Source organism: Enterobacter sp. 4974935, from assembly GCF_058661735.1.
Map to the genome: position 1 here is coordinate 2,731,441 of NZ_JBZWGT010000003.1, position 57,175 is coordinate 2,788,615.

At 55.1% G+C, this 57,175-nt stretch carries 51 protein-coding genes and 1 tRNA gene (2 of these 52 running past the window's edge); 26 read left to right on the forward strand and 26 right to left on the reverse strand.

The features are described from left to right. The 3 genes in view from AC4OVS_RS14465 to AC4OVS_RS14475 are tightly spaced (each overlapping or abutting the next) and all read left to right on the forward strand, a layout consistent with a single transcriptional unit that may run on beyond the window. A protein-coding gene (locus AC4OVS_RS14465; RefSeq protein ID WP_491922522.1) for an ABC transporter substrate-binding protein crosses the window boundary here: on the forward strand, nt 1-90 show its 3' portion. Its footprint begins 918 nt before the window's first position; the window shows 90 of its 1,008 coding nt (coding positions 919-1,008); the start codon falls outside the window, past its left edge; the stop codon is at nt 88-90. Continuing rightward, the gene (locus AC4OVS_RS14470) at nt 87-1,118 is read left to right on the forward strand and encodes a FecCD family ABC transporter permease (RefSeq protein ID WP_063849357.1); all 1,032 of its coding nucleotides are present in this window, start codon (nt 87-89) and stop codon (nt 1,116-1,118) included. The genes AC4OVS_RS14465 and AC4OVS_RS14470 overlap by 4 nt, the downstream gene beginning before the upstream one ends. Next, nucleotides 1,115-1,951: an ABC transporter ATP-binding protein gene (locus AC4OVS_RS14475; RefSeq protein ID WP_227022515.1), complete on the forward strand. Its 837-nt coding sequence runs from the start codon at nt 1,115-1,117 to the stop codon at nt 1,949-1,951. Before AC4OVS_RS14470 ends, AC4OVS_RS14475 begins: the two co-directional genes overlap by 4 nt. On the opposite strand, the gene AC4OVS_RS14480 is transcribed toward AC4OVS_RS14475, so the two are convergent. Both AC4OVS_RS14480 and AC4OVS_RS14485 read right to left on the reverse strand, forming a co-directional pair. Next, nucleotides 1,938-2,025, reverse strand: a tRNA-Ser gene (locus AC4OVS_RS14480). The genes AC4OVS_RS14475 and AC4OVS_RS14480 overlap by 14 nt on opposite strands. A 144-nt stretch (nt 2,026-2,169) precedes the next feature. Continuing rightward, entirely contained in the window at nt 2,170-3,798 is a 1,629-nt protein-coding gene (locus AC4OVS_RS14485) for an ABC transporter substrate-binding protein (protein ID WP_481241735.1), read from the reverse strand. A gap of 270 nt (nt 3,799-4,068) precedes the next feature. On the opposite strand from AC4OVS_RS14485, the gene yccA reads away from it, so the two are divergent. Beyond that, complete coding sequence (yccA, locus tag AC4OVS_RS14490; RefSeq protein ID WP_003858127.1) at nt 4,069-4,728, forward strand: FtsH protease modulator YccA; 660 nt, start codon at nt 4,069-4,071, stop codon at nt 4,726-4,728. An 88-nt stretch (nt 4,729-4,816) separates the two neighbouring features. Continuing rightward, the gene (tusE, locus tag AC4OVS_RS14495; protein ID WP_003858129.1) at nt 4,817-5,146 is read left to right on the forward strand and encodes a sulfurtransferase TusE; all 330 of its coding nucleotides are present in this window, start codon (nt 4,817-4,819) and stop codon (nt 5,144-5,146) included. Here tusE and yccX read toward each other — a convergent pair. Next, a complete protein-coding gene (gene yccX / locus AC4OVS_RS14500; protein ID WP_003858131.1) occupies nt 5,143-5,424 on the reverse strand; it encodes an acylphosphatase in 282 nt (93 codons plus the stop codon). The genes tusE and yccX overlap by 4 nt on opposite strands. Nucleotides 5,425-5,517: 93 nt before the next feature. Here yccX and rlmI point away from each other — a divergent pair, with 93 nt between their 5' ends. Continuing rightward, nucleotides 5,518-6,708 carry a 23S rRNA (cytosine(1962)-C(5))-methyltransferase RlmI gene (gene rlmI / locus AC4OVS_RS14505; protein WP_491922523.1) on the forward strand — a complete coding sequence of 397 codons (1,191 nt, stop codon included), beginning with the start codon at nt 5,518-5,520 and terminating at the stop codon, nt 6,706-6,708. 60 nt (nt 6,709-6,768) lie between these two features. Beyond that, nucleotides 6,769-7,086 carry a heat shock protein HspQ gene (gene hspQ / locus AC4OVS_RS14510; RefSeq protein ID WP_003858136.1) on the forward strand — a complete coding sequence of 106 codons (318 nt, stop codon included), beginning with the start codon at nt 6,769-6,771 and terminating at the stop codon, nt 7,084-7,086. 32 nt (nt 7,087-7,118) lie between these two features. Here hspQ and AC4OVS_RS14515 read toward each other — a convergent pair whose 3' ends face one another. Next, entirely contained in the window at nt 7,119-7,532 is a 414-nt protein-coding gene (locus AC4OVS_RS14515; protein ID WP_006809337.1) for a CoA-binding protein, read from the reverse strand. Between the two features lie 171 nt (nt 7,533-7,703). Between AC4OVS_RS14515 and csgI the strand changes: the two genes are divergently transcribed. After that, nucleotides 7,704-8,366 (forward strand): curli synthesis inhibitor, encoded by a 663-nt coding sequence (gene csgI / locus AC4OVS_RS14520; RefSeq protein WP_023305822.1) that lies wholly within the window; start codon nt 7,704-7,706, stop codon nt 8,364-8,366. A gap of 80 nt (nt 8,367-8,446) precedes the next feature. After that, nucleotides 8,447-8,905 carry a methylglyoxal synthase gene (gene mgsA / locus AC4OVS_RS14525; protein ID WP_003858146.1) on the forward strand — a complete coding sequence of 153 codons (459 nt, stop codon included), beginning with the start codon at nt 8,447-8,449 and terminating at the stop codon, nt 8,903-8,905. A 53-nt stretch (nt 8,906-8,958) separates the two neighbouring features. On the opposite strand, the gene helD is transcribed toward mgsA, so the two are convergent. Continuing rightward, nucleotides 8,959-11,013 (reverse strand): DNA helicase IV, encoded by a 2,055-nt coding sequence (gene helD / locus AC4OVS_RS14530; protein ID WP_491922524.1) that lies wholly within the window; start codon nt 11,011-11,013, stop codon nt 8,959-8,961. Between the two features lie 122 nt (nt 11,014-11,135). On the opposite strand from helD, the gene AC4OVS_RS14535 reads away from it, so the two are divergent. Together AC4OVS_RS14535 and yccS are read left to right on the forward strand one after the other, a co-directional pair. Then, nucleotides 11,136-11,582, forward strand: coding sequence for a YccF domain-containing protein (locus AC4OVS_RS14535; protein WP_022647660.1), 447 nt, complete (start codon nt 11,136-11,138; stop codon nt 11,580-11,582). Between the two features lie 18 nt (nt 11,583-11,600). Further along, entirely contained in the window at nt 11,601-13,763 is a 2,163-nt protein-coding gene (gene yccS / locus AC4OVS_RS14540; RefSeq protein WP_023299744.1) for a YccS family putative transporter, read from the forward strand. Here yccS and AC4OVS_RS14545 read toward each other — a convergent pair. Further along, a complete protein-coding gene (locus AC4OVS_RS14545) occupies nt 13,720-14,346 on the reverse strand; it encodes a TfoX/Sxy family DNA transformation protein (RefSeq protein ID WP_023299743.1) in 627 nt (208 codons plus the stop codon). The genes yccS and AC4OVS_RS14545 overlap by 44 nt on opposite strands. 217 nt (nt 14,347-14,563) lie before the next feature. Here AC4OVS_RS14545 and sulA point away from each other — a divergent pair, with 217 nt between their 5' ends. Together sulA and ompA are read left to right on the forward strand one after the other, a co-directional pair. Next, nucleotides 14,564-15,073: an SOS-induced cell division inhibitor SulA gene (gene sulA / locus AC4OVS_RS14550; protein WP_032610196.1), complete on the forward strand. Its 510-nt coding sequence runs from the start codon at nt 14,564-14,566 to the stop codon at nt 15,071-15,073. Between the two features lie 356 nt (nt 15,074-15,429). After that, nucleotides 15,430-16,482, forward strand: coding sequence for a porin OmpA (gene ompA, locus AC4OVS_RS14555; RefSeq protein WP_017694761.1), 1,053 nt, complete (start codon nt 15,430-15,432; stop codon nt 16,480-16,482). A 65-nt stretch (nt 16,483-16,547) separates the two neighbouring features. On the opposite strand, the gene matP is transcribed toward ompA, so the two are convergent. Then, entirely contained in the window at nt 16,548-17,000 is a 453-nt protein-coding gene (gene matP / locus AC4OVS_RS14560) for a macrodomain Ter protein MatP (protein WP_006809347.1), read from the reverse strand. Nucleotides 17,001-17,186: 186 nt separating this feature from the next. Between matP and AC4OVS_RS14565 the strand changes: the two genes are divergently transcribed. Together AC4OVS_RS14565 and fabA are read left to right on the forward strand one after the other, a co-directional pair. Then, nucleotides 17,187-18,947, forward strand: coding sequence for an AAA family ATPase (locus AC4OVS_RS14565; protein ID WP_022647656.1), 1,761 nt, complete (start codon nt 17,187-17,189; stop codon nt 18,945-18,947). Nucleotides 18,948-19,015: 68 nt separating this feature from the next. After that, nucleotides 19,016-19,534 carry a bifunctional 3-hydroxydecanoyl-ACP dehydratase/trans-2-decenoyl-ACP isomerase gene (gene fabA / locus AC4OVS_RS14570; RefSeq protein WP_000227926.1) on the forward strand — a complete coding sequence of 173 codons (519 nt, stop codon included), beginning with the start codon at nt 19,016-19,018 and terminating at the stop codon, nt 19,532-19,534. Between the two features lie 71 nt (nt 19,535-19,605). Here the strand turns inward: fabA and rmf are convergent, their stop codons facing one another. From rmf to rlmKL, 6 genes are all read right to left on the reverse strand, one after another. Then, the gene (gene rmf / locus AC4OVS_RS14575; protein WP_003858162.1) at nt 19,606-19,773 is read right to left on the reverse strand and encodes a ribosome modulation factor; all 168 of its coding nucleotides are present in this window, start codon (nt 19,771-19,773) and stop codon (nt 19,606-19,608) included. Between the two features lie 254 nt (nt 19,774-20,027). Next, a complete protein-coding gene (gene pqiC / locus AC4OVS_RS14580; protein WP_022647654.1) occupies nt 20,028-20,594 on the reverse strand; it encodes a membrane integrity-associated transporter subunit PqiC in 567 nt (188 codons plus the stop codon). Further along, nucleotides 20,591-22,231: an intermembrane transport protein PqiB gene (gene pqiB / locus AC4OVS_RS14585; RefSeq protein ID WP_022647653.1), complete on the reverse strand. Its 1,641-nt coding sequence runs from the start codon at nt 22,229-22,231 to the stop codon at nt 20,591-20,593. The genes pqiC and pqiB overlap by 4 nt, the downstream gene beginning before the upstream one ends. 4 nt (nt 22,232-22,235) lie before the next feature. Next, nucleotides 22,236-23,489 (reverse strand): membrane integrity-associated transporter subunit PqiA, encoded by a 1,254-nt coding sequence (gene pqiA, locus AC4OVS_RS14590; protein WP_022647652.1) that lies wholly within the window; start codon nt 23,487-23,489, stop codon nt 22,236-22,238. A 13-nt stretch (nt 23,490-23,502) separates the two neighbouring features. Beyond that, nucleotides 23,503-25,410: an ABC transporter ATP-binding protein gene (locus AC4OVS_RS14595; protein ID WP_063147652.1), complete on the reverse strand. Its 1,908-nt coding sequence runs from the start codon at nt 25,408-25,410 to the stop codon at nt 23,503-23,505. Between the two features lie 12 nt (nt 25,411-25,422). Beyond that, nucleotides 25,423-27,531 carry a bifunctional 23S rRNA (guanine(2069)-N(7))-methyltransferase RlmK/23S rRNA (guanine(2445)-N(2))-methyltransferase RlmL gene (gene rlmKL / locus AC4OVS_RS14600; RefSeq protein WP_161177754.1) on the reverse strand — a complete coding sequence of 703 codons (2,109 nt, stop codon included), beginning with the start codon at nt 27,529-27,531 and terminating at the stop codon, nt 25,423-25,425. Between the two features lie 98 nt (nt 27,532-27,629). On the opposite strand from rlmKL, the gene AC4OVS_RS14605 reads away from it, so the two are divergent. Beyond that, nucleotides 27,630-28,739, forward strand: a complete 1,110-nt coding sequence (locus tag AC4OVS_RS14605; protein WP_022647649.1) for a YcbX family protein — start codon at nt 27,630-27,632, stop codon at nt 28,737-28,739. On the opposite strand, the gene zapC is transcribed toward AC4OVS_RS14605, so the two are convergent. Together zapC and pyrD are read right to left on the reverse strand one after the other, a co-directional pair. Continuing rightward, nucleotides 28,736-29,278, reverse strand: a complete 543-nt coding sequence (gene zapC, locus AC4OVS_RS14610; RefSeq protein WP_023299740.1) for a cell division protein ZapC — start codon at nt 29,276-29,278, stop codon at nt 28,736-28,738. The genes AC4OVS_RS14605 and zapC overlap by 4 nt on opposite strands. 166 nt (nt 29,279-29,444) lie before the next feature. Then, nucleotides 29,445-30,455 carry a quinone-dependent dihydroorotate dehydrogenase gene (pyrD, locus tag AC4OVS_RS14615; RefSeq protein ID WP_015570907.1) on the reverse strand — a complete coding sequence of 337 codons (1,011 nt, stop codon included), beginning with the start codon at nt 30,453-30,455 and terminating at the stop codon, nt 29,445-29,447. Between the two features lie 249 nt (nt 30,456-30,704). Here pyrD and ssuE point away from each other — a divergent pair, with 249 nt between their 5' ends. Genes ssuE through ssuB form a run of 5 tightly spaced genes read left to right on the forward strand, consistent with a single transcriptional unit; the run spans nt 30,705 to nt 34,945 of the window. Next, nucleotides 30,705-31,280, forward strand: a complete 576-nt coding sequence (ssuE, locus tag AC4OVS_RS14620; RefSeq protein WP_022647647.1) for an NADPH-dependent FMN reductase — start codon at nt 30,705-30,707, stop codon at nt 31,278-31,280. Next, nucleotides 31,273-32,235 carry a sulfonate ABC transporter substrate-binding protein gene (locus tag AC4OVS_RS14625; protein WP_022647646.1) on the forward strand — a complete coding sequence of 321 codons (963 nt, stop codon included), beginning with the start codon at nt 31,273-31,275 and terminating at the stop codon, nt 32,233-32,235. Before ssuE ends, AC4OVS_RS14625 begins: the two co-directional genes overlap by 8 nt. Continuing rightward, nucleotides 32,232-33,377, forward strand: a complete 1,146-nt coding sequence (gene ssuD / locus AC4OVS_RS14630; protein ID WP_017384817.1) for an FMNH2-dependent alkanesulfonate monooxygenase — start codon at nt 32,232-32,234, stop codon at nt 33,375-33,377. Before AC4OVS_RS14625 ends, ssuD begins: the two co-directional genes overlap by 4 nt. 9 nt (nt 33,378-33,386) lie before the next feature. Next, entirely contained in the window at nt 33,387-34,178 is a 792-nt protein-coding gene (ssuC, locus tag AC4OVS_RS14635) for an aliphatic sulfonate ABC transporter permease SsuC (protein ID WP_023299738.1), read from the forward strand. Beyond that, nucleotides 34,175-34,945 (forward strand): aliphatic sulfonates ABC transporter ATP-binding protein, encoded by a 771-nt coding sequence (ssuB, locus tag AC4OVS_RS14640; protein ID WP_022647644.1) that lies wholly within the window; start codon nt 34,175-34,177, stop codon nt 34,943-34,945. The genes ssuC and ssuB overlap by 4 nt, the downstream gene beginning before the upstream one ends. A gap of 89 nt (nt 34,946-35,034) precedes the next feature. On the opposite strand, the gene pepN is transcribed toward ssuB, so the two are convergent. Next, on the reverse strand, nt 35,035-37,647 hold the full coding sequence (pepN, locus tag AC4OVS_RS14645; RefSeq protein ID WP_491922525.1) for an aminopeptidase N: 2,613 nt from the start codon (nt 37,645-37,647) through the stop codon (nt 35,035-35,037). A 253-nt stretch (nt 37,648-37,900) separates the two neighbouring features. Here pepN and pncB point away from each other — a divergent pair, with 253 nt between their 5' ends. The 4 genes from pncB (at nt 37,901) to AC4OVS_RS14665 (ending at nt 43,712) form a co-directional block, all read left to right on the forward strand. Next, complete coding sequence (pncB, locus tag AC4OVS_RS14650) at nt 37,901-39,103, forward strand: nicotinate phosphoribosyltransferase (protein ID WP_023299736.1); 1,203 nt, start codon at nt 37,901-37,903, stop codon at nt 39,101-39,103. Nucleotides 39,104-39,271: 168 nt separating this feature from the next. Then, a complete protein-coding gene (gene asnS / locus AC4OVS_RS14655) occupies nt 39,272-40,672 on the forward strand; it encodes an asparagine--tRNA ligase (protein ID WP_003858191.1) in 1,401 nt (466 codons plus the stop codon). A 606-nt stretch (nt 40,673-41,278) separates the two neighbouring features. Continuing rightward, a complete protein-coding gene (ompF, locus tag AC4OVS_RS14660) occupies nt 41,279-42,337 on the forward strand; it encodes a porin OmpF (protein WP_023299735.1) in 1,059 nt (352 codons plus the stop codon). Nucleotides 42,338-42,521: 184 nt separating this feature from the next. After that, on the forward strand, nt 42,522-43,712 hold the full coding sequence (locus AC4OVS_RS14665) for an amino acid aminotransferase (protein WP_023299734.1): 1,191 nt from the start codon (nt 42,522-42,524) through the stop codon (nt 43,710-43,712). 52 nt (nt 43,713-43,764) lie between these two features. Here the strand turns inward: AC4OVS_RS14665 and AC4OVS_RS14670 are convergent, their stop codons facing one another. The 7 genes from AC4OVS_RS14670 to cmoM form a co-directional block, all read right to left on the reverse strand. After that, nucleotides 43,765-44,412, reverse strand: a complete 648-nt coding sequence (locus tag AC4OVS_RS14670; RefSeq protein ID WP_022647638.1) for an MBL fold metallo-hydrolase — start codon at nt 44,410-44,412, stop codon at nt 43,765-43,767. 20 nt (nt 44,413-44,432) lie between these two features. Continuing rightward, nucleotides 44,433-44,984: a peptidoglycan L,D-endopeptidase MepK gene (gene mepK / locus AC4OVS_RS14675; RefSeq protein WP_003858202.1), complete on the reverse strand. Its 552-nt coding sequence runs from the start codon at nt 44,982-44,984 to the stop codon at nt 44,433-44,435. A gap of 175 nt (nt 44,985-45,159) precedes the next feature. Beyond that, entirely contained in the window at nt 45,160-46,983 is a 1,824-nt protein-coding gene (ldtD, locus tag AC4OVS_RS14680; RefSeq protein WP_063137584.1) for a L,D-transpeptidase, read from the reverse strand. Between the two features lie 179 nt (nt 46,984-47,162). Beyond that, nucleotides 47,163-51,611, reverse strand: coding sequence for a chromosome partition protein MukB (mukB, locus tag AC4OVS_RS14685; RefSeq protein ID WP_023299731.1), 4,449 nt, complete (start codon nt 51,609-51,611; stop codon nt 47,163-47,165). Then, the gene (gene mukE / locus AC4OVS_RS14690) at nt 51,611-52,315 is read right to left on the reverse strand and encodes a chromosome partition protein MukE (RefSeq protein WP_003858208.1); all 705 of its coding nucleotides are present in this window, start codon (nt 52,313-52,315) and stop codon (nt 51,611-51,613) included. Before mukE ends, mukB begins: the two co-directional genes overlap by 1 nt. Next, complete coding sequence (mukF, locus tag AC4OVS_RS14695) at nt 52,296-53,618, reverse strand: chromosome partition protein MukF (RefSeq protein ID WP_022647635.1); 1,323 nt, start codon at nt 53,616-53,618, stop codon at nt 52,296-52,298. Before mukF ends, mukE begins: the two co-directional genes overlap by 20 nt. Before the next feature lie 3 nt (nt 53,619-53,621). Beyond that, complete coding sequence (gene cmoM, locus AC4OVS_RS14700; protein WP_006809373.1) at nt 53,622-54,401, reverse strand: tRNA uridine 5-oxyacetic acid(34) methyltransferase CmoM; 780 nt, start codon at nt 54,399-54,401, stop codon at nt 53,622-53,624. Between the two features lie 120 nt (nt 54,402-54,521). On the opposite strand from cmoM, the gene elyC reads away from it, so the two are divergent. Next, nucleotides 54,522-55,301 (forward strand): envelope biogenesis factor ElyC, encoded by a 780-nt coding sequence (elyC, locus tag AC4OVS_RS14705; protein WP_165716284.1) that lies wholly within the window; start codon nt 54,522-54,524, stop codon nt 55,299-55,301. Here the strand turns inward: elyC and AC4OVS_RS14710 are convergent. The 3 genes from AC4OVS_RS14710 to ycaR all read right to left on the reverse strand — a co-directional run. Further along, nucleotides 55,278-56,171 carry a YcbJ family phosphotransferase gene (locus AC4OVS_RS14710; RefSeq protein ID WP_003858216.1) on the reverse strand — a complete coding sequence of 298 codons (894 nt, stop codon included), beginning with the start codon at nt 56,169-56,171 and terminating at the stop codon, nt 55,278-55,280. The two genes, elyC and AC4OVS_RS14710, sit on opposite strands and share 24 nt — an antisense overlap. A gap of 130 nt (nt 56,172-56,301) precedes the next feature. Then, entirely contained in the window at nt 56,302-57,048 is a 747-nt protein-coding gene (gene kdsB / locus AC4OVS_RS14715) for a 3-deoxy-manno-octulosonate cytidylyltransferase (protein ID WP_023299728.1), read from the reverse strand. Next, on the reverse strand, nt 57,045-57,175 hold the 3' portion of the coding sequence (gene ycaR / locus AC4OVS_RS14720; RefSeq protein WP_003858220.1) for a protein YcaR. It continues 52 nt past the right edge of the window; 131 of the gene's 183 nt are visible here — the last part of the coding sequence; its start codon lies off the right edge, out of view; the stop codon is at nt 57,045-57,047. The genes kdsB and ycaR overlap by 4 nt, the downstream gene beginning before the upstream one ends.

Below are 57,175 nucleotides of genomic sequence, written 5' to 3' on the forward strand. Positions count from 1 at the left end.
CCGGCGATGTCGTTAAACCCTTCATTACGTAACGTCGATGCGGTTGAGCTTATCAGCGATCGGCTGGCTTCTTTCCAGGATGAACAATGAGTCATTTCGCTTTTGACCGCCGCCAGCAAGGTTTACTGGCAGCAGGCGTCATGGCGCTGCCGCTAATGCTGGTTTTTGCCGCCAGTATCGGTGATATGCCGGTGTCGTATGCCAGTACCGGGAAAGCGATCCTCAACGGACTGGGTTTGACCTCTTATGCGTTGCCACAAACGGAGGAGGGTATCGTCTGGCAATATCGCATGAGCCGGGCAGTGATGGCCGCGTGCAGCGGCGGTGGCCTGGCGCTGTGCGGGCTGGTGTTACAGTCGATCCTGCGTAACCCTCTGGCTGAGCCTTATCTGTTGGGGATTTCCGCGGGCGCCTCGCTGGGGGCCGTCTGCGTGATGCTTCTCGGCATGGGGGGAAGCGTGATTGGCGTGAGCAGCGGTGCGTTTGTCGGCTCCTGCGCCGCCTTTGCGCTCATCATGGTGATTACAAACGGGATGAGTGAAAGCCCGTCGCGCATTTTGCTGGCCGGTATTGCGGGCACCCAGCTCTTCAACGCCATGACCGCGTACGTCGTCAGCACGTCCGCCAATGCCGAGCAGTCCCGTAGCGTCATGTTCTGGCTGATGGGGAGTCTGAGCGGCGTGCGCTGGCCTGACGCGCTGCTGGCGCTGGCCGTTACGCTTGCGGGTTTACTGGTGGTATTGCTCTTTTCCCGGGCGCTGGACACCTTCACCTTCGGGGATGAGGTCTCCACCACGCTGGGGATCCCGGTTACCGCCGTGCGTATTGTCTTATTGCTGACCTGTGCCGTTGTCACCGCCACGTTGGTGAGCACCACAGGCGCAGTGGGTTTTGTCGGGCTGGTCATTCCCCATGTGACGCGCATGCTATGCGGGCCGGGCCATCGCCGCTCGATCCCGCTGACGTTTCTCATCGGCGCCCACTTTATGATCCTTGCCGATATCGTCTCACGCACGCTGATCGTGCACCAGGTTCTGCCCATCGGGGTGGTGACTGCGCTGGTGGGCGCCCCCGTCTTTGTGGCGTTGCTTTATCAAAACCGAAAGGAGCATCCATGAATATTACAGTGGCCGGGTTAACCGTAACCCGACAGGCGCAGACGGTGCTTAAGGATATCGATCTCGACCTGCCATCCGGGCAGATTGTCGGCCTGTTAGGGCCAAACGGCTCAGGCAAGTCCACGCTGCTGCGCTGCCTCGCCGGGCTGTTTCCACGACACAGCGAACGTGTTGCGCTTAATGGCACAACGCTTGGCTTGATGCCGCTGAAAATACGGGCGCAGCACATGGCGTTTGTCCCGCAACATGCTGAGGTCGACGGGGAACTGACCGTTGAGGATATTGTCAGGCTGGGGCGTACGCCCTACCGGAAAACATTCCAGAGAACCACGCGCGACGATGAGGCTGCGGTTGAACAGGCGATTGGCCTGATGCAGTTATGCAGCTTACGCCAGCGGCGATGGCATTCTTTGTCAGGCGGAGAACGACAGCGAAGTCAGATAGCCCGCGCGCTGGCCCAGCAGCCGCAGGTGCTGTTGCTCGATGAACCGACAAACCACCTGGACATTCAGCACCAGCTGGAGCTGATGCGGCTCGTTTCACAGCTGCCGCTTACGGTGGTGGTTGCACTGCACGATCTCAATCTTGCGGCCAATTATTGCCAGCGTCTGATCCTCCTGAAGGCCGGGCAGATCGCAGCCACGGGTGCGCCCGAAGCGGTGCTGACGCCCTCGAACATCGCGGATACCTGGTGCGTAAAAGCTCAGGTCTGTAAGGCCGACGCCGGGATCACGATAAGCTATAACATGGGTAACATGGCGGAGAGCCAGAACAAAAGCAAAAACCCCTGCGATATTGCTATCGCAGGGGTTTTGAATTTGGCGGAAGCGTAGAGATTCGAACTCTAGAACCCTTTCGGGTCGCCGGTTTTCAAGACCGGTGCCTTCAACCGCTCGGCCACGCTTCCTAAGTGAGGCGAACTATAAACACCTCACCGTGCGCTGTAAAGGGTGCGCGCATTCGTTCGCTTTAAAAATAGCCAAAATGCGTTTAATCGGTTGAATAGCCAACAGATTGACCGTTTTACCAGCATAATATCCACCGCGGATCGTTAGTGCTTTTTGATGTACATATCTTTGGTGTAGTAGTAGCCAAGCTTATCCGGCGTGAAGCCCCCTACCCACGGTTTCACCAGGTGCGTGCGCACGTAGTGATAGACAGGGATCGCCGGCACATCGCGCCCCAGCAGATCTTCTGCCTGCTGGTAGAACTTACCGCGCTCCTCCGCCGTTTTCGCCTTCGCCGCATTCACCAGAGCCAGATCGTATTCCGGATTGCTGTACTGAGTGGTGTTTTGGCTGTCACCGGTACGGAAGTTATTCAGGAAGGTTGCGGCGTCATCGTAATCAGCAATCCAGGCGTAGCGCACCGCGTCAAAGTTATGGGTGTGCATGGTATCAAGCATGGTTTTCCACTCCTGGTTTTGCAGCTTCGCCTCTACGCCGAGGTTCTTCTTCCACATCGAGCTGGCGGCAATCGCAATACGCTGGTGCGATTCCGAGGTGTTATAGAGGAGATTAAAGCTGAGCGGATGGCTGTCGTTAAATCCGGCTTCGGCCAGCAGTTTTTTCGCCTCGGCAATGCGTTTATCCATCGGCCAGCTGGCGTAATCAGGGTTCTGTAACTTGACGCCGCCAATATCCGGCTGGCTGATGAGCCATGCCGGGCGTTGCCCCTGCCCTAAAACTTTCCCGGCGATAATATCTTTATCCAGCGCCAGATTCAGCGCCTTACGCACGCGGGCGTCGCTGAACGGCGGCCTGGTGGTGTTGAATTCGTAATAATAGGTGGCAAGCTGCGGCGATACATCCAGCTCGCTCCCCAGCGTTTTCTTCAGCTGAGCAAACTGGTTGATCGGCACCGTGTAGGCGATGTCGATTTCGCCCGCTTTGTAGCGGTTGACGTCAGCGGCTTCGGAGGAAATGGGCAGATAGGTCACCTTGTTGATGACGGTATGTGCGTTATCCCAGTATTTCGGGTTTCGCACCGCCACAATGCGTTCGTTCACCACCCACTGTGACAGTTTATAGGCCCCGCTGCTGACGAAGTGCTCCGGTTTGGTCCACTTATCACCGAAACGACCTACCAGGACTTTATCTATCGGCACCAGAGACGGGTGAGCCAGCATCGCCAGGAAAGCAGCATTTGGCTGGGTGAGCGTCACTTCCAGCGTGGTGTCATTGATGGCTTTCACGCCCAGCGACTCGGGTGCTTTTTTGCCTTCTGCGATATCAGTGCCGTTGACGATACGCATACTGCCGGGATAGCTGGCATACGGAGAGACGGTTTTCGGGTCGACCAGTCGCTGCCAGCTCCAGACAATATCTTCCGCGGTGATGGGGGTGCCATCGCTCCAGGTAATGCCCGGGCGCAGATGGAAAGTCCAGACGGTGTTATCTTTATTTTCCCATTTCTCCGCCAGGCGCGGCTGGATTTCACCTGCCGGAGAGACGCTGACCAGCCCGTCGAATAAATCGCTGATAATATTGAATTCGACATCGCTTTCGACTTTATGCGGGTCGAGCGAGGCGGGTTCACTGCCGTTGTTCCTGACCAGTTCCTGCTTATCTGCCAGCTGGGTTCCTGCTGGCACGTTAGCCGCCCAGGTTGCCGTGCTGGCGCACAGGATCCCTGCGGTTAACAAAGAGAGCGTAAAGTGCATGCGTGTTTGTGGTTTCATTTCCTTCGCCTTATTGTCTGTTTTTATGACGATCCGGAAATAACTCTTAGCGGCCTTAGGGAAATAACGCAATATTTTTCAGTGACCTATAAGAGGTTGATCTGAATACGCCTTGCATACCGCACTTCATTCTGAGTACAAAGGCTTTACCAGAATAAAAAACCAGCATAATCCCTAAGGGGCTGAGTAAAGATGGGTAAAACCACTTTGCGTCTGCCGCGCCGTTTCCTATTCTTTGCGCTAATTACATCTGTCATAAGAGAGTGACTCATGGATCGTATAATTACTTCTTCACGCGACCGCACATCGCTACTCAGCACCCATAAGGTGCTGCGCAATACCTATTTCATGCTCAGCCTGACGCTGGCGTTTTCGGCGATCACCGCGACGGCCAGCACCGTACTGATGCTGCCTTCTCCGGGCCTGATCCTGACGCTGGTGGGTATGTATGGTCTGATGTTCCTGACCTATAAAACCGCGGATAAACCGGTGGGTATTCTCTCCGCTTTCGCCTTCACCGGCTTCCTGGGCTACATCCTGGGGCCAATCCTGAACGCCTATCTGTCTGCCGGAATGGGCGACGTGATTGGTATGGCGCTGGGCGGTACCGCGCTGGTGTTCTTCTGCTGCTCGGCCTACGTGCTGACCACCCGTAAGGACATGTCCTTCCTCGGCGGTATGCTGATGGCGGGTATCGTGATTGTGCTGGTCGGTATGCTGGCGAACATCTTCCTGCAATTGCCTGCTCTGCATCTGGCAATCAGCGCGGTGTTTATCCTGATTTCATCCGGCGCAATCCTGTATGAAACCAGCAACATCATTCACGGCGGTGAGACGAACTATATCCGCGCCACCGTGAGCCTGTATGTGTCGCTGTACAATATTTTTGTCAGCCTGCTGAGTATCCTGGGCTTCGCCAGCCGCGATTAACTCACCGTGCTGTGAACAAAGCCCCGCTTATGCGGGGCTTTGTTTTTTTGGTAGACTGAGGCGGTTTTTGACAAACGCGTGAATGAATATGTTGAGTTTTGAAGGCAAAGAGATCGAAACCGATAACGACGGTTATCTGAAAGAGAGCAGCCAGTGGAGCGAAGCGCTGGCGGAGAAAATTGCGGAAAACGAAGGAATTACCCTCTCCCCGGAACACTGGGAAGTGGTGCGCTTTGTGCGCGAATTCTACCTCGAATTCAACACCTCTCCGGCTATCCGCATGCTGGTCAAAGCCATGGCGAATAAATTTGGCGAAGAGAAAGGCAACAGCCGTTATCTGTATCGCCTGTTTCCGAAAGGCCCGGCTAAACAGGCGACAAAAATTGCCGGCCTGCCAAAGCCGGTAAAATGCATTTAATAGCGAATACTGAAGTCAGCGTATTCCCGGCCGGGTTGATGCGGTTCCGTTAGCACCTTATCAACCCGCGCGCTGCGCGGTCCGCCCGCTTTCAGCCACGCCACCAGCTTCTCTACCCGATCCGCCTCACCGCAGGCCACAACCTCCACGCTGCCATCATCCATGTTACGCGCATACCCCGTCAGTCCGAGCTGAAGGGCTTCGCGCTGGGTGCTGTAGCGGAATCCGACGCCCTGTACAAGGCCATGGACCCAGGCAATGGTGCATACATTTGACATCATCCTTCTCCTTATCAGACTGGCGCGTTGCATTTCCTCGCTGAAGTCGGGAAAATGGCGGCCATTTCATTGGAATCGACAGAATAGCAAATTATGAGTGTACGTTTAGTGTTAGCCAAAGGGCGCGAGAAGTCATTACTGCGCCGCCATCCCTGGGTCTTTTCCGGCGCGGTTGCCCGCATGGAAGGTAAAGCCAGCCTCGGTGAAACCATCGATATTGTTGACCATCAGGGGAAATGGTTAGCACGCGGCGCATACTCGCCTGCATCTCAGATCCGCGCGCGCGTCTGGACGTTCGATAAAGAAGAAGCCATCGATATCGACTTCTTTGTCCGTCGTCTGCAACAGGCGCAGCAGTGGCGCGAGTGGCTGGCAAAGCGTGACGGGCTGGACAGCTATCGTCTGATTGCCGGTGAATCCGACGGGCTGCCGGGCGTGACCATTGACCGCTTCGGCAATTTCCTGGTGTTGCAGCTGCTGAGCGCCGGGGCGGAATACCAGCGTGCCGCGCTAATTAGCGCCCTGCAAACCCTGTTCCCGGAATGTGCCATTTACGACCGCAGCGACGTGGCGGTACGTAAAAAAGAGGGCATGGAGCTGACGCAGGGCCCGGTCACCGGCGAACTGCCGCCTGCCCTGCTGCCTATCGAGGAGCACGGCATGAAGCTGCTGGTGGATATCCATGCCGGCCATAAGACCGGTTATTACCTCGACCAGCGTGACAGCCGTCTGGCAACGCGCCAGTACGTTGCCGATAAGCGCGTGCTGAACTGCTTCTCCTATACCGGCGGCTTTGCGGTCTCTGCCCTGATGGGCGGTTGTGCCCAGGTTGTGAGCGTCGACACCTCACAGGAAGCGCTGGATGTGGCGAAACAGAACGTTGAGCTGAACAAGCTGGATCTGAGCAAAGCGGAGTTTGTGCGCGACGACGTGTTCAAACTGCTGCGTAAATACCGCGACCAGGGCGAGAAATTTGACGTTATCGTGATGGACCCGCCGAAGTTTGTAGAAAATAAAAGCCAGCTGATGGGCGCCTGCCGTGGCTATAAAGACATCAACATGCTGGCGATCCAGCTGCTGAACCCGGGCGGCGTTCTGCTGACGTTCTCCTGCTCTGGCCTGATGACGACAGATTTATTCCAAAAAATCATCGCCGATGCCGCAATAGATGCGGGTCGTGATGTACAATTTATAGAGCAGTTCCGTCAGGCCGCCGATCATCCGGTGATCGCTACCTACCCGGAAGGGCTGTATCTGAAAGGGTTTGCCTGTCGCGTCATGTAACTTGAAAAGAGAAATATTGCCCGCACATAGTGTGTATGTAATGTTTCCCGGGAGGTGACTATGATTGCCAGCAAATTCGGTATCGGCCAGCAGGTCCGCCACACCTTGCTTGGATATTTGGGTGTGGTCGTGGATATCGACCCGGAGTATTCCCTTGATGAACCGTCAGCAGACGATCTGGCCGTTGACGCAGAGCTTCGCGCCGCGCCCTGGTATCATGTGGTTATGGAGGGCGACGATGGTCAGCCTGTCCATACCTATCTTGCCGAAGCGCAGCTGAGTGGTGAACTACAGGATGAGCATCCGGAACAACCCACTATGGACGAGCTTGCTCAGACCATCCGCAAACAGTTACAGGCGCCAAGACTGCGTAACTAAAGGTGTAAAAAAGCCCGTAAAACGGGCTTTTTTTATTTTGCCAGCCCCAGACGGGGAATATCGATTGCCGGACAGCGATCCATCACCACTTTCAGCCCGGCATCGCGTGCCAGCACGGCTGCCTGCTCATTAATCACGCCCAACTGCATCCACAGCGTTTTCGCGCCAATGGCGATCGCCTCCTGCGCCACGCCCCAGGCCGCCTCTGAATTACGGAAAACGTCCACCATATCCACCTTTTCCGGCACGTCCGCGAGCGTCGCATAGCCCTGCTGACCCAGCAGCGTTTTCCCCGCCACCTTAGGCGAGACCGGGATCACGTGATATCCCTGGTCCAGAAGGTATTTCATGACCCGATAGCTTGGGCGATCCGGTTTATCGCTGGCGCCGACCAGCGCGATAGTGCGCGTGGACGTCAGAATCTCGACAATGTCGTTCTCTTTCATGCTGTTCCTCCTGGTTTTTTTCAAAGTGTACGTCAAAGCGGACATCTCAACCACGCATCCCATACAGAAGTATGAGGGCAAAACGGCAGAATATGTCTATATGTTAGTAAACGTGTTTATCGAAAAATTTTGATACATTCTTACCAGGTAGTTTGTCTACAGGAGTCTGCTATGAAAACCGGCATTGCCTGGGCTGTGGTTGCGTTAATCATGCCGGTTTGTGTTTTCGCAACCACCCTCAGACTCTCAACCGACATTGACCTGCTGGTGCTGGACGGGAAAAAAGTCTCCAGCTCCCTGCTGCGGGGCGCAGACAGCATCGAGCTGGATAATGGCCCGCATCAGGTGGTTTTTCGGGTTGAAAAGACGATTCGCCTCGCCGACAACGAACAGCAGGTGTACATTTCGCCTCCGCTGGTGGTCAGCTTTAATACCCAACGCATCAGCCAGGTCAATTTTCGTCTCCCGCACCTTGAAACAGAAAAAGAGTCACTGGCATTTGATGCCTCACCGCGCATTGAGCTGGTGGACGGGGATTCTATGCCCATCCCGGTAAAGCTGGATATCCTGGCGCTGACAAAAAGGCCAAAAGGAACAGATTACGAAGCGGACACGGAGATCTATAACAGAGCCAGCAGGCGCGCCTCCCTGCCCCAGTTCGCCACCATGATGGCGGATGACAGTACCCTGCTTTCGGGCGTATCGGAGCTGGATGTACTCCCTCCTCAGTCGCAGACTCTTACTGAGCAACGCCTCAAATTCTGGTTCCAGAATGCCGATCCGGACACGCGCGCCCGTTTTCTGCAATGGGCGAAACGACAACCTTCGTCGTAAGCCACATTTTTTCGTCCTTTCTCTTGCAGCATCAGTCAGTTCCCGTCATCGTGTAGCGAGGTAACCTCACGGATAAGATTATGGAACTGACAACACGCACACTTCCGGCGCGCAAGCACATTGCTCTGGTTGCGCACGATCACTGTAAACAAATGCTGCTTAACTGGGTTCGTCGCCATCAGCCTCTTTTACAGCATCATGCCCTTTCTGCCACGGGAACAACCGGCAACCTGATCCACCGCGAAACCGGTCTGGAAGTGAATGCCATGCTGAGCGGCCCGATGGGGGGTGACCAGCAGGTCGGCGCTCAGATTTCGGAAGGTAAAATTGACGTTCTGATATTCTTCTGGGATCCGCTGAACGCAGTTCCGCATGATCCGGACGTTAAAGCGCTGCTGCGTCTGGCGACGGTATGGAACATTCCGGTAGCCACCAATCTTTCAACGGCAGATTTCATCATTGAATCGCCGCAGTTTAACGATCCGGTGGAGATTTTGATCCCGGATTATCAGCGTTATCTTGCGGAGAGACTGAAGTAGTTTTTTGCCCGGTGGCGCTGCGCTTACCGGGCCTACAGAATTTGCCCGGCGCGTTACGGCTTTCTCGCCACCGGCACGTCAATACTTTTCAAAATATCGACAAACACCGACGGCTCCTCTTTGTTGAACAAGAGCCACACGCGATGGCGCGCGCGGGTTATCGCCACGTACAGTAAGCGCCGCTCCTCTGCATCCGGGAAATCTTCCGGAACAGGCAATAACGCCTCTTCCATCACGGATTCCCGCGCCGGTGCCGGGAAACCGTCGCTCCCCTCTTTCAGCCCCACCACAATTACGTAGTCGGCCTGCTGCCCTTTACTGGCGTGAATGGTCATAAAATCGAGCTGTAGTTTTGGCCAGCGCGTTGCCGCTTTTTCCAGCGCCGTCGGCTTGAGGTGGTGATAACGCGCCAGGACCAGAATCCGTTCATCCGGTTTCGCATAGCCGCTCAGTTTATCCAGCAGCGGTTCCAGCTGATCGTCCGCCAGCAGCGTGACGGCCTTTTTATCCCCCGACGTCAGGCTGTTAAGCGGCTTCGACAGCTGATGCGGGTTCTGCTGAATAAAACGGTTGGCAATTTCACCAATCCGCGAGTTGAAGCGGTAGGTGGTGTCCAGATCGCTGCGATCGCCTTCCCCAAAATAGTGATGGAAGGCCGTCGTGAGGGAAAGTTGCGCCCCGCTGAAGCGGTAGATAGCCTGCCAGTCATCGCCCACGGCAAACAGCGACGTATGTTTATTCTGCGCCCGCAGCGCCGAAAGCAGCGCAGCGCGCTGCGGCGAAATATCCTGAAACTCATCCACCAGAATGTGTTTCCACGGACTGACGAAGCGCCCTTTCTCCAGAATGATAATGGCCTGATGGATTAGCCCGGAAAAATCGACCGCGTTTTCGTCTTTCAGCGCGGTTTTCCACGCTTTCAGCATCGGCGCCATCAGTTTAACCCGCTTAGAAAACACGGCGCGGATCGCTTCCGGTGCGCTTTCTATCATCTCCGCCTGAGAGCCGCCGTGCATGCGCATCAGGCTTACCCACCGGTCGAGACGAGAGCCCAGCCGGCGCGCCAGCTTTTCATCCTGCCAGAAGCTGCCCTCCGGCACCTCCCAGTTGAGTTCCTCTTCAAGCCACTGACGCCAACCTTTCGCCTGCGCCTTTTTTTCACTGCACTGCTGACGCCATGCCTTGATAAACAGCGCCTGGCGAGCCTGAGCATCATTCTCCAGCTTGCTGACAACAGGGACTTTTTTGCTGCCCTGTTGAATGATGTGTAAAGCGAGGGAGTGGAACGTGCGCGCCGAGATATCCTGGGTATGCAAACGCGCCTGAATGCGCTCATCCATCTCCTGCGCCGCCTTGCGACCAAAAGCCAGCAGCAAAATCTGGTCGGCAACTGCCTCGCCCGTTGTCAGAAGCCAGCCCGCGCGCGCCACCAGCACCGACGTTTTGCCGCTCCCTGCGCCTGCCAGCACCAGTAAAGAGTGCTCGCCATTCACCACTGCGCGCGCCTGGGCAGGATTGAGAGGCGATGATTCCACCGTACTGAAGAAATCGGCATATTGCGTAAGCATCGCCTCAGTCCAGGCCTGGTTATGCGCCAGACGGCTTTTCTCGATATCGCTAAGCCAGGCCTGACACTTCCGCCACGCATCGCGACAGTTATCAAATTCCTCAAGCCGCGCCACCGGTAAAGGCAATGCCGTCAGCGCCTGGGTGATTTTTTGCTGAAGCCCGGCGGTTTGCTGGCGCGTCAGCCACTTCTGCTGCGTATTGCTTCGCGCGATATCGTCCAGCACCTGATGCAGCACCTGTGCGGCAATCACGCTCATCTCCTGGCTCCACTGGTGCCAGCGCATGTTCAGATGATGGTGGAAGCGTTGGGTTTCCGCCCACTCGGTCCCGTGGAGTCGCACCACTTTCTCTGCCGGCAGAACGAACTCCAGCTCCCCCCATACCAGCCCTCGTTTACAGTGAATGGCCAGTAGCTGATTAAACGGAATAAGGTATTCGTGGCGTTCACCGGAGACTTTCACTCCCGCATTAAGAAGCACAACCTTGTCGTAAGGGTGCTGCGCCAGGCGTTTGCCCATTGAAGTTGCTTTCAGTTCCATATCCTGCCGGATCCACGAGGTCATAATTTGTCAGACAGTTTAACTGCCAGTTTTAAGGTGCTCCAGCCCAAAAAAACGTTACAATCACCGGGCGTTAATCATATCGAAGGAAATGAGGGTTTATGCGTACCGTTCTGAATGTGTTGAATTTTGTCCTTGGCGGTTTTGCCACCACCCTTTCCTGGCTTTTTGCCACCCTGGTGAGCATCGTGCTTATCTTCACCCTTCCGCTGACGCGCTCCTGCTGGGAAATCACCAAACTGTCCCTCGTTCCTTATGGAAATGAAGCCGTGCACGTGGATGAACTGGAGCCGGAAAGAAAAAATGCTCTGATGAATACCGGCGGCACGCTGCTGAATATTTTATGGCTAATCTTCTTTGGCTGGTGGCTGTGTCTGATGCATATCTTCGCCGGTATCGCCCAGTGCATTACGATTATTGGCATTCCGGTTGGCCTCGCTAATTTCAAAATTGCCACCATCGCCCTGTGGCCGGTAGGACGCCGAGTTGTTCCGGTCGAAGTCGCGCAAGCCGCGCGTGAAGCCAATGCCCGTCGTCGTTTTCAGTAATAAGGACTGGCCGCTCTCATGCTAAGCCCCCTGCTTCGTCGCTATACATGGAACAGTAACTGGCTGTATAACGTCAGGATATTTATCGCCCTCTGCGGCACCGTCGCTCTGCCGTGGTGGCTGAATGATGTGAAGCTCACCATCCCCCTCACGCTTGGGGTGGTGGCCGGCGCGCTGGCGGATCTCGACGACCGCCTGGCCGGTCGTTTGCGTAATCTGGTCATCACGCTGGTCTGCTTCTTTATTGCTTCCGCCTCCGTTGAGCTGCTTTTCCCGTGGCCCTGGCTGTTTGCCTTAGGGCTGACGGTGTCCACCAGCGGCTTCATTTTGCTCGGCGGCCTCGGGCAACGCTACGCCACTATCGCGTTTGGCGCCCTGCTGATTGCCATTTACACCATGCTGGGCGTCTCTCTTTACGATCAGTGGTATCAGCAACCGGTCCTGCTGCTATTGGGCGCTATCTGGTATAACCTGCTGACCTTAACCGGGCATCTTATTTTTCCGGTTCGTGCCTTACAGGACAACATTGCCCGCAGTTACGAACAGCTGGCCCACTATCTGGAGCTGAAATCCCGGCTGTTTGATCCGGATATCGAAGAGGACAGCCAGGCGCCCCTGTACGATCTGGCGCTGGCAAATGGCCAACTGGTCGCCACGCTGAATCAGACCAAAGCGTCCCTGCTCACCCGTCTGCGCGGCGATCGCGGTCAGCGCGGTACCCGGCGCACCCTGCACTACTACTTTGTTGCCCAGGATATTCACGAGCGCGCCAGCTCCTCGCATGTACAGTACGCTGATCTGCGCGAGAAATTCCGCTACAGCGACGTGATGTTCCGTTTCCAGCGTCTGCTGTCGATGCAGTCTCAGGCCTGCCAGCAACTTGCGCGCTCAATACTGCTGCGCACGCCCTATCAGCACGATCCTCGCTTTGAACGCGCATTCAGCCACCTGGATGCGGCGCTCGATCGCGTTCAGGCCAGTGGAACTTCGCCGGAACAGTTCAAAGCCCTGGGATTCCTGCTCAACAACCTGAGAGCCATCGATGCTCAGCTCGCCACCATTGAGTCTGAACAGGCGATGGCGATGCCGGGCAATGACGCTGACAACCAGCTTGCCGACGACAGTCTCAACGGTTTCAGCGATATATGGCTGCGCCTGAGCCGTCATTTTACGCCGGAATCCGCCCTCTTTCGCCATGCGGTAAGGATGTCGTTGGTACTGTGCGTTGGCTACGCGTTTATCCAGATAACAGGATTGCACCACGGCTACTGGATCCTGCTGACCAGCCTGTTCGTCTGCCAGCCGAACTATAACGCTACCCGCCATCGGCTCGCGCTGCGTATTGTCGGGACGTTAGTCGGGGTCGCCATCGGGCTGCCGGTGCTCTATTTTGTGCCTTCAGTAGAAGGGCAACTGATCCTGATTGTGATTACCGGGGTACTGTTCTTCGCCTTCCGCAATGTGCAGTATGCCCACGCCACGATGTTCATCACGCTGCTGGTTCTGCTCTGCTTCAATCTGCTGGGTGAAGGCTTTGAAGTGGCCCTCCCCCGTGTGATCGACACGCTTATCGGCTGCGCCATCGCCTGGGCGGCGGTGAGCTTTATCTGGCCGGACTGGCGTTTCCGAAATTTACCGCGCGTGTCCGACAGAGCAATGAACGCCAACTGCCGCTATCTGGACGCCATACTTGAGCAATACCATCAGGGTCGCGATAACCGTCTGGCCTATCGGATTGCCCGTCGCGATGCGCATAACACTGACGCAGAGCTGGCTTCCGTTGTCTCGAATATGTCAACTGAGCCGCGCGCCACGGCAGAAATCAGGGAGACAGCCTTCCGCCTGCTGTGTCTGAACCACACGTTCACCAGCTATATCTCTACCCTTGGCGCCCACCGAGAGAAACTGACGAATCCGGGCATCCTGGCACTGCTGGACGATGCCGTTTGCTACGTTGATGATGCGCTTCATCATCAACCTGCGGATGAGCCACGGGTTCACCAGGCACTGGATGAACTGGTGCAACGTATCGCACACCTTGATCCAGGCACCGACAACAAAGCTCCGCTGGTCCTTCAGCAAATTGGCCTGCTTATCGCTTTGCTGCCGGAAATTTGTCGGCTGCGACAGCAGATCGCTACCTGGCGGAATGATGGCCCTGCGACTCAGGCAGCGCATTAAACCACTCCGTAAGCTCCCGGCGAATATCCGCCGGGAGTGCCGCTTCATGTAACCCTTCAATCGCGCCTTCAAGCGCGAACAATACCCGGATACTCAGCGCTTTATTCTTAGAGCGCATTTTCAGCCAGCTCGTCTTCGCCCCCAACTGTCGTAGCGTCTCTTCATTAGTAATGCCCGCCTCCATAAGCAGGACCTCAATCTGAAAGGTCAGGTTCGGCAGATCTTTAAGCCGGTTACGCTGATGGCGCTGGTAGCGCTCTTTCCTGGCGGCATCGAGCGCAAACGAGGAGAGCTGAAGCAGTTTTTCCCTGTTTTGCCACAGACCTTCATCCACACGGTAGTAATTAAGCAGCACAGGACGTCCTCGTTTCATCAGGGTCAGAAAAGAGGAGGCGTTTTTTACACAGTATTTTGCACTTTGCTCACAGGCGCGAAGGTAAAGCTCACCGTCAGACACCATCGCGAACACCGCTTCATCCACGGCAAGGGTATAACCGCCAAACAGGGCGCGATGATGAATTTCGCCCAGCGGAGAGAGGTATTCTTGAGATTGATAAATCCGATCATAAGATATCTTTTTCATGATAATTCCATTAAAAATCATACAGTAACCACGATATTTCTTACTAACGGATCCGTTAGCAGGAAAATAGGCAACTTATTGCCGTTGGGCAAGATGATTTTTTCAGGTTCACCAGGAATGGATGAAATTTGCGAGTCGCTTTCCGAAAATGAGGTTGATCTTTATGCATACAGGGGTTACTGTATATCCATACAGTAACTACAGGGCTGGAATGAATATGTACACTTCAGGCTATGCAAATCACTTAACACCTTCTACTTCTGCCGCAGGCAATGCTGCGCAGAATTCTATCGGGCGTGAATCGACAGGGCTTATCAGTGAAGTGGTTTACCGTGAAGACCAGCCGCTGTTGACACAACTCTTACTCCTGCCGCTTTTGCAGCAGCTCGGGCAACAGTCTCGCTGGCAGCTCTGGCTGACGCCACAGCAAAAATTAAGTCGCGAATGGGTTCAGTCGGCTGGGCTGCCGTTAGCGAAGGTGATGCAGATTAATCAACTCTCCCCTTGCGATACGGTCGAGTCGATGGTCCGGGCATTACGTACCGGGAACTATAGCGTCGTGATTGGGTGGTTGCCTGAGGATCTGTCGCAAGAGGAACATTTGCGTCTGACTGAAGCGGCTGAAGAAGGTAACGCGATGGGTTTCATCATGCGGCCAGTTCGTGGAGATTCCTATCGCAGAGGACAACATCCCGGGCTAAAAATTCACTCAAATGTGTACCATTGAGTCATTTTAAGAGTTTTCCTGGAATTTTTTTCGACCGCAGTATGCAAAAAAAGTTCAACGCGCCAAAACTGCGGCAAGGCTTGTCTGACGCGGTTCTCGTTAATTTTACTGCACAAAATTCGTTCAAAAATTGTTAAATATTAGGTATACGGAACTTTTTTTTTCATATGCCTGACGGACTTCACACTTGTAAGTTTTCAGCTACGTTGTAGACTTTACATCGCCAGGGGTGCTCGGCCTAAGCCGAAGATATCGGTAGGTTTATATTTGACCACGCCCCCCGGTGAAGGATTTAACCGTGATTCCTCCGATGGAGATATTCATGGCAAATTTTGGATGATAACGAGGCGCAAAAAATGAAAAAGACAGCTATCGCGATTGCAGTGGCACTGGCTGGCTTCGCTACCGTAGCGCAGGCCGCTCCGAAAGATAATACCTGGTATGCAGGTGGTAAACTGGGCTGGTCTCAGTTCCATGACACCGGTTGGTACAACAGCAGCCTGAACAACGATGGCCCTACTCACGAGAGCCAGCTGGGTGCAGGTGCGTTCGGTGGCTATCAGGTTAACCCGTATGTTGGCTTTGAAATGGGTTACGACTGGTTAGGTCGTATGCCTTACAAAGGCGACAACGTAAATGGCGCTTTCAAAGCTCAAGGCGTACAGCTGACCGCTAAACTGGGTTACCCAGTAACTGACGATCTGGACGTGTACACCCGTCTGGGCGGCATGGTATGGCGTGCAGACTCCAGCAACAGCATCGCTGGTGACGACCACGACACTGGTGTTTCCCCAGTATTCGCTGGTGGCGTTGAGTGGGCAATGACCCGTGACATCGCTACCCGTCTGGAATACCAGTGGGTTAACAACATCGGTGACGGTGCTACCGTTGGTGTTCGTCCAGACAACGGCATGCTGAGCGTTGGTGTTTCTTACCGTTTCGGTCAGCAGGAAGATGCGCCAGTCGTAGCTCCAGCTCCGGCTCCAGCGCCAGAAGTACAGACCAAGCACTTCACTCTGAAGTCTGACGTTCTGTTCAACTTCAACAAAGCTACCCTGAAACCAGAAGGTCAGCAGGCACTGGATCAGCTGTACACCCAGCTGAGCAACCTGGATCCTAAAGACGGTTCTGTAGTGGTTCTGGGCTTCACCGACCGTATCGGTTCTGACGCTTACAACCAGGGTCTGTCTGAGAAACGTGCTCAGTCTGTAGTTGATTACCTGGTATCTAAAGGTATCCCAGCTAACAAGATCTCCCCACGTGGTATGGGCGAATCTAACCCAGTTACCGGTTCTACCTGTGACAACGTGAAACCACGCGCTGCACTGATCGACTGCCTGGCACCAGATCGTCGCGTAGAGATCGAAGTTAAAGGTATCAAAGACGTTGTAACTCAGCCTGCGGCATAAGTTATCGTCTTATAAAAAAACCCCGCCATGCGGGGTTTTTTATTATCTGAAGAAAAGTAAAAAGCTTATTTTTTACCTAACAGTGCCTGTAGATCGTTTTTCAACGTCGACATCTGGCTGGCATACTTCTCTTTGTGCTCGGCATCTTCAATCAGCTGCACCACCGTTTCCGACAGGGTTTTCCCGCGCCGTTGCGCAAGCCCGGCCAGACGCTGCCAGACCATGAACTCCAGGTCGATGGATTTCTTACGGGTGTGCTGATGCTCGGCATTGAAATGCCGTTTACGACGAGCTCGGATAGTTTGCTTCATCCGGTTTAACAAGGCCGGATTAATGTGTTTCTCGATCCAGCCGTTGACCTGTACCGGTTCGTTTTCGAGGGTCAGCAACATATCCACAGCTTCTTGTGCCGCGCTGGCTTCGATGTAGCAGGTGATCAGCTCCCCTTCACGGTGCTTTTTGACCAGGTACTTCCATTTCCAGCCGCTTTCGAGGTTTTCCAGTTGTTGATATTTCATTGCGATCTCAGTGTTACCGTGTAACTCTGTTCAGAATATCAGTTTTTTGGCAATCTGCTGAAAAGAAATCATATCCTGTGAAACGTCGCAGGCGATCCGCATGACGAAAACCCGAATCCTGATTGGGCAGAGTGCGCCGCTTACGGTATACTCCACGGTTTTACTTCTGACTAAAAAACATCAACTTTGACCATTACGAAACTTGCATGGCGTGACCTGGTTCCGGATACCGAGAGCTATCAGGAGCTGTTTGCACAGCCAGACCTCACAAAAGAACACAAATTCATACTTAGCGAGACACAACCGCGTTTGCATTACGCGCTGGAGCAGATGTCATCCCCATGGGCTACATCTCCTTTCATGCTGCTCAAAGCCCCGGAAGAAGCCGAGTATCTGACGCTTCTCGGTGATGCCATGCGCCAGTTGCAGCCAAAAACGAATGCCGTTTTTGGTGGTCAGTATCATATTGCCGGTCGCGACGTGACATTCGAACCTGCCACGCAGGCAGATGGATTGTTCGCTGCAAAAGGCGAGGTGATCACCGCCAACTGGGTGGAAGCAGAACAGTTGTTCGGCTGCCTTCGTCAGTTCAATGGCGATGTTTCACTGCAACCCGGGCTGGTACACCGCGCGAATGGCGGCGTATTGCTCATCTCTCTTCGCACACTGCTTGCGCAGCCGCTGCTGTGGATGCGCCTGAAAACGGTGGTGACGCAGCAACGTTTTGACTGGGTAGGCTTCGACGATTCACGTCCTCTGCCTGTTTCCATTCCGTCTATGCCGCTGTCGCTGACCGTCGTGCTGACGGGTGACCGTGAATCACTGGCTGACTTCCAGGAAATGGAGCCAGAACTCGCGGAGCAGGCGGTTTACAGCGAATTTGAAGACAATATTCAGATTGCAGATGCCGATGACATGGCGCAGTGGTGTCAGTGGGTTATGGCCGTGGCGGAACGTTTCGCGCTGCCCTCACCTGCCGAGGATGCGTGGCCGGGCTTAATCCGAGAGGCCGTACGCTACACCGGCGATCAGGAAACCCTGCCGCTCTGTCCGCTCTGGATCGGCAAACAGCTGCGTGAAGTGGGCGTTATCAGCGGCAACGGTACGTTCAACGGTGAGCAACTGAGCCAGATGCTGGCCCAGCGTGAATGGCGCGAAGGCTATCTGGCTGACCGTATGCAGGATGAAATTCTGCTTGAACAGATTCTGGTGGAGACCGAAGGCGAACGTATCGGGCAAATCAATGCCTTGTCCGTCATCGAGTTCCCCGGGCACCCACGCGCCTTTGGTGAGCCTTCCCGTATCAGCTGTGTCGTACACATTGGTGACGGCGAATTTACCGATATCGAACGCAAGGCCGAACTGGGCGGAAACATTCATGCCAAAGGCATGATGATCATGCAGGCATTCCTGATGTCTGAACTTCAGCTCGAGCAGCAGATCCCCTTCTCTGCCTCGTTGACCTTTGAGCAGTCCTACAGTGAAGTCGACGGTGACAGCGCCTCAATGGCAGAGCTGTGCGCCGTGATCAGCGCGCTTGCAGACGTGCCGATTAACCAGAATATTGCGATTACCGGGTCCGTGGATCAGTTTGGCCGTGCCCAACCGGTGGGCGGACTGAATGAGAAAATCGAAGGCTTCTTCGCAATCTGCCAGCAGCGCGGTTTAAACGGCAAACAGGGCGTGATAATTCCGGCACCTAACGCTCGCCATTTGAGCCTGAGCCAGGCGATTCTGGATGCGGTAGAGCAGGAACAATTCACTGTCTGGGCCATCGAAGGGGTTGAGGATGCACTACCCTTACTGACAAACCTGGTCTGGGACGGCGAAGGCCAGACAACCCTGATGCAGACCATTCAGGAACGTATAGCTCAGGCGACACAGCAGGATGCTCGTCATCGTTATCCGTGGCCGTTACGCTGGTTAAGTTGGTTTAGTGCGAACTGATCGGACTTGTTCAGCGTACACGTGTTAGCTATCCTGCGTCCTTCACTAAAATAAGGCTTACTGAGAACATGGTAGATAAACGCGAATCCTATACTAAAGAAGACCTTCTTGCCTCTGGTCGCGGTGAACTGTTTGGCGCGAAAGGCCCGCAGTTACCAGCCCCAAATATGCTGATGATGGACCGTGTCGTGAAAATGACCGAAACCGGCGGCAACTTTGATAAGGGTTACGTAGAAGCAGAACTCGATATCAACCCGGACCTGTGGTTCTTCGGTTGCCACTTTATTGGCGATCCGGTAATGCCTGGCTGCCTGGGCCTCGATGCCATGTGGCAGCTCGTTGGCTTCTATCTGGGCTGGCTTGGCGGTGAAGGCAAAGGCCGTGCGCTGGGCGTAGGCGAAGTGAAATTCACCGGTCAGGTTCTGCCTACCGCGAAGAAAGTCACCTACCGTATCCATTTCAAACGCATCGTTAACCGCCGTCTGATTATGGGCCTGGCGGACGGTGAAGTGTTGGTTGATGGTCGTCTGATCTATACCGCGAACGACCTGAAAGTGGGTCTGTTCCAGGATACCTCCGCTTTCTGATAACAGCTTTTAGCCCCTTCCAGAAAGGCGAAACCTCCGCATTGCGGAGGTTTCTTTTTAAAGAGACGGTATCAAGCAAGTACTGCCCTGTCTCCGATGGCTTCTCGCCAGCCCCCTAGCCATTGGGACCTTTGATTCAGGGCCTGATAGGGACACATTTCTTTAGAACGTCCGGCGATGCCAGCCTGATAACCACGTTGATGAGCCCTTTCCAGGCGATCTCGTTTCTGTCTCTTCATGCCTCGTTTCCCTCATTCTTTTGTCTGGTGGAAAGAAAACAGTGGTTGCAATATGTGCAAGCACAGTTAACGAATACCCCGAATCTGCGTCAGCGTCAACGTTCAAAATTCATACGGGTGTCATATTTGTGAGCTACATGGAAGATCGTTTGTACAAAAAGTGTGATGCGGGACAAGTAACAACCTGAACGTAAAACGAAAAAAAAGCCGCAATCAGCAAGAAGCTGAGTGCGGCTTTCGTCGATGAATTTTACTTATGGCAGGCGGGAAATCTCTCTTGCTATAGTAGCCGACTCCTGTGCCCATCCCTGCGCAAGTACTTTCACCATTTCGTCATAGCCATCTTTCTGCTGCTTGAGTTCAAGATGGAAAGGACGCTTAATCAGCTGACCCTGGTGATTCAGCAGCCACTCCCCGCTGATAACAACGGCACCATCATAGCGGCCATGGAATCCCGTCACGTTAACATTCAGAGTGTCCTGATCGCTTCCCAGAGGCTGCGAGGCAACGACCCAACCGGGGAGCTGGCTGCTCAGATTCGCCACCAGCGTATTGCGTAGCTGCTGATCCAGCGGGCTGGCCCACAGGTTATTGTTGGCGATTACATACTGCACATCGCTGGTCTGGTAGACCACCCCGTTGCCCGCCAGGTAATCTGGCACGGCAACCTGCTCAACCCACAGCAGACGGCTGCCCTGCGAGGCACTGCTCTGCGCCCCCGACTGCGCGCTTAACGGCAGCTGGTAGTAGCTTTTGTTATCGCTTCCAGAGCTACAGGCCGTTAATACCAGTGCGCCTGCGATGATTAGCCATTTTTTCATTGTTTCGCCCTCTTAGGCTCAGGATCCTTTTTATCTTTCGCTTCAAACACCAGCGCGTTGCTCTTTTCATTGAGCGTTTTCAGAACGGGCTGTAGCTCGCGTAAAACCTGATCAAGACGTTGCATATCCGCCACCATCTTGTTGTAGGCCGCTGAGCCCGGCTGGAAGCCCTGCATACTGCGATTCAGTTCACGCAACGTTTTCTGCATATCCTGCGGCAGCTGCTGCATGGACTGGTTGGCCGTGATCTTGTTGATATTATCCAGGGTGGTTTGCAGACGTTGCATCGTCGCCTGGCTCTGATGCAGTGATCCCGTCGCAGCCTCAAGCATTGGATTCAGCGGCAGATTGTTGATCTTATCCAGCGTTTCCATCAGACGCTGTTGGATCTGCGCCAGGCCACTGCTGACCGTAGGAATGATTTTGTAGCCGCCAAATTCACGGACTCCCGTCATAGGTGGCGCTTTTGGATAGAAGTCCATATCGACATACAACGCCCCTGTCACCAGGTTGCCGGTTTTCAGCGAGCCACGCAGACCGCGATTCATCAGGTCGCTGATATGCTCCCCAATATCCTGATCTTCACCTATCTGGTTAATTAAACGCTCAGGCTCAATGCGTATCAGCACCGGAATACGATAATCATCATCAAGCATTTGCTTGAGTCCCGGAACAAAGTAAGGCACTTGCCCCACTGTACCCAGACGGATACCGCGGAACTCAACTGGCGCTCCTGGCTGCAAGCCGCGTACAGAGTCCTTAAAGAACATCAGATAATCGATGTGATCGGTATAGAGCGCATCCTGAATGCTTTTTTGATCGTCAAACAGTCTGAAGGCGGTTTTTTCCGCCACCGGTTGTCCCAGATCTATACCTTCCGGCACGTCAAAACTGACGCCCCCACCAAACAGCGTGGTTAGTGAACCCATCTCAACGCGCATCCCCGCAGAGGTGAGATCCACAGCGATCCCACTGTCTTTCCAGAAACGAACGTTACTGGTCACCAGTCGGTCATTAGGCGCATTGATAAATAGCTGATAGCTGATGGTCCGTTTTTGCGGATCGAAGGTGCTCGTTTCAACCGAACCGACACGATACCCACGGAACAGCACCGGATCGCCCGGCGAGAGCTGGCCCGCTTTTTTGCTGTCCAGAATGACGCGGATCCCTTTTGCATCCGGTGGCGCAAGCGGCGGTGAATCCAGCAACTGATAGTTTGCTGGCTGGGCGCCTTTATTGCCGGGCTGGAGTTCAATGTAAGCCCCTGACAATAGCGTCCCTAAGCCGCTGATCCCTTCTCTTCCGACCTGCGGTTTCACCACCCAAAAAACGGAATCTTCATGGAGCAGTTTTTCCATGCCAGCATTCAGGCGGGCCTTAATTTCAACATGGGTTAAATCATCCGTCAGGGTCGCACTTTCCACGACACCCACATCCACGCTGCGGCTCTTGATGGTGGTTTTTCCGCCCTCAATTCCCTCTGCATTGGTGGTAATTAGCGTGACTTCCGGTCCCTGATGGCTGTAATGATAAAACAGGATCCATGCACCGATCAGCGCGGTCACGATGGGGAAAATCCACACCGGCGACCAGTTTCTGACCTTCTGCACTTTAGCCTCTCCACTCTTATTTTCCATGCTCTTACTCTTCCTCATGGCTTGAATCGGGCTCACGATCCCACGATAAACGAGGGTCGAAGGTCATGGCCGCAAACATGGTCATAATGACGACCAAAGCAAACATCAGCGCTCCCATAGCGGGATAAATACTCATCAGCCCACCCATACGCACCAGCGCTGAGAGAACCGCAATCACGAACACGTCAATCATCGACCAGCGGCCAACAAATTCCACGACCTCATAAATCAGATGCATGCGCTCACTGTCACGCTTACCGTGCCCTTTTGCATCCCAGCAAAGCCAGGCAATGGCAATCATCTTTAAGGTCGGAACCATAATGCTGGCGAGAAATATGACGCCTGCAACAGGGTATGACCCTTCGCTCCACAGCAAAATCACCCCGGCAAGGATGGTCGAGGGCATTCTGTCGCCGAGCAGATCGGTGATCATGATCGGCAAAATATTGGCGGGCAGATAAAGCATGACAGAGGTCACCAGCAGCGCCATGGTCCATTGCAGGCTATTTTTGCGTCGGACGTGACCTTTTGTTTCACAGCGGGGACACACCTCGACATCCGCGGGCAGCACGGCGGTGCAGCAGGAGCAGGAGCGCAGCCCCTGACGGATACCCGGTACGCCCACCTTTACCGTCTGCGAGAGCGTCGGTGCCGGGGCAATATCGTCCCAGGTCCAGCGTCGGTCCACGCACTGGAAAGCGCGCAGTTGCAGCACGCAATACAGACACCACGGAATAAAGCTACTGCCAATCCCCACATCGCCGTAGGCCATCAGCTTCACGAAGCTGACCAGGATACCCGCCAGAAAAATTTCCGCCATCCCCCAGCTTTTCAGCTGGAACAGGATCCGCGCGAGTTTGATTTTAAGGGCGGTGGGCATCCTGACGCGATTGACCAGTAGCAGAATGACGACCAGGCAAAACGCCGGGACTATCTGCACGAACAGAAGAAAGAAGGTGCCAAGGCTGGCGTAATCTTCCGAGAACATCACGCCTGGAATTTCCAGTAACTCCACCTGGCTTACCATCCCACCCACTTTCATAGAGATGAAAGGGAAGAGATTGGAGAGCAGTAACATGAACAGGGCTGCCAGCGCGTAAGCCGTAGGACGCTGCCTTGGCGCGTCCCACTCGGTCGTCAGCGTAGCTCCGCAGCGCGGGCAGGCAGCCTTATGTCCGTGACCAAGCTCTGGCAACGCCACGAGCATATCGCATTGCGAGCATAAAATATGCCGATCGGCATGGTGCTGGTCACACATAGATTATCCCTGTTTATGCGCCGTTTTTCAGAGACTCAAGGTACTCCCAGCGCTCAAATGCCTCTTCCAGCGCCTGCTCGGCCTGGGAGAGTTCAGCCAATACTTTCTGAGTATAGTCGTGAGGCTGCGTAAAGAATGACGCATCAGCGACCTGAATTTGCAGTGCTTCCAGTGCCGCTTCCAGCTCTTCCAGACGCTGCGGCAGCCCTTCCAGCTCGCGCTGCAAGTTATAGCTCATTTTAGCAGGAGACTTTTTGACAGTTTCTGCTTTGGCAACAACAGGTTCAGCGACATTTTTGGTCTTCGCCTGTTTTTGCGCCAGCGACTGCGATTGCTGTCCACGCGCGTCATGATAGCCGCCCACATATTGACCGATACGTCCTTCGCCTTCGAAGATCCAGCACTCGGTCACGGTGTTATCGACAAATTGACGATCGTGGCTGACCAGCATCACGGTTCCCTGATAGCCATCAATCAACTCTTCCAGCAGTTCCAGCGTTTCGACATCCAGATCGTTCGTCGGTTCATCGAGAATCAGTAAGTTACTGGGTTTCAGGAACAGGCGCGCCAGTAAAAGACGGTTACGCTCACCGCCGGACAGCGCGCGCACAGGCGTCAGGGCGCGTTTTGGGTGGAACAGGAAGTCCTGAAGGTAGCCCAGCACGTGACGCGGCTTGCCGTTAACCATCACCTCCTGTTTACCCTCTGCGAGGTTGTCCATCACCGTACGGTCCGGATCCAGCTCTGCGCGATGCTGGTCAAAGTACGCTACTTCCAGCTTAGTACCACAGTGAATACGACCGCTGTCGGCCTGCAACTGGCCCAGCATCAGTTTCAACAGCGTGGTTTTGCCGCAGCCGTTTGGACCAATAAGCGCAATTTTGTCGCCGCGCTGAACCTGTGCGGAGAAATCGTTCACCAGCACTTTGCCGTCAACCGAATAACTCACGTTCTCCATTTCGAAGACAATTTTGCCCGAGCGGGACGCCTCTTCCACCTGCATTTTGGCGCTACCCAAGACTTCGCGGCGTTCGCTACGTTCGCGGCGCATCGCCTTCAGGGCGCGAACGCGGCCTTCATTACGGGTACGACGCGCCTTGATGCCCTGACGGATCCATACCTCTTCCTGCGCCAGCTTGCGGTCGAACTCGGCGTTTTGCAGCTCTTCCACGCGCAGGTTCTCTTCTTTCTCCAGCAGATAGGTATCGTAATCGCCCGGATAGGTCACCAGCTTGCCGCGGTCGAGGTCGACAATGCGCGTGGCCATGTTGCGGATGAACGAACGGTCGTGGGAGATGAAAATAATGGTGCCATTGAAAGTTTTCAGGAACCCTTCCAGCCAGTCAATCGCTTCGATATCCAGGTGGTTCGTTGGTTCGTCCAGCAGCAGTACCCTGGGCCCGCTCACCAGGGCACGGCCCAGCGCGGCTTTACGCAGCCAGCCGCCGGAGAGCGCCGACAGCTCCATATCCGCTTCCAGGCCAAGCTGAGCCAGCACTTCGTTAATGCGGTTTTCCAGCTGCCACAGGCCGTGGTGATCGAGCATCTCCTGCACTTTTGCCAGCTCGTTGAGATTTTTGTCGCTCGGGTCGGTCATGACCAGATGCGAAATCTCGTGGTAGCGCTTGAGGTATTCCGCCTGCTCTGAAATCCCTTCGGCCACAAAATCGTACACGCTGCCGGTAACGTTACGCGGCGGATCCTGTTGCAGACGAGAGACGACCAGATCCTGCTCGTAAACAATACGGCCGTCGTCCAGCCCCTGCTCACGGTTGAGGATTTTCATCAGCGTCGATTTACCTGCGCCGTTACGGCCGACCAGACAGACGCGCTCGTTATCTTCGATATGCAGCTCTGCATTATCGAGAAGCGGTGAGTCGCTGAAAGAGAGCCACGCGCCGTGCATACTAATTAAAGACATTTATTTTTCCTTTCAGACCGCGGAGATCAGCCAGCAGTTGTGGATTTGACGGTTACGGGCAAAGTCCTGAGACAGCGTTTTTTGACTGATTTCTTGTGCTTTCAGTCCCAGTTCGGCCAGGCCGTCGTGATCCATGCGGAATCCGCGCTTGTTATTCGAGAACATAATGGTGCCGCCTTTACGCAGCAGACGCTTCAGGTCGGTCATCAGGCGCAGGTGATCGCGTTGAACGTCAAAGCTATCCTCCATACGCTTGGAGTTAGAGAAGGTCGGCGGATCGATAAAGATCAGGTCAAACTGCTCGTCGGTATCGCGCAGCCAGCCCAGCACGTCGGCCTGTAACAGGCGATGCTGACGACCGGTTAAGCCGTTAAGACGCAGGTTGCGCTCTGCCCACTCCAGATAAGTACGGGACATATCGACCGTGGTGGTACTACGCGCCCCACCAAGCCCTGCATGAACGCTGGCGCTGCCGGTATAGGAGAACAGGTTCAGGAAGTCTTTGCCCTTACTCATCTGTCCCAGCATGCGGCGGGCGATGCGGTGATCGAGGAACAGACCGGTATCAAGGTAATCGGTCAGGTTAACCCACAGGCGCGCATTATATTCGCCCACTTCGATGAAGTCGCCCTTCTCGCCCATCTTCTGATACTGGTTTTTGCCTTTCTGACGCTCACGGGTTTTCAGCACCAGCTTGTTTGGCGAAATGCCGAGTATGGCGATGGTGGCCGCAATCACATCCAGCATACGCTGACGCGCTTTTTGCGCATCAATGGTTTTCGGCGGGGCGTATTCCTGAACCACCACCCAGTCTGCATAGCGGTCAACCGCCACGTTGTATTCCGGCAGGTCAGCGTCGTAAAGGCGATAACATTCGATACCTTCCTGCTTCGCCCACTTCTCAAATTTCTTCAGGTTTTTGCGCAGACGGTTGGCATAATCTTCCGCCACGCCAGACGGTTTGCTGTCCGCTGCTATCTCTGCCAGATGGTAGTTTTTCTGCACGCAGTCCAGCGGGCCGTTTTTCGCCTTGAACTGGCGATCGGCACGTAATTGCAGGCAGCTCAGCAGCTCCGGCGAGGCGCTAAACAGGGAGAGGTTCCAGCCGCCGAAATGCGCTTTCATGTTTCGGCCCAGCAGGCTATGTAGCGCAATCAGCGCTGGCTCGCTGCCAAGACGCTCACCATACGGCGGGTTGCTGATCACCGTACCGTACGGGCCTTTTGGCAGCGGATTGGTCAGGTTCGCCACATCTTTGACGTCGAAGGTCACCAGCTCACCGATACCGGCACGACGGGCGTTGCTGCGCGCGCGTTCAATCACCCGTGGGTCGTTGTCCGAACCGTAAAAGTGAGAGGTGTACTCCGCCAGCCCTTTACGGGCACGGGTCTGCGCGTCGTCTTTGACCTCTTTCCAGAGGGCTTCATCGTGCTGCGCCCAGCCTTTGAAGCCCCACTGTCCACGATGCAGCCCTGGCGCGCGGTCGGTGGCCAGCATCGCGGCTTCAATCAGCAGCGTACCGGAACCGCACATCGGATCGAGCAGCGGCGTACCCGGCTGCCAGCCGGAGCGCATCACGATAGCGGCGGCCAGTGTCTCTTTGATTGGGGCCATGCCGGTGCGATCGCGATAGCCGCGCAGATGCAGGCCTGCGCCGCTCAGATCCAGGGAAATACTGGCAGTGTCGCCGTTCAGCCAGACGTTGATACGCAGATCCGGGTTTTCACGATCAACGTTCGGACGTTCTCTATTACGACGCGTGAAGCAGTCCACAATGGCGTCTTTGACGCGCAGGGCACCGTACTGGCTGTTGCGGATCTCATCGTTGACGCCGTTGAAATGCACCGCAAAGGTGGCGTCCGGGGTGAAGATCTCTGTCCAGTCGATCATCTGTACACCGGTGTAGAGATCAAGATCGCTGTAGACCTTGCACTCTTTCATCGGCAGCATGATGCGCGACGCCAGACGGCTCCACATCAGGCTCTGGTAAATAAGCCGCGTGTCGCCCTCAAAATGGACACCACCCTGAACCACCTGGCACTCTTTCGCGCCCAGGGTTTCCAGTTCAGTTTTTAACAGCTCTTCCAGCCCACGGGCCGTACTGGCAAACAGAGAATTCATATCGTCACTTTTACTCATAGAAAATTGTCGCGCATTATAGCTAATATGGCGTGTATGTCATAAAGTTGAAGGCTTATTTTATTTAGCGGGAGTGTGCAGTGGCGACGTTATCCAGGCTTTTTATTCATCCGGTGAAATCCATGCGCGGTATCGGCGTGACGCACGCGCTGGCCGATATGAGCGGATTCGCCTTCGATCGTATTTTTATGATCACCGAGCCTGACGGTACGTTCATCACCGCACGTCAGTTCCCGCAGATGGTTCGCTTTACACCTTCCCCGCTTCATGACGGATTGCATTTGACCGCGCCAGACGGTTCAAGCGTCGTGATCCGCTTTGCTGATTTTGCGCCGGTTGAAGCGCCAACGGAAGTGTGGGGCAATCATTTTACCGCGCGTATCGCGCCGGATAACATTAACCAGTGGCTGAGCGGCTTTTTCTCACGTGACGTTCAGCTGCGCTGGGTTGGGCCTGCGCTGACTCGTCGCGTGAAACGCCACGACGCGGTTCCCCTCTCCTTTGCGGATGGTTTTCCCTTCCTGCTGACCAGCGAGGCCTCGCTGCGTGATTTACAAACCCGTTGCAAAGCCAGCGTGCAGATGGAGCAGTTTCGCCCGAATCTGGTGGTGACCGGAGCGGATGCCTGGGATGAAGATACCTGGAAAGTGATCCGCATCGGCAGCGTTATCTTTGATGTCGTGAAGCCGTGCAGCCGCTGTATTTTTACCACCGTCAGCCCGGAGAAAGGCCAGAAACACCCTTCCGGCGAACCGCTGAAAACCTTGCAATCATTTCGTACCGCGCAGGATAACGGTGATGTCGACTTCGGCCAGAACCTGATCCCCCGCTCCAGCGGCGTAATCCGCGTGGGCGACGAGGTCGAAATTCTTACCCGCGGGCCTGCAAGAGTGTACGGCGCAGGCCAGGAAGAAGAAATGGTTGACGTTGTCACCAACGTCGCTTCCGCGGTGGATATTCACTGGGAAGGCAAAGTTATTCGTGGTAACAATCAGCAGGTGCTACTGGAACAGCTGGAGCAGGCGGGTATCCGCGTACCTTATTCCTGTCGCGCGGGGATTTGCGGATGCTGTCGCATTAAACTGGTCGATGGTGAAGTGAGTGCCCTGAAGAAATCTGCGATTGGCAGTGACGGCACGATCCTGTGCTGTAGCTGTGTACCGAAAACATCCGTACAGCTGGAAGCTTAAACCGCCTGTTCGAGGCTGAAGGAATCGACGCGCAGCTGAGGCTTCAGCCTGTCATTCATCACTTTGATGGCATCACCTAACTGCATGACTCGCCCGGCAATGGTCACGCCGGGTTGGGCCAGCAAACAGAGCGCAGCGTTTTCACCGGGTTCAACCACCAGCAGATTCACCTCTTCTTCGGTATCGCTCAGATTGACGCTGGCCGCATCGCCGATAGCCGGGGTCCAGCTCATACCGTGCGCGAGGAAATGCCAGCTTTTCGGCATTTGTGGTTTCAGGAAACGGATCGCCACCAGCGCATTTAGTACCAGTTCAGCGCGCTGTTCTTTGGAGAGATTGAAGTCGCGGCATTTTTCTTCAAAAGAGAAATAGAGTGCAGCGTCGTCAACGCAAAAGCCTGAGGGAGCAAACGCGTCTGGCGTTAACATTCGGCGCGCAAAACGAGAGCGAAACAACATGCCATTGGCTAAGTCGAGCATCATACGGTCATGCTCGTCACAAAAATACCAGCGCCAGTTATCGTCAGGTTTAATTCGCATGTTTCTCTCCCGTCCCCAAAACGTCCTGTACTAAAAATGTCCTGTTTGCCGCTTCGCTTATAACACTAGTAATAAAAGACTATAATGTCTAAATAAGCAACAATGACGGAATATAAAACAACCAGGGCTGGAAATAAAGCCCTGGTTGTCTGATTAAGAGAAAAGATTAGATATGCGTGACAATTTCTTTAATCAATGGCGGCCCTTTAAAAATAAAGCCGGAATAAATTTGCACCAGTGAAGCCCCTGCCGCCATCTTCTCACGTGCAGCGATGACGGAGTCAATGCCACCCACGCCAATAATCGGCAGCTGGCCTTTTAATTCCGCGGAGAGTGCGCGAATAATTTCGGTGCTTTTTAATTGTACCGGACGGCCACTTAATCCACCCGCTTCGTCACAGTTTTTCATTCCCTGGACGAGGGAGCGATCGAGCGTTGTATTGGTCGCAATCACACCATCAATATTATGGCGAACTAAACTGTCGGCAACCTGGATCAATTCCTCTGCCGAAAGATCCGGGGCGATCTTAACCGCGACCGGAACATATTTATGGTGGATCGCCTGTAGTGCCGTTTGTTTATTTTTAATGGCGCTAAGAAGATCGTCAAGCGCTTCGCCATATTGTAATGAACGCAGCCCTGGGGTGTTAGGCGAGGATATATTCACCGCGATATAACCGGCATAGGCATAGACTTTTTCCATACAAATCAGATAGTCATCTTTACCCTGCTCGACGGGCGTGTCTTTATTTTTGCCAATATTAATACCCAGCACACCATCAAAATGGGCTTTCTTAACGTTCTCAACCAGATGATCGACGCCAAGGTTATTAAAGCCCATGCGGTTGATCAGCCCCTCGGCTTCAACCAGGCGGAACAGACGTGGCTTGTCATTTCCCGGCTGCGGACGCGGCGTCACTGTCCCGATTTCGATCGAGCCAAAGCCCATCGCGCCGAGTGCATCAATGCATTCGCCATTTTTGTCCAGTCCGGCCGCAAGGCCCAGTGGATTTTTGAACGTCAGGCCCATGCATTGGACAGGTTTTTCCGGCACGTTTTGACGCACCAGCGCGGCCAGAGGCGTTCCTGTAATACGACGTAACTGCTGAAATGTAAATTCATGAGCGCGCTCAGGATCGAGCTGGAAAAGGGCTTTACGAACGAAGGGGTAGTACATGAACTCTCCTGGATTCCCGGTGTGCAAACCGGGAGGGGATTATGTGCGATCCCGCCCGGAAAGGGAATTGACCTGTGGCAAAAAAAGCCATGTTAAACGCAATCGTTTACTTATCGGTTCGCTTCTTATGCTTTTTTCTGCATTCATCCTGAGGATAAATCATTTAGTGGAATAACCACGCAATGTCACACTCCTGAAAATTGTTATGAATGTTAGATAAAAGCAAACAATTAGTTATAAGGAGCAACCATGCGCGTCATTACCCTGGCCGGAAGCCCCCGCTTCCCCTCTCGATCCAGCGCACTGCTGGAATACGCTCGCGAAAAGCTTAATGCTCTGGATGTCGAAGTTTGTCACTGGAATTTGCACAATTTCGCGCCTGAAGATCTGCTCTACGCCCGTTTCGACAGCCCGGCGCTGAAAACCCTGATCGAACAACTTAAGCGTGCTGACGGGTTGGTCGTCGCGACACCAATTTATAAAGCCTCTTTTTCCGGTGCACTGAAAACGCTGCTCGATCTGCTGCCCGAGCGCGCGCTGGACGGTAAGGTCGTCCTGCCGCTGGCCACAGGCGGTACGGTAGCCCATTTACTGGCGGTGGATTATGCCCTCAAGCCGGTTCTGAACGCGCTGAAAGCGCAGGAGATCCTGCATGGCGTCTTCGCTGACGACTCACAGGTAATCGACTACCAGCATAAACCGCATTTCACGCCGAATCTGCAAACCCGCCTCGACAGCGCGCTTGAAACCTTCTGGCACGCCCTTAATCGTCGGGATCGCCACGCGGCGGCATTTCATCAATCACAAGGAGTGGCGCATGTTTAAAACAGTTACCCGTATCGGGCTGGCAGGTCTGCTGGCAGTGGCATCGCTGGCTCAGGCGGCGGAGAAAACGCCGGAGAGCCTGCGTATCGGTTATCAGAAAGGCAGCGTCAGCATGGTGCTGGCGAAAAGCCATGCGTTGCTGGAGAAACGTTTCCCGCAGACCAAATTCTCATGGGTCGAGTTCCCTGCCGGACCGCAGATGCTGGAGGCGCTGAACGTCGGGAGTATTGATTTGGGCAGCACCGGCGATATCCCGCCGATCTTTGCCCAGGCGGCCGGGGCGGATCTGGTTTACGTTGGCGTTGAACCCGCCAAGCCGAAGGCAGAGGTTATTTTGGTGCCGGAAAACAGCGAGATCAAAAGCGTCGCCGATCTCAAAGGTCATAAGGTTGCTTTCCAGAAAGGTTCCAGCTCGCATAACCTGCTGCTGCGCGCGTTGCAGGAGGCCGGCCTTAAATTCACCGATATCCAGCCCGTTTACCTGACGCCTGCCGATGCGCGCGCGGCGTTTCAGCAAAAAAATGTTGATGCCTGGGCTATCTGGGATCCGTACTACTCCGCCGCACTGTTGCAGGGCGGTGTGCGGGTGCTGAAAGACGGCACCACCCTGAAACAAACCGGTTCGTTCTACCTGGCGGCACGTCCTTACGCTGAAAAAAATGGCGCATTTATTCAGCAGGTGCTGGATACCTTCTCTCAGGCCGATGCGCTGACCCAAAGCCAGCGTCAGCAGAGCATCACGCTACTGGCAAAAACCATGGGCCTGCCTGAACCGGTGATCGCCACCTATCTTGACCACCGTCCTCCCACCACCATAGCGCCGGTTGACGCCCACGTTGCCGCCCTCCAGCAGCAAACGGCAGACCTCTTTTATCAAAACCGCCTGGTTCCAAAGCAGGTGAATATTCGCGAACGCATCTGGCAACCCGCTGGCATTGAAGGAAAAAAATCATGAGTCTGAATCTTTTCTGGTTTTTACCCACCCACGGTGATGGACACTATCTTGGCACAGAAGAAGGCGCCCGCCCGGTCGATCACGGCTATCTACAGCAGATCGCCCAGGCGGCAGACCGCATCGGTTTTACCGGGGTGCTGATCCCGACGGGCCGTTCATGTGAGGACGCGTGGCTGGTTGCCGCGTCGATGATCCCCGTCACCCAGCGCCTGAAATTCTTGGTAGCCTTGCGCCCAAGCGTGGTGTCGCCCACCGTCGCGGCACGCCAGGCGGCAACGCTGGACAGGCTCTCCAACGGCCGCGCGCTGTTCAACCTGGTGACGGGCAGCGATCCGCAGGAGCTGGCGGGCGATGGCGTTTTTCTCGATCATACCGAGCGCTATGAAGCCTCCGCAGAGTTCACCCGCGTCTGGCGACGTCTGCTGGAAGGGGAAACCGTCACCTTCGAAGGAAAACATATTCACGTTCGCGATGCGCAACTCTACTTCCCGCCGGTACAACAGCCGCGCCCTCCCCTTTATTTCGGCGGATCGTCGGACGTGGCGCAGGAGCTGGCGGCTGAGCAGGTCGATCTCTATCTGACCTGGGGCGAGCCACCGGAGCTGGTTAAAGAGAAAATTGCTCAGGTACGCGCCAAAGCCGCAGAACATGGCCGTACGGTGCGCTTCGGCATTCGCCTGCACGTGATCGTACGCGAAACCAACGACGAGGCCTGGCAAGCTGCCGACCGTCTGATCGCTCATCTGGACGACGACACTATCGCCAAAGCACAGGCGGCGTTTGCCAAAACCGACTCCGTGGGCCAACACCGAATGGCCTCCCTGCACAACGGCAAGCGTGAAAATCTTGAGATCAGCCCGAACCTGTGGGCCGGGGTGGGTCTGGTGCGCGGCGGCGCCGGTACGGCGCTGGTCGGCGACGGTCCAACCGTAGCGGCACGCATTAATGAATACGCGGCGCTGGGGATCGACAGCTTTATCCTGTCTGGCTACCCGCATCTGGAGGAGGCCTACAAGGTGGGTGAACTGCTCTTCCCGCACCTGGATGTCGCTATCCCGGAAATTCCGCAGCCACGTCAGCTTCAGTTGCAGGGCGAAGCCGTGGCGAATGCGTTTATCCCGAGAAAAGTCGCGCAAAGTTAAGGAGCCACCATGTCTTCAACCGCACAAAAATGGCTGCTGCGCGCCGCACCGTGGTTTCTGCCCGTCGGCATTGTCCTCGTCTGGCAACTGGCGTCTTCAACTGGCTGGCTGTCGAGCCGTATTTTGCCCTCTCCGGAGGGCGTTGTGGAAGCGTTCTGGTCGCTAAGCGCCAGCGGTGAGCTGTGGCAACATCTTGCCATCAGCTCCTGGCGCGCGGTAATCGGCTTTTCGATTGGCGGGAGCATCGGCCTGACGCTGGGGCTGATCAGCGGCCTGTCCCGCTGGGGTGAGCGGCTGCTGGATACCTCCGTTCAAATGCTGCGTAACGTGCCGCATCTGGCGCTTATTCCGCTGGTTATCCTGTGGTTCGGCATTGATGAGAGCGCCAAAATTTTCCTCGTGGCGCTGGGAACATTATTCCCGATTTATATCAATACCTGGCATGGGATCCGCAATATCGATCGCGGTCTGGTTGAGATGGCCCGCAGCTATGGCCTGTCAGGTTTTGCCCTGTTTACCCATGTGATCCTGCCGGGCGCCCTGCCCTCCATTATGGTTGGGGTGCGTTTTGCGCTCGGCCTGATGTGGCTAACCCTGATCGTGGCGGAAACCATTTCGGCTAACTCCGGCATTGGTTATCTGGCGATGAACGCCCGCGAGTTCCTGCAAACGGACGTGGTGGTGGTTGCCATTATCCTTTATGCCCTGCTTGGCAAACTTGCGGACGTCAGCGCCCAGTGGCTGGAACGTAGCTGGCTGCGCTGGAACCCGGCCTACACCGCTCAGGAGGCGAAAGCATGAATACTGCACGACTGAACCAGGGAACACCGTTACTGCTGAACGGCGTGACCAAACGCTACGGCGACAACACCATTCTGAATGCACTGGATCTGCATATTCCTGCCGGACAGTTTGTGGCCGTTGTTGGCCGCAGCGGTGGCGGCAAGAGTACCCTGCTGCGTCTTTTAGCCGGGCTGGAGGCGCCAAACAGTGGTGACATTCTGGCAGGCACCACGCCGCTGTCCACGATTCAGGATGATACGCGCATGATGTTTCAGGACGCGCGTTTGCTGCCGTGGAAAACGGTGATGGATAACGTCGGGCTGGGCCTGAAGGGCAGCTGGCGGGAGGACGCCCGGCAGGCACTCGCCGCCGTCGGGCTGGAGAATCGTGCGGGAGAGTGGCCTGCGGCCCTGTCGGGTGGACAAAAGCAGCGCGTGGCCCTGGCACGCGCGCTGATTCATCGTCCCGGCCTGCTGCTGCTTGATGAACCGCTCGGCGCGCTTGATGCCCTGACGCGGATCGAGATGCAGGATCTGATTGAAACCCTCTGGCAGACGCACGGCTTTACGGTGCTGCTGGTGACGCATGACGTAAGCGAAGCTGTGGCAATGGCAGACAGGGTGCTGTTAATAGAAGAGGGTAAAATTGGTCTGGATCTGACGGTGGATATTCCACGTCCTCGCCGGGTGGGATCGGCCAGACTGGCGGAGCTGGAGGCGGAAGTGCTGGATAGAGTGATGAAACGTGGAGAAGCGGAGATTCAGCGGATAAAGGCTAATGCCTGATGCCCTCACCCCGGCCCTCTTCAACAGGGAGCACGGCGCAAGGGCAAATCGTAGGCCCGGTAAGCGAAGCGCCACCGGGCTTTTTTACATCAGGCCAGCGCCTTTGTAATCTTCTCGTACAGATCGCCAGACAAATTTTCCAGCCCTTTCAGCTGCTCAAGTGCGGCACGCATTTTCGCCTGACGCTGCGCATCGTAGCGTTTCAGGCGGATCAGCGGCTCAATCAGACGAGACGCCACCTGCGGGTTACGGCTGTTCAGCTCGGTCAGCATTTCAACCATGAACTGATAACCGCTGCCGTCTTCAGCATGGAACGCGGCCGGGTTGCTGCTGGCAAACGCGCCAATCAGGGAGCGGACGCGGTTCGGGTTGCTCATGGTGAACGAACGGTGCTTCAGCAGGCTGCGTACGTTGCTGAGTACATCGGCTGCCGGGCTGGTGGCCTGAAGAATGAACCACTTGTCCATTACCAGACCATCCTGATGCCACCTGTCGTCGTACTCCTGCATAAGCGCATCGCGGCACGGCAGCTCGGCGGCAACGCTTGCAGCCAGCGCGGCCAGCGCATCCGTCATGTTATCGGCTTCGTGGTACTGCTTGCTGACCAGCGTGTTCGCCAGCTCTGCCTCACCAAATGCCAGATAGCGCAGGCAGGTATTGCGCAGGGAACGTTTACCGATATCCGCATGTTCCACCCGATACGCGTCCAGCTTGTTGGCGTTGTAAATGGCGAGGAACTCATCTGCCAGTTCGGTCGCCAGCGTGCGGGTCAGCGCTTCACGCACGGCGACGATGGCAATCGGGTCGATGATGTCGAACAGCTCGGCGATTTCAGTCGCAGAAGGCAGCGTTAAAATTTCAGCCGCCAGCGCCGGGTCAATATTCTCATCCAGCAGGATGGCACGGAACGCGTCTGCCACATGAACCGGCAGCGTCAGCGGCTGGCCCTGCTGGTAACGGTTGACGTTCAGCTTGATGTAGGTCGCCAGCAGGCTTTGTGCCGCATCCCAGCGCGAGAAATCGTTGCGCGCGTGACGCATCAGGAACGTCAGCTGCTGATCGCTCCACTTGTATTCGAGTTTCACCGGCGCGGAGAATTCGCACAGCAGGGCAGGAACGGGCTGGAAATAGACGTTATCGAAGATAAAGGTCTGCTCTGCCTGGGTCACGTTCAGCACGTTATGCACCGGGTGACCGCCCTTCTGTAACGGGATCACGTTGCCTTCGTTGTCGTACAGCTCAACGCTGAACGGAATGTGCAACGGATGTTTCTCTTCCTGCTCGGCCGTTGGCGGCGTGCGCTGGCTGATGGTCAGCGTGTACTGCTCGGTTTCCGGGTTGTAGTCGTCTTTGACCGTCACAATCGGCGTACCGGCCTGGCTGTACCAGCGGCGGAAATGAGACAGATCAACGTTAGAGGCGTCTTCCATCGCCTGAACAAAATCGTCGCAGGTGGCCGCACTGCCGTCGTGACGCTCAAAGTAAAGCTGCATCCCTTTCTGGAAATTCTCTTCGCCCAGCAGGGTGTGGATCATACGGATAATTTCAGCGCCTTTTTCATACACCGTCAGGGTGTAGAAGTTATTCATCTCAATGACTTTATCCGGGCGGATCGGGTGCGCCATTGGGCTGGCATCTTCTGCAAATTGCAGACCACGCATGGTGCGCACGTTGCTGATGCGGTTTACCGCCCGCGATCCCAGATCGGAGCTGAACTCCTGATCGCGGAAGACGGTTAAGCCCTCTTTCAGGCTCAACTGGAACCAGTCGCGGCAGGTGACGCGGTTCCCGGTCCAGTTATGGAAATATTCGTGGCCGATAACGCGTTCGATATCGAGGTAATCTTTATCCGTTGCGGTATCGGTACGCGCCAGCACGTATTTAGAGTTAAAGATGTTAAGACCTTTATTCTCCATCGCGCCCATATTGAAGAAATCGACAGCAACGATCATATAGATGTCGAGGTCATATTCGAGGCCAAAGCGCGTTTCATCCCACTTCATGGAGTTGATGAGGGAAGTCATGGCCCACGGGGCGCGGTCAAGGTTGCCACGGTCCACGAACAGCTCCAGCGCGACTTCACGGCCAGAGCGCGTTTTAAAGGTGTCGCGCAGAACATCGAAATCGCCCGCCACCAGCGCAAACAGATAGCATGGTTTAGGGAACGGATCCTGCCACTGTACCCAGTGACGGCCATTCTCCAGTTCCCCTTCACCAATCCGGTTGCCGTTGGAAAGCAGGTACGGGTACAGCGTTTTGTCGGCAATAATTTTGGTGGTAAAGCGCGCCAGGACGTCCGGGCGATCCAGATACCAGGTAATGTGGCGGAACCCTTCGGCTTCACATTGGGTGCACAGGGCTACGCCTGACTGGTAAAGCCCTTCCAGCGCGGTATTGGCGGCAGGGCTGATTTCATTCACGATGCGCAGGGTAAAGCGTTCCGGCAGGTTGTCGATGACCAGCTGGTTGCCTTCTTCTTTATAGTCTGACCAGGCTTCATCATTAATATGCAGGGAAACCAGCGTCAGGTCTTCACCATCCAGACGCAGCGGCACGGCTGTCGCGCTCTGGCGCGTCACCTGGCTTACCGCCGTCACGACGGTTTTTGTGGCATCCAGGTCGAAGGTCAGATCGATATCGCTTATCAGGTAATCCGGCGCACGGTAATCGTGGCGGTATTTAGCTTGTGGCTGTTGTGTCATAGAAAACCTTATGCATCGTTTGTCGAGTAACGATTCAATATATTCCGGTTGTGTAAAACGCGCTATGCAGAATGTTCATCTTTTCAGGCACAACGCCGTTTTTGCTACATTTTTATAACACGGGGCACGAAATGCGCTCGACCATAAAGTGTGCTTATGTTGTGATCGGGGTTCAATAAATCACTAAACAGGGTATACTCCGGAGTTGTTTATTGTACTAAACGCTCCCGTGAGAGGATGCTACAGCGCACCTATGACTCAATTCGCTTCTCCGGTTCTGCATACGTTGCTGGATACCGACGCGTACAAGCTGCATATGCAGCAAGCCGTGTTTCACCACTATCATGATGTTCATGTTGCGGCGGAATTTCGCTGCCGGGGTGACGACTTGCTGGGTATCTACGCAGATTCCATTCGTGAACAGGTCGATGCCATGCAGCATCTGGCGCTCACCGATGACGAATATCAGTGGCTTTCAGGCCTGCCTTTCTTTAAAGCGGACTATCTGAACTGGCTGCGTGAGTTCCGCTATAAGCCGGAACAGGTCACCGTCACCAATGATAACGGCAAGCTGGACATTCGTCTGACCGGCCCGTGGCGCGAAGTGATCATGTGGGAAGTGCCGCTTCTGGCCGTGATCAGCGAGCTGGCCCACCGCTATCGCTCGCCTGAAACCGGTGTAACGCAGGCGGTTGCCGCTCTGGAGAATAAACTCGTTGAGTTTTCCAGACTGACAGAAGGGCTGGATATGTCCCGCTTCCGTCTGATGGACTTTGGCACGCGCCGCCGCTTCTCTCGCGAGGTTCAGGAAGCCATTGTCAGACGTCTGCAACAGGAGCCGTGGTTCGTTGGCACCAGTAACTACGATCTGGCGCGTCGCCTTGATTTAACGCCGATGGGTACCCAGGCGCACGAATGGTTCCAGGCGCACCAGCAGATCAGCCCTGACCTTGCCAACAGCCAGCGCGCCGCCCTCGCCGCGTGGCTTGAGGAATACCCGGATCGGCTGGGTATTGCCCTTACCGACTGCATTACCATGGACGCGTTCCTGCGCGACTTTGGCCCTGAGTTTGCCGAACGCTACCAGGGTTTGCGCCATGATTCCGGGGACCCGGTTGAATGGGGTGAGAAAGCCATCGCCCATTACGAAAAACTGGGTATCGATCCCATGAGTAAGGTGCTGGTCTTCTCCGATAACCTTGACCTGGCGAAAGCCGTCGACCTTTATCGCCACTTCTCATCGCGGGTGAACCTGAGTTTCGGGATTGGTACGCGCTTAACCTGTGATATCCCCCAGGTGAAACCGCTGAACATCGTCATAAAGCTAGTGGAATGTAACGGTAAGCCGGTCGCGAAGCTCTCCGACAGCCCTGGCAAAACCATCTGCCATGATAAAGCGTTTGTCCGCGCATTACGTAAAGCCTTCGATCTGCCTCAGGTTAAAAAAGCCAGTTAACGGCTTCGGGGGAGCCTTCATGGCTCCCCTTCTCTTATTAATTTCTTATTTCTTCTCTTAAGACGGTGAAATTTACTTGTCTGATAGCGGATGGCAGGTAACATAGATATCCCCCCTATCAGGGCGGACAAGTGTTTATTTTTTCCGACTATTAACAGAGAGAATATTATGAGCGTTGTGCCTGTAGCCGACGTACTCCAGGGCCGTGTCGCCGTTGACCAGGAGGTCACCGTGCGCGGATGGGTGCGTACTCGCCGAGATTCTAAAGCTGGCATCTCCTTCCTCGCCGTCTATGACGGTTCCTGCTTTGATCCTGTACAGGCCGTCATTAATAATTCTCTGCCCAATTACAATGATGACGTTCTGCACCTGACAACCGGCTGTTCCGTGATCGTCACCGGTGTTGTGGTGGCCTCTCCGGGCCAGGGTCAGAGCTACGAAATTCAGGCGACCTCGGTGGAAGTGACCGGCTGGGTTGAAGATCCGGACACCTATCCGATGGCTGCAAAGCGTCACAGCATCGAATATCTGCGTGAAGTTGCGCACCTGCGTCCGCGCACCAACCTGATTGGTGCAGTGGCGCGCGTGCGTCATACGCTGGCGCAGGCGCTGCATCGCTTCTTTGACGAGCAGGGTTACTTCTGGGTGTCTACTCCGCTGATCACGGCATCCGATACCGAAGGCGCAGGTGAAATGTTCCGCGTTTCAACGCTGGATATGGAAAACCTGCCACGTACGCCAGAAGGAAAAGTCGATTACGACAAAGACTTCTTTGGTAAAGAAGCCTTCCTGACGGTTTCCGGCCAGCTCAACGGCGAAACCTACGCCTGTGCGCTGTCTAAGATCTACACCTTCGGCCCAACCTTCCGTGCGGAAAACTCTAACACCAGCCGTCACCTGGCGGAATTCTGGATGCTGGAGCCGGAAGTCGCCTTTGCCGATCTGAATGACGTGGCAGGCCTGGCAGAAGCGATGCTGAAATACGTGTTCAAAGCGGTTCTCGAAGAGCGCGCAGACGACATGAAATTCTTCGCTGAGCGTGTCGATAACGACGCCATCGCCCGTCTTGAGCGCTTCGTCTCCGCAGACTTCGCGCAGGTGGATTACACCGACGCGGTCGCTATCCTGGAAAAATGCGGCGAGAAATTCGAAAACCCGGTTTACTGGGGCGTGGATCTCTCCTCCGAGCATGAACGTTATCTGGCAGAGAAGCACTTCAAAGCACCGGTTGTGGTGAAAAACTATCCGAAAGACATTAAGGCGTTCTATATGCGCCTTAACGAAGATGGTAAAACCGTTGCCGCGATGGATGTTCTGGCGCCGGGCATCGGTGAGATCATCGGTGGCTCCCAGCGTGAAGAGCGCCTGGATGTGCTGGACGCGCGTATGCAGGAGATGGGCCTGAACCCGGCGGACTACAGCTGGTATCGCGATCTCCGTCGTTACGGCACCGTTCCGCACTCTGGCTTTGGCCTGGGCTTCGAACGTCTGATTGCTTACGTAACAGGTGTTCAGAACGTACGTGATGTGATTCCGTTCCCACGTACACCGCGTAACGCAAGTTTCTAACCGACCAAATCATTAATGGCCAGCAAATGCTGGCCATTATTTTATCCTGCAATGTCAGTTTTCGTCAGTCAAAAGTAAGCGTCTATAAACCACAACCCCGCAATTCCCTCTACCTGTTACGTTTTGTTTCCACGAAATATCCTTAGACAAAAAAATAACCCTATTCTTATTGCGCTTAATACAATCCTTACGTAATAGCACAAAAAACAACCACTCTCACAGCCATCTGGATGGCTTTTGTCGATTATAAGAAAAAATGAGCCGTTTAACTTCTGTTTATACGAAAGGCCTTTAGCTAAATTAAACATAAGGAAATCATATATATAAGAATAAAGCGGAGGTTTAATTCACCAGAACGCGCTGAAGTTTGAGGTGCTTCACAAAGTTCCCAAAAATACATATTTAGTTACACATATTTTCTTTTGGTAACTGAATCTTGAAGATTGTAGCACTTTCAGTGTAGCGAAACGGTTCTATGAATGGAAAGATGCCTGTCAGACACATAAAGACACCTAACTCTCATCAATAGTTCCGGAAATATTTATTGACAGAATTTATTGACGGCAGTGGCGAGTGTCATAAAAAAACCAATGAGGGTAATAAATAATGATGAAGCGCAATATCCTGGCAGTGGTAGTCCCTGCCCTGCTGGTAGCCGGTGCAGCAAACGCTGCTGAAATCTATAACAAAGACGGCAACAAATTAGATCTTTACGGGAAAGCAGTTGGCCTGCATTACTTCTCTGATTACGCGGGCAACGATGGCGACAACACTTACGCGCGTCTGGGCTTCAAAGGTGAAACTCAGATCAACGATCAGCTGACTGGCTACGGTCAGTGGGAATACAATTTCCAGGGTAACAACTCTGAAGGCGGCGATGCGCAGAACGGCAACAAAACCCGTCTGGCATTCGCAGGTCTGAAATTTGGTGACGCAGGCTCCTTCGACTACGGTCGTAACTACGGTCTGGTCTATGACGCAATCGGCATCACCGATATGCTGCCTGAGTTTGGCGGCGACACCGGCGCGAGCGATAACTTCTTCGCAGGCCGTACGGGTGGTCTGGCGACTTACCGTAACAGCAACTTCTTCGGCCTGGTTGACGGTCTGAACTTTGGTGTTCAGTACCTGGGCAAAAATGAACGTGATGACGCAGTACGTTCCAACGGCGACGGCTGGGCGACCTCTCTGAGCTATGACTACGAAGGCTTCGGCATTGTCGGTGCTTATGGCGCCGCTGACCGTACCAACAACCAGCAGACGCTGGAGTGGGGTAAAGGCGACAAGGCTGAACAGTGGGCAACCGGCCTGAAATACGACGCGAACAACATCTACCTGGCAGCCATTTATGGCGAAATGCGTAACGCAGCGCGCCTGGGCAGCCGTGGTTTCGCTAACAAGTCTCAGGACTTCTCTGTTGTCGCTCAGTACCAGTTCGATTTCGGCCTGCGTCCATCCATCGCTTACTACAAATCTAAAGCGAAAGACGTAGAAGGTATCGGTGACGAAGACTACATCAACTACGTTGATATCGGTGCGACCTACTACTTCAACAAAAACATGTCTACCTATGTTGACTATCAGATCAACCAGCTGAAAGACGACAACAAGCTGGGCATCAACAACGACGACATCGTGGCTCTGGGTCTGGTTTACCAGTTCTAATCAGCACACCTCGTTGCTATATGCTTAATGAACAGGGCTTCGGCCCTGTTTTTTTATTCCCGAGAGAAAATAATAGCGACTTTTGAAAAGCCGCACGCTTTTCGTCGCAAACGGTTGGCATTTTGTAAATCTACCGTTAACCTGATAGCGGATTTCACTTCTGTAATCACAATGGAACTTCGTCATGTTTGAGAACATTACTGCCGCTCCTGCCGACCCAATTCTGGGCCTGGCCGATCTGTTTCGTGCCGACGACCGCCCTGGCAAAATCAACCTGGGTATTGGTGTATATAAAGATGAAACCGGCAAAACTCCGGTACTGACCAGCGTCAAAAAAGCTGAGCAGTATCTGCTGGAAAACGAAACCACCAAAAACTACCTCGGTATTGATGGTATCCCTGAATTTGGTCGCTGCACCCAGGAGCTGCTGTTCGGCAAAGGCAGCACCATTGTGAGCGAAAAACGCGCCCGCACGGCGCAGACCCCAGGCGGTACCGGCGCACTGCGCGTGGCGGCAGATTTCCTGGCGAAAAACACCTCTGTGAAGCGTGTCTGGGTAAGCAATCCAAGCTGGCCGAACCACAAGAGCGTGTTTAATTCTGCGGGTCTGGAAGTCCGTGAATACGCCTACTATGACGCGGCAAACCACGCGCTGGACTTCGATGGTTTGCTGGCCAGCCTGAGCGAAGCCCAGGCGGGCGATGTGGTGCTGTTCCATGGCTGCTGCCATAACCCAACTGGTATCGATCCTACGCTTGAACAGTGGGAACAGCTGGCTAAGCTGTCCGTTGAAAAAGGCTGGCTGCCGCTGTTCGACTTCGCTTACCAGGGCTTTGCCCGTGGTCTGGAAGAAGATGCTGAAGGTCTGCGCGCATTCGCCGCCGTCCATCAGGAGCTGATTGTCGCAAGCTCCTATTCCAAGAACTTTGGTCTGTATAACGAGCGTGTCGGCGCCTGTACGCTGGTGGCCGCTGACGATCAAACTGTCGATCGCGCATTCAGCCAGATGAAGTCCGTGATCCGCGCTAACTACTCCAACCCACCGGCACACGGTGCGTCTGTAGTTGCGACGATCCTGAGCAACGATGCGCTGCGCGCAATCTGGGAACAAGAGCTGAACGATATGCGTCAGCGCATTCAACGCATGCGTCTGCTGTTTGTGAACACGCTGGCTGAGAAAGGCGCCGACCGTGACTTCAGCTTCATCATCAAGCAGAACGGCATGTTCTCCTTCAGCGGCCTGACCAAAGAGCAGGTGCTGCGCCTGCGTGAAGAGTTTGGCGTCTATGCCGTTGCCTCTGGCCGCGTGAACGTTGCAGGTATGACGCCTGACAACATGGCGCCACTGTGCGAAGCCATTGTCGCGGTGCTGTAACCTGCACCCATAAAAAAAGCCTGCATCGCGCAGGCTTTTTTATTGAAAGGGTTTACCAGACAGGCATTTCATCCTGAAGGAACGGGTTATGCAACCGCTCATCGCCCAGCGTTGACATTGGTCCGTGTCCAGGGATAAACGTCACATCATCACCTAACGGTAATAACTTCTGCTTAATCGACTGAATCAGCTGACCGTGATCGCCGCGTGGGAAATCGCTGCGTCCTACGCCCCCTTTGAAAATCACGTCACCGGAAATCAGCAGACGCGACGCGTCATCAAAGAAGACAATATGGCCAGGCGTATGCCCGGGGCAATGCAACACCTGTAAAGTTACATTCCCTACGTTAACGCGATCGCCTTCGTTCAGCCAGCGGTCCGGTGTCAGTGGCTGACAGTCATCCAGACCAAACATGCGGCTTTGGGCAGGCAGCCCCTGAAGCCAGAACTCATCTTCTTTTTCCGGGCCGATAATCGGCACACCGTAGTGTTCAGCCAGTTCAGCCGCTGCACCCACATGGTCAAGATGGCCATGGGTCAGTAAAATCTGCATCAGCGTTACACCGCTGGCAGCGACTTCCTGCTTGATTGTCTCAGCGTCGCCACCGGGATCAACAAGCGCGGCCAGTTTAGTTTGTTCACACCAGATCAATGAACAGTTCTGTGAGAACGCGGTAACCGGAATAATACGATAGTTCATACTGCTCCTGTGTTTCGTTATTACCAGTGCCGAACCGGCCCGGTATCAATATGCACAAAGTTGCTACGTGGGTAGTATCCTACACCACCTGCGCGCATAGATAACGCCGCTTTGCGAATATTGGCTAACGAAACGCCTTCAATATGGAAATCCATCGCCTGCCCTTTGGTGTGATAGCTTTTTTTCGCTACCCCACGGCTGTGGGCGCGCAGTTCATTGTTGGTATCCAGAGAGCGATAGCCAGAAATGAGTTGCACCGGCCTTTTGGTCCCCAGCAGTCCCTGCAAGCGGTAAAGCTGATCGAATAATCCAGGGTCGATGGCTTTGATTTTGTTCGCGCGGAAATCACGGAAAAAATGGTTTAGTCGTGCTAATTCATCCTGAATATAGCCTCTGCCATCGAAAAATTCCGCTTTAAGCGTCTCACCAGTATGCAGATTGTTGAGCGTTAAAATACGCGGACGAGGTGTCGAGAGGGTGGCAAATGCTGGCGTCGGAAGGATGGCTGCTGCGCCCAGCGCAACGCCACCTAACGCCAGCAATTTGCGGCGATTAGCGTCAAATTTGTCCATGATAATCAGGTCTACAGGTAAAAGAAATTGTCAATATGCTTAGCGCACGAAGGGCACCATAACTGGCAAAGCCTGCTACGTCAAGGCGCCCAATCCCAGTGAATACGCGGCTTTCAGCCAGATCGCCTCATATTCACCATAACTTACGACAATCATTTTTACCGAACTACTTCATTTACCTGATTAATTGTTCCGCTTTTGGCAAGATTTGTGCGCCGGATCGCGCTGTCAGATCATAATTGTAAATATCTGTACGATACTGGGTACGTCCGTCCGCGCCCACAAACGCCGTCAGATAGTAAAGATTGACCGGAATATTGTGGCGGATATTGACGTAACGCGTATCCCCCTGCTTCAGGGCATCTGATATCCGCGTATCGTTCCAGCCTGCATCCTGCAACAGCATATTCGCCAGTTCGGAGGCCTTATTCACGCGAACGCAGCCAGAACTGAGCGCGCGTGCGTCTTTCTGGAACAGATTATGGTTCGGGGTATCATGCAGATAGATTGCGTCCGAACTTGGCATATTGAATTTGTAACGTCCGAGCGAGTTATGCGCACCCGGTGCCTGCTGGAAACGGAACGGCAGGTTCGAAGGCGTAATCGTTGACCAGTCGACCATCCAGGGGTCAATCGCTTCTTTGCTGTTCCAGCCACGCATCACCGTATAGTTATGTCGCTCCAGATAGCCCGGGTCATTCCAGACCTTAGGCAGGATATCTTTGCGCGCCAGCGTCGGCGGCACGTTCCACGGCGGGTTAACCACCACGTTATTCAGCGCGCTGCTCATCATCGGCGTTTTGCGGTCAGGTCGACCCACAATCACGCGGGACGCCAGCACTTCGCTACCGTCCTGATAGTAGACCAGGGAGTACGCCGGAATGTTGACCATAATGCCGGTGGATAACGTGCCCGGCAGCAAGCGCAAGCGCTGGATATTCAACGCCAGCACCCCTGCCCGCTGGGCCGGAGAGACGTTCAGCCAGTCGCGAGTCGATGGACCAATCACGCCGTCGGCGCCCAGCCCCTGCGCGGCCTGGAACTGCTTCACTGCCGCGACCAGCTCGCGATCGTAAGCGGCGGGCTTATTGCTCAGTGCAACGGCGGTTTTCTCTTTTACCGGCGCCGACGGGCTGACGACTGCGTTTTGCGTCTCGTCGCCGGGCAGCGCAATTTTAGGGCCGCTGTCAAGCATGCCAGACCGTTTCATAATTTCGCGAATCGCAGGCACATCGCTGCTCCATTGTCCCGGACGCAGCGTTGCTGTTCCACGCAACTGAGGCCACGGGCGGGAATCCGCGACCAGCTCAAGAAGCGACTGATGCATCGTGGCATACTGCGGGTGGGCGGGCGCAAGGCTTGCGATAAAGCGCGGCAGTTCACCGTTGTCCAGCGACAGCTGCCACTGATTAATGACGGACAGCGCGGGCGTCGCCAGCTTGTACGGTTTACTGCTGTATAACCAGCGGTTGCCGTTCACCGAAATCCCCGCCACAAACTGCAAGTAGCCCATCATGGCATCAGACAGCACCACGTCACGCGCCTGTCCGGTAACGGCAGGGTCGGTCAGGAGTTCAACCCAGGTCGTGAACTGTGGCTGAAAACCTGCAATCGCCACTTCAGCCAGTTGCTGCTGGAAGGCACGTACCGCCTCGCGATTTTCCCACATCGGTTTCATATCGCGCGCAGCGTAAAGCAGCGTGAGCTGGTTAATATAAGCGGGAGTATAGCCCGAGGGCAGCCCGGTCATAAGCTGCTGGCGTAATGATTCAGTATCGATGCCTTCCGGCAGCGGTTTAATGCCGGCCATGATGGCCGTCGCCGGAGACTGATCCAGCGGTTGTGACAGCGACGTCGGCTGCGCGCCCATCGTCGCGGAGCTGTCAGTCGGTACAATTTCAGGCTCATCGGCCTGAGCGGTAAACAGTGGAGCAAACATCACTGTCAGGCACAAACTCAGCGCAGACAGTTGACGACCACGATCTTTCTTAAGCAACATCCCTTGCCCCCTGTTTTTCACGACATGCCCAGTATTATGGAGCTTTCCTTCAGTATAGAAAGGCATACACGCTGCTGCCTTACCTTATGTAAAGAAGTTTAAAGATAACGCAGCCCTGAACACAAGTTAAGTGAATAAAAAAAGCGACGCCTGAGCGCCGCCTTTTATCATACCCGGGGTTAAGAGGCGTCAGCCGTGCCCGGTAAAGACTCCGGAGGCTGCGGCGCAAAGCCACGCAGACCTACGACGTGTACATGTTCACTGTTCTGGAACACTTTACGCACCAGCTTATAGGTTGTCCCTTTTTCCGGACTGATGTTTTCCGGCGCCGCGATGATGAGCTGCATATCGAGTCGCTCGCAAAGCTCAAACAGCGTGGCGATGGAGCGGGCGTCGAGACGCGCGGCTTCATCGAGGAACAGCAGACGGCATGGAGAGATGTCCTTGCCGCGCAGACGACGCGCTTCATCTTCCCAGCTCTGCACCACCATCACCAGAATCGACATACCGGTACCGATGGCTTCACCGGTAGAGAGCGCACCGGATTCCGCGCGCAGCCAGCCGTCTGAGCCACGGTTAACCTCAACTTCCATTTCCAGATAGTTGCGGTAGTCCAGCAACTCCTCGCCGATGGTTTGCGGCGTACGCTGGCCCATGTCAATCTGCGGATTCAGACGCTGATACAGCTTCGCCAGCGCTTCGGAGAAGGTCAGGCGGTTACTGTTGAACAGATCCTGATGCTGCTCATGCTGTTCAGACAACACGTCCAGCAGCGTGGAGTGCGCCTCACGCACGTTCACGTTCAGCCGCACGCTGTTGACCTGGCCAAACGACACGCTTTGCAGGCCCTGGTTCAGCTGACGGATACGGTTCTGCTCGCGCTGAATGGTTTTACGAATAATATTCGCCACGCTGCGGGAGCTGATTGCCAGCTTCTGCTCGCGGGAGGTCAGCTCCTCCGTCAGACGGCCCAGCTCGATCTCCATCTGTTCGATCGCTTCAACCGGATCATCGGTACGGATGATGTCCTGACGAATACGCTCGCGTAAGTGCTGATAAACCGCCACGAAGAACTGAATTTTGCGCTCAGGACGCTTCGGATCTTCGGACATGCGCAGCACGTCGCGCAGGTGTTCATTGTCCGCCACGGCCAGACGCAGCGCACCCAGCGCCTTATCCGACATAGAGCGCAGTTCATCGGCTGACAGGTACGCCAGCTCGCGACGGTGCAGACGACGCTCCACGTTGTTGTCTTTCACCATGCGCATCACCGCGCACCAGCCCGCCTTCGCGGTCACAACCTGTTCACGCATCTCAAAATAGTCGCGCTCCAGCTTGCGCAGACGACGCGTCAGGTTGTCCATCTCCGCTTCACAGAAGGTCAGCGCTTTTTCGAGCTGATTACGACGCGCACGGTTGTTGCTGAGCTGAGCATGCAGCTCATCGCGGCGAATACGCGCCCGCTCTTCTGCGCCGCTGTCGGCGCGCACACCAATGTCCTGCAACTCTTTATGCAGGTCATTTAACAGCTCTTTCTTGGTGTCGAAGGAGCTTTTCAGCGATGCCATGACCTGGCTGTACTGGCTCAGCTGTGCAGCGTGAGTACGCATCGCTTCACGGGCGCGCGTTCGTTCCGCTTCGGCCTGCTCAAGACGCTGGCGCAGCTTTTCATTCAGATCGCTGTTCCCGCTCAGCATTTCTGCTGAATCGGAGTAGCCGAAGTGTGCGCGACGTTGCACCACTTCCGTGAGGGCAAACGCCTGCTGACGCGCTTCGCGCTGCACCTGCTGTGACCAGGCGTAATCTTCTTTTAACTGCTCAAACTGTTCCGGGTCGCTCTGGAGAACGGAAACCATCGGCTCCAGTTTTGCCAGCTGATTGCCGTGTTGCTGCACAAAGCGCGCCGCTTCCTGCGCTTCGTCCAGACGTTCCTGAATCTCATCCACGCGGTCGGCGAGCGTATCGTCCGCCAGCAGGTTCAGGCGCGGCAGGATGCGGTTAAGGGCCGCAACGCCTTCTTTCGCCTGCTCAAACTGCACGCGGCTTTGCTGGTTGTCATTTTCATGGCTGGCAAGCGCACGCTCCAGCTCACCGCGGCGGGTGTTGAGCTTACGAATTTCAGCTTCCGGATCGGGCTGGAAGGCAACGCCCAGATGGCTGCCGATAAAGCGGCTGAACGCCTGATGCAGACGCTGGGTTTTCTGCACGTCAAACGACAGGGTCGCAAAACGCTCTGAAAGCGTTTCACGCTCTGCGTGCAGGCTTTCAATACGGTTTTCACGCGCGGCGCGGCCAAACAGCGGCAGTTCCGGGAAGCGCGAATAGCGCCACTGGCGATCGGCGATTTTCACCACCACCGCTTTTTCCAGCTCGTCGACGCTGAATACGCTGTCATCAAACGACTGCGGATCCCCTTCGATGAGGTAGAGATCTTCCGGGCAGTCTTCCAGCCCTGCAAGCTGGTCAGAAATCAGCGACAGATCCGGCACTACAATCGCGTTACGGGACGGACCGTACAGCGCGGAGAAGTACGGCGCATCGTCCAGGCCGACGTCGTCGTAAATTTCAGACAGCAGCACGCCGCCGAAACGCTCGGCTAACGCATTCAGGCGCGGATCTTCTGAGCCGCCAGGCTGGCTTAAACGCTCGATTTCTTCATCGACGTCACGCTTGCGCGCGCCCACTTCGTCACGCTCAACAATCGCTTCGCGTTCGCGCTCCAGCAGCTGTTGCATGTATTCGGTGACGTCCTGGCTGGAGGCAAACTCCTGACCACACTGCTCGCTGAGCTGGTTCAGGCTGCTTTGTGCGGCCAGCCAAATCGGCGCACGCTGTAAGAGCGTCTTCGAACGGGACTGAAGCTGTTCCAGCTCCTGACGCAGCGTCATGCGCTGTTCGCTGGCGTTCGATACGGTATCGGACAGGGCCGCAATACGCGCTTCCAGCTCCTGATGCAGAGCCTCAAGCTCGTCGAAATCGTAATTTTTACCCTGACGTTTGCAGAATTCCGCCAGCAGACGCTCAGCTTCCTGCTGTTCACGCAGACGCTGTTCCAGCTCGTTCAGGCGCATGCGCAGCGGCTGCACCTGCTCGGCCAGATGGCGCTGATTGACGCCGTCGCGCAGTAGCTCACGGGCAACGTCCCACGCTTCGTTACGCGCCAGCGGACCGTTGATCGCCACCACCAGCTGGTACGCCTGCTCAAACTGGCTGTGTGCCGTTTGCGCCACGCTCATTTTCTGATCGAGAGAAAGCAGTTTCTCAGTGGCTTCCTGCTCTTTGGCCTGGAAGGTATCCAGCCATTCGTCAGCGCTTTCAGGGGTCAGGTCCGGCAGGTGGCACAGCTCTTTGGCACGCTGCAACGCCTGCAGCGCCTGGTTGTATTGGATCGCGCGGGTCTGCTGCACGTCCAGCGCCTGCTGGTAGTCTGCGAGCTGGCTTTTCAGCTCATCCACTTCCAGCTCGGCGGCTTCCGCGCGGGCTTCGTTCTCTTCCTGCAAATCGGCGGCTTCTGCCACCACTTCATTTTGCTCTTCAAGACGAATTTGCAGTTCATCGAGATCGGCTTCATAGCGCTCGATTTTTTCCTGCTGACGCAGCGCGGTTTGCACCAGGTTCAGATGATCGCTGGCCGCCTGGTAATCGGCTTCCAGATCCCCTTCGGCACCGTTGTGCTCGCCCAGTTCGCGCGCCATTTCGACATGCTTATACTGCTCGGCGACCAGCTGTTTGCGGGAGGTAAACAGCTCGCGGCGGTATTCCAGCGCCTGATCGAGATGAATACGGCGCTCGTTGGCGTGACGCATATAGTCTGCCGCCACGTAGTTGGTGGCTTCGCTGATCAGGTGCTTAAACAGATCGCGGTCAGATTGCGTAACGCGAATCGCTTCCAGCGTCATGCGGTTTTCACGCAGCGCGGCTTCCATATCCTGGAAGGCCTTACGCACGCCGCTGTTTTCCGGCAGCAGGTAGTCGCGCAGGGAGCGGGTAATGGCGCTTGAGATACCGCCGTACAGGGAAGCTTCAATCAGACGGTAGTATTTACTACGATCTGACGCGCTGCGCAGACGACGGGCCACCACGCCGAGATCGAACATCAGAGAGTGGTAGTCGGTAATGGAGTTAAACTGCTTAAACTGCACGCCTTCGATGGCTTCCAGCTTGTCTTTCAGCTCCTGGAGCGTCAGAACGCGCGCCTGTCGTTCATTCAGGGTTTCCGTCAGCAGCGCGGTCGGCTGCACGGAGGTTGGCAGCCCCTGGATCGCAAACGGTTTGATATCTACTTTACGGTCGCGGCCGGCAACCTGCTGCAGGCGCACGCCTACAACCACGCGCTGATGACGGGAGTTGATCACGTCCAGCACCGAATAACAGACGCCCGCTTTCAGCTTACCGTGCAGCCCTTTATCTCGGGAGCCGCTCGTTGCACCCGCTTCAGTGGTGTTACGGAAGTGCAGCAGGGTCAGGTCAGGGATCAGCGCCGTCACGAAGGCCGCCATGGTGGTGGATTTACCTGCCCCGTTACCGCCGGAGAGCGTTGTCACCAGCTCATCCAGATCGAAGGTTCGGGCAAAGAAGCCGTTCCAGTTAATCAGCGTTAGTGAGCGAAATTTACCGCGTTCAATCATTACTCTTCCTCCCCGCTATCCGGCTGATTCTCTTCGTGCTCGTCATTGAGCTGCAAATGGTTTTCCACCGGCATCGCTTCACCGTCACGGATCATGCGCAGCTGTGCTTCACGCGCATCGTCACCCGCACGCACGTCGGCACCAAAGCGGAAGACCGATTCGGTAATGCGGAACTTGCTGCTGTCGTGACCCATGAACCAGACCATTCCCAGACGGCGCAGACGGTTCAGGGAAGAGCGAACTTTTTCCTGTAATTTCTGACGGTCCAGATCGGACCCCGTCGAGCGGTTATTTACCAGCTTGAGCAGCTTGCTTTCATCCGCCAGCGACAGCAGCTCATCGTAAAGCTCCTGCTGGGTGAAGATCCCTTCATTCGCCAGACGTTCCGGGCTGAGGTAGAGGTAGCAGAGAATTTTGCCGACCATCATATCCAGTTCGGAAAGCACCGAGCGCGGAATAAGCGTAGTAGAGCGCGGACGCAGGTAGAAAAACCCTTCCGGCGCGCGGATCAGCTCAACGTTATAGCGAGCGTAAAACTCTTCCAGATACTCCTGAAAGTCCATCAAAAAGGCGTGATTATCCAGCTCGTCAAGGCCAATGTGACGACCGGCACGCAGCTGGCTGTCCAGCGCCGGAAACAACGGATTCGCCAGCGCCTGTGCCAGCTTAACTGGCATCACTTGTTCAATATTTGTCAATGACATGCGCCTGTACCTTGGCTCCGTAATCGTTAATCGGCTGCCACTTCGGCGGCAGTCCGGTGAAATCGGCTTGTGCGATGCCCAGGCGCACCGCCTGGTCTACAACAATGCGGGCTACATCGAAGTGGCGCGCGCGCGGATACTGCGCCAGATAGTCGCGTACCACGAGGCCAAGATCCAGCGGTGCTTGTCTGGCTTTATAGACAGCGAGCTGTTCTTCGATCATCGCCGCAAGCTGCTCGCGAATTTCGTTAAATTCTTCGTATTCCAGATCCGGCGGCAGTTCACCGGTGACCTCTTCATCACGCAGCGCCATCTCTTCGTCGCGCATATCCAGAAGACGATCGGCGTTGGCGTAGGTCAGCGCCCACGGCGCATCAAAGTAGGTCTGTACCGACTGGCGCAGACGCTGAGCAAAGACGCGGTTCTTATCCATATCGATGGCGGTACGGATAAATTTATGCACGTGGCGGTCGTAACCGATCCACAGGTCGATCGACTGCTGGCCCCAGCTGATAATGCGGTCAAGCTTACTCTGCAAATCAAACACCAGACGGTCGATAAAATGCAGATCGTCGTGCGCCATCGTCGCGTCCTGGATGCGCAGCAGGTTGGCCTGTAGCTTATCCCCAGCCGCCTCCAGCGTATCCTGCAACTCACGTAGCGTACCGGACGTTTCTGACAGCAAAAGTTCACAGCTGGAGATGGCCGCACGCCAGTCTTTATTCAGCAGTTGAGCGATATCGTCTTTGACCTGCTGCTGCTGTTCGTCCATCAGACGTTGAGTCAGATCGATACTGTCGAAAATCTCGGCGACCGAGTATTTTAGCGGCGCGTAAACGTTGCGATGCCAGTGGAATTCGTCACCGTTTTCATCAGCCGCGTCGGCGGCACGCTTCAGCTCGCCTGCAACAATGGAGAGCTGCATGGAGAGACGCAGCGTGGAAAATTCGCGCTGGCGGATGTAATAGTCGGTAATGCCAATGCCCAGTGGCGTAAGACGATAGATGGCGTTTCCTTCCGCCTGCTCGCTGGTAAAGCGGTTCAGCAGACGTTGACGCACCATATCATTGATTGCGTTGTTGGCACGCACGCTAATGGTTTCGCTGGTTTGCTCAAACGCATCACTGACGTGGCGGAACGCATCCACCAGTTCGCCTTCACTCATTTCGCCATCCAGGCGTTCGCCGTTTAGCGTCGCAACCGCCAGCAGGAATGAGAGTCTGTCTACCGGCAGCGAGATGGAGAAATCGTTTTTCCTGGCCCAGGCAACCAGTTCGGGGACTGTCTGGGAAAATTCACTCATAGATTATCCTTGCATCTGCGGCTTGCGCGCGGTGACGTGGATATAGCGGCCAAGGCTCAGATAAGGCTCCTGGCGGCAGTACCGCGTCTCTATTTCTGTTAAGGCGTCTAAACAGTCATCCTGTTTTTGTTTATCACGCAGATAATCATGAAACACCCTCACGCCGGTTTTGCCGGTAATTTCCCAACCGATCTCCTCCAGCCAGCCATAGACCTGCTGCGGTTCACGGGGGAAATCCGGTGAAAGCGTGCGTCGTTTCTTTTTATACATGCCCTGCTGTACATAGCCAAAATTGCCGACCAGCACGTTTCGCATTAGCAGGCCGTTGGCATTGTAAAACATCAGCGATAACGCACCGCCCGGGCGCAGCATCGACCACAGCGTTTTTAACATCGCTTGTGGTTCGGCGACCCATTCGAGCACAGCATGAAACAATATCAGATCAACCTGCGTTTCCAAATGCTGCGGAATGTCCTGAGCGGCGCAATGTATAAAATGCATGTTGTCGCTCACACCTTTCTCTTCTGCCGCTCGCCCGGCGCGCGCAACCATCTCGGCAGAAAGATCGCAAAGCGTGACGTGATGTCCCCGCTGCGCCATCAGAATTGCAGTCTGCCCTTCCCCACCGCCGGCATCCAGTACGCGCAACGGTCGGTCACCAAATTCAGCCAGCAGCTTATCCAGATCCTGCCAGAGGATCGTCTGACGAAGCTGACCTTTGGTGGTGCCATAAATGTTGCGCGAAAACTTTTCCGCGATGTCATCAAAATTGCGATCCCGCATTGGGAGGGTTCCACTCACTGCAAAACCGCTATTTTGTCACACCCGCGCGGAGAATGAACCACTCTGGTGTAATATCACGGGCAATCGCCTGCTGTATGGTTAAAAAAGGAACCAAAAAGGATGCTTTTTACCCTAAAAAAATATATCGGAGGCATGATGCTTCCCCTTCCCCTGCTGTTGCTTCTCATCGCGCTGGGGCTGGCATTGATATGGTTTAGCCGCTTTCAGAAAAGCGGTAAATCCCTCGTCACCGTGGGCTGGCTGGCGCTGCTGTTACTCAGCCTGCAACCGGTCGCTGACGGTTTGTTACGCCCGATTGAAAACACCTACCCTACATGGCAGGGAAAACAGAAGGTGGGCTATATCGTGGTGCTGGGCGGCGGGTATACCTGGGATCCGAACTGGGCGCCCAGCTCGAACCTGATCAACAACAGCCTGCCGCGCCTGAACGAGGGGATCCGCCTGTGGCTGGCCAATCCGGGATCGAAGATGATCTTCACGGGCGCTGCGGCAAAAACCAATCCGGTAAGTACCGCTGAAGCAGGGGCAAGAGTGGCTGAATCGCTTGGCGTACCACGTTCCGCCATCATTACGCTGGATAGCCCAAAAGATACCGAAGAAGAAGCTGCTGCGGTGAAACAAGCCATCGGTGATGTGCCGTTCCTGCTGGTGACCTCTGCTTCACACCTGCCGCGCGCAATGATTTTCTTTGAGAATCAGGGCCTGCATCCGCTTCCTGCTCCGGCAAACCAGCTGGCCATTGACGCCCCGCTCAACCTGTGGGAACGGATAATCCCGTCCCCGGTATGGCTGATGCACAGCGACCGCGTCGGTTACGAGACGCTTGGCCGCCTGTGGCAGTGGCTTAAGGGTTCGTCAGGCAAGCCAGGGCAGGAGTGATTTTGCGGCCAGATCGAAACTGGCTCGATTAAAGCGCCCGGTGTTGACCAGTTGCGCCACCTCATCCCAGAGAAGATAGAGCCAGCGTCGCCAGAGAAAGGCCTCCGCAACGGGGGCGCGCTGAAGATAGTGCCAGAGCAAATCTTCCGCCGCCCCGCCCTCGCTCAGCCTGAACAGTTCGTACTCGCGCGGCGCCCAGAGCATGATCCCCGGCCCGACCATTGCCAGAAGCTGATCGCTGCGCGAGTCTTTAAGCATACTGCGCAGCGTGAAGTTGCCGTGAACCAGCACGCAGTTGTCGTTAAAACCCTCAAACAGCGTCGGAAGACATTCCCGGGTGCGGAACAGAATACGTTTGTCCTGCATCGTTAAACCGGTGTTGTTGAACTGGTTCAGCGTGCCCCACAGCACTTCAACACGCTGGCGATACCACAGCGGCCACAGGTTTTCCTGGGTGCTGTCTACCGCGCCAACAAGACCCCGGCTGTCCTGCCGATGCCAGGCTAGCAGGGCCTCGACAATCTGATCTTTCAGCTGTTCCCAGCGCTCCGGTGTACGCGTCGGAGCTTCAACAGAAACCCCGCGTAAACGTTCAATAAGCAGAACATCCGGGCCGGGATGCTCCTCATGGGTCATCACGCCGTAGACCGTCGGCATACGGACAGTCCCTTCCCGCGCCAGCATCGACATTTTCCAGGCCAGCTGTCTGGCGACGCCCGGCGAGGTAAAACTTCTGGCCATCAGCGGCATGGGGTTTCCCTGACTGTCGTACAACGACCAGAGTGCGGTATCGGCCTTTTCATTCACGCATTCCACCCGGCTTAGCTTTTCGCCAAGGAGATGGCTGAGTTCAGCACGCAGCTGTTCCATATGAGATTACCCCCATTAAGACTACTGCTTTTATAATGAGCGCGCGAACCCCGGATGTCACCCGGTCGAGATCAATAATGAAAAAGAAAAGGAAGAGAACATCCCCCCAGAACGAGGGGATGGCAGCGAATTAACGCAATTCGACGCGTACGCGATCGAGATCTTCAGGCGTATCCACGCCGGTACCAGGGACTTCCTGGGCAACCGCAACGTGAATTTTCTCGCCGTACCACAGCACGCGAAGCTGTTCGAGCATTTCGATATGCTCAAGCGGGCTTGGTGCCCAGGCGACATAGCGACGAATAAAGCCGGCGCGGTAGCCGTAAATACCGATGTGGCGCAGGAAGGTTTCGCCGATCGTCTCTTTCGATTGCGCGAAACGATCGCGATCCCACGGAATGGTGGCGCGGGAGAAATAGAGCGCGTAGCCCTCTGCGTCCATGACCACTTTCACCGCATTCGGATTGAACGCCTCTTCAGCGTGGTGAATCGGCACCGCGAGGGTCGCCATGCCAACCTTACGCTGGGCCAGGTTGTCGGCCACCTGACGGATAATAGCCGCCGGGATCATCGGCTCATCGCCCTGCACGTTCACAATCACCGTCTCGTCACTGAAACCGCATTTTTCGACGACTTCCGCCAGGCGCTCGGTGCCTGACTGGTGGTCGGCACGGGTCATGCACACTTCCCCACCCGCGGCCTCAACCGCTCGCGCGACATCCGGGTGATCGGTGGCGACGATGACGCGTCCGGCGCCCGATTCGCGTGCCCGTTCAAGGACATGCACAATCATCGGTTTACCGTTGATATCCACCAGTGGTTTACCTGGCAGGCGCGTTGAAGCATAACGCGCAGGGATAATGACAACAAAACTCATGGTTTGATCTCTTCTGCCACCAGAGAACGGGCTTCATTTTCCAGCAGGACCGGAATACCGTCACGCAGCGGGAACGCCAGGCTGTCCAGTTTGCAAATCAGCTCTTGTTTATCCTGGCTGTAATACA

Bases quoted from the DNA above. Each gene is read 5' to 3' on its own strand.
- pqiA (WP_022647652.1), bottom strand. From the start codon at position 23,489: ATGTGTGACCAGCACCATGCCGATCGGCATATTTTATGCTCGCAATGC.
- pyrD (WP_015570907.1), bottom strand. From the start codon at position 30,455: ATGTACTACCCCTTCGTTCGTAAAGCCCTTTTCCAGCTCGATCCTGAG.
- elyC (WP_165716284.1), top strand. From the start codon at position 54,522: ATGCTTTTTACCCTAAAAAAATATATCGGAGGCATGATGCTTCCCCTT.
- AC4OVS_RS14485 (WP_481241735.1), bottom strand. From the start codon at position 3,798: ATGAAACCACAAACACGCATGCACTTTACGCTCTCTTTGTTAACCGCA.
- AC4OVS_RS14545 (WP_023299743.1), bottom strand. From the start codon at position 14,346: ATGAAAAAGATATCTTATGATCGGATTTATCAATCTCAAGAATACCTC.
- tusE (WP_003858129.1), top strand. From the start codon at position 4,817: ATGTTGAGTTTTGAAGGCAAAGAGATCGAAACCGATAACGACGGTTAT.
- AC4OVS_RS14515 (WP_006809337.1), bottom strand. From the start codon at position 7,532: ATGAAAGAGAACGACATTGTCGAGATTCTGACGTCCACGCGCACTATC.
- ssuD (WP_017384817.1), top strand. From the start codon at position 32,232: ATGAGTCTGAATCTTTTCTGGTTTTTACCCACCCACGGTGATGGACAC.
- ssuC (WP_023299738.1), top strand. From the start codon at position 33,387: ATGTCTTCAACCGCACAAAAATGGCTGCTGCGCGCCGCACCGTGGTTT.
- AC4OVS_RS14535 (WP_022647660.1), top strand. From the start codon at position 11,136: ATGCGTACCGTTCTGAATGTGTTGAATTTTGTCCTTGGCGGTTTTGCC.
- rlmKL (WP_161177754.1), bottom strand. From the start codon at position 27,531: ATGAATTCTCTGTTTGCCAGTACGGCCCGTGGGCTGGAAGAGCTGTTA.
- mepK (WP_003858202.1), bottom strand. From the start codon at position 44,984: ATGGACAAATTTGACGCTAATCGCCGCAAATTGCTGGCGTTAGGTGGC.
- ldtD (WP_063137584.1), bottom strand. From the start codon at position 46,983: ATGTTGCTTAAGAAAGATCGTGGTCGTCAACTGTCTGCGCTGAGTTTG.
- AC4OVS_RS14595 (WP_063147652.1), bottom strand. From the start codon at position 25,410: ATGTCTTTAATTAGTATGCACGGCGCGTGGCTCTCTTTCAGCGACTCA.
- yccX (WP_003858131.1), bottom strand. From the start codon at position 5,424: ATGTCAAATGTATGCACCATTGCCTGGGTCCATGGCCTTGTACAGGGC.
- csgI (WP_023305822.1), top strand. From the start codon at position 7,704: ATGAAAACCGGCATTGCCTGGGCTGTGGTTGCGTTAATCATGCCGGTT.
- pqiC (WP_022647654.1), bottom strand. From the start codon at position 20,594: ATGAAAAAATGGCTAATCATCGCAGGCGCACTGGTATTAACGGCCTGT.
- ssuE (WP_022647647.1), top strand. From the start codon at position 30,705: ATGCGCGTCATTACCCTGGCCGGAAGCCCCCGCTTCCCCTCTCGATCC.
- ssuB (WP_022647644.1), top strand. From the start codon at position 34,175: ATGAATACTGCACGACTGAACCAGGGAACACCGTTACTGCTGAACGGC.
- pncB (WP_023299736.1), top strand. From the start codon at position 37,901: ATGACTCAATTCGCTTCTCCGGTTCTGCATACGTTGCTGGATACCGAC.
- cmoM (WP_006809373.1), bottom strand. From the start codon at position 54,401: ATGCGGGATCGCAATTTTGATGACATCGCGGAAAAGTTTTCGCGCAAC.
- AC4OVS_RS14665 (WP_023299734.1), top strand. From the start codon at position 42,522: ATGTTTGAGAACATTACTGCCGCTCCTGCCGACCCAATTCTGGGCCTG.
- zapC (WP_023299740.1), bottom strand. From the start codon at position 29,278: ATGCGAATTAAACCTGACGATAACTGGCGCTGGTATTTTTGTGACGAG.
- AC4OVS_RS14670 (WP_022647638.1), bottom strand. From the start codon at position 44,412: ATGAACTATCGTATTATTCCGGTTACCGCGTTCTCACAGAACTGTTCA.
- yccS (WP_023299744.1), top strand. From the start codon at position 11,601: ATGCTAAGCCCCCTGCTTCGTCGCTATACATGGAACAGTAACTGGCTG.
- ompF (WP_023299735.1), top strand. From the start codon at position 41,279: ATGATGAAGCGCAATATCCTGGCAGTGGTAGTCCCTGCCCTGCTGGTA.
- kdsB (WP_023299728.1), bottom strand. From the start codon at position 57,048: ATGAGTTTTGTTGTCATTATCCCTGCGCGTTATGCTTCAACGCGCCTG.
- pqiB (WP_022647653.1), bottom strand. From the start codon at position 22,231: ATGGAAAATAAGAGTGGAGAGGCTAAAGTGCAGAAGGTCAGAAACTGG.
- AC4OVS_RS14710 (WP_003858216.1), bottom strand. From the start codon at position 56,171: ATGGAACAGCTGCGTGCTGAACTCAGCCATCTCCTTGGCGAAAAGCTA.
- mukE (WP_003858208.1), bottom strand. From the start codon at position 52,315: ATGTCATTGACAAATATTGAACAAGTGATGCCAGTTAAGCTGGCACAG.
- sulA (WP_032610196.1), top strand. From the start codon at position 14,564: ATGTACACTTCAGGCTATGCAAATCACTTAACACCTTCTACTTCTGCC.
- mgsA (WP_003858146.1), top strand. From the start codon at position 8,447: ATGGAACTGACAACACGCACACTTCCGGCGCGCAAGCACATTGCTCTG.
- rlmI (WP_491922523.1), top strand. From the start codon at position 5,518: ATGAGTGTACGTTTAGTGTTAGCCAAAGGGCGCGAGAAGTCATTACTG.
- mukB (WP_023299731.1), bottom strand. From the start codon at position 51,611: ATGATTGAACGCGGTAAATTTCGCTCACTAACGCTGATTAACTGGAAC.
- matP (WP_006809347.1), bottom strand. From the start codon at position 17,000: ATGAAATATCAACAACTGGAAAACCTCGAAAGCGGCTGGAAATGGAAG.
- asnS (WP_003858191.1), top strand. From the start codon at position 39,272: ATGAGCGTTGTGCCTGTAGCCGACGTACTCCAGGGCCGTGTCGCCGTT.
- hspQ (WP_003858136.1), top strand. From the start codon at position 6,769: ATGATTGCCAGCAAATTCGGTATCGGCCAGCAGGTCCGCCACACCTTG.
- ompA (WP_017694761.1), top strand. From the start codon at position 15,430: ATGAAAAAGACAGCTATCGCGATTGCAGTGGCACTGGCTGGCTTCGCT.
- AC4OVS_RS14470 (WP_063849357.1), top strand. From the start codon at position 87: ATGAGTCATTTCGCTTTTGACCGCCGCCAGCAAGGTTTACTGGCAGCA.
- helD (WP_491922524.1), bottom strand. From the start codon at position 11,013: ATGGAACTGAAAGCAACTTCAATGGGCAAACGCCTGGCGCAGCACCCT.
- AC4OVS_RS14625 (WP_022647646.1), top strand. From the start codon at position 31,273: ATGTTTAAAACAGTTACCCGTATCGGGCTGGCAGGTCTGCTGGCAGTG.
- fabA (WP_000227926.1), top strand. From the start codon at position 19,016: ATGGTAGATAAACGCGAATCCTATACTAAAGAAGACCTTCTTGCCTCT.
- pepN (WP_491922525.1), bottom strand. From the start codon at position 37,647: ATGACACAACAGCCACAAGCTAAATACCGCCACGATTACCGTGCGCCG.
- AC4OVS_RS14475 (WP_227022515.1), top strand. From the start codon at position 1,115: ATGAATATTACAGTGGCCGGGTTAACCGTAACCCGACAGGCGCAGACG.
- mukF (WP_022647635.1), bottom strand. From the start codon at position 53,618: ATGAGTGAATTTTCCCAGACAGTCCCCGAACTGGTTGCCTGGGCCAGG.
- rmf (WP_003858162.1), bottom strand. From the start codon at position 19,773: ATGAAGAGACAGAAACGAGATCGCCTGGAAAGGGCTCATCAACGTGGT.
- yccA (WP_003858127.1), top strand. From the start codon at position 4,069: ATGGATCGTATAATTACTTCTTCACGCGACCGCACATCGCTACTCAGC.